Source organism: Microcoleus sp. M2_D5, assembly GCF_036701935.1.
Taxonomy (GTDB): domain Bacteria; phylum Cyanobacteriota; class Cyanobacteriia; order Cyanobacteriales; family Microcoleaceae; genus Microcoleus.
Map to the genome: position 1 here is coordinate 1 of NZ_JAUBRP010000047.1, position 48,301 is coordinate 48,301.

At 43.5% G+C, this 48,301-nt stretch carries 38 protein-coding genes; 25 read left to right on the forward strand and 13 right to left on the reverse strand.

Translation table 11 applies throughout. The features are described 5' to 3' along the window. Positions 1 to 205 precede the first annotated feature (205 nt). The 6 genes from QUA50_RS19215 (at position 206) to dnaB (ending at position 10,616) form a co-directional block, all read left to right on the forward strand. Positions 206 to 1,891 (forward strand): hypothetical protein, encoded by a 1,686-nt coding sequence (locus tag QUA50_RS19215; RefSeq protein WP_333265937.1) that lies wholly within the window; start codon positions 206 to 208, stop codon positions 1,889 to 1,891. 260 nt (positions 1,892 to 2,151) lie between these two features. After that, positions 2,152 to 2,979, forward strand: a complete 828-nt coding sequence (locus tag QUA50_RS19220; protein WP_333265940.1) for a hypothetical protein — start codon at positions 2,152 to 2,154, stop codon at positions 2,977 to 2,979. Positions 2,980 to 2,989: 10 nt separating this feature from the next. Further along, positions 2,990 to 4,783, forward strand: coding sequence for a serine/threonine-protein kinase (locus tag QUA50_RS19225; protein WP_333265942.1), 1,794 nt, complete (start codon positions 2,990 to 2,992; stop codon positions 4,781 to 4,783). A gap of 175 nt (positions 4,784 to 4,958) precedes the next feature. Then, positions 4,959 to 6,302, forward strand: coding sequence for a helix-turn-helix domain-containing protein (locus QUA50_RS19230; protein WP_333265944.1), 1,344 nt, complete (start codon positions 4,959 to 4,961; stop codon positions 6,300 to 6,302). A 1,138-nt stretch (positions 6,303 to 7,440) separates the two neighbouring features. Next, the gene (locus tag QUA50_RS19235; RefSeq protein ID WP_333265947.1) at positions 7,441 to 9,144 is read left to right on the forward strand and encodes a hypothetical protein; all 1,704 of its coding nucleotides are present in this window, start codon (positions 7,441 to 7,443) and stop codon (positions 9,142 to 9,144) included. Positions 9,145 to 9,260: 116 nt separating this feature from the next. After that, entirely contained in the window at positions 9,261 to 10,616 is a 1,356-nt protein-coding gene (dnaB, locus tag QUA50_RS19240; protein ID WP_333265949.1) for a replicative DNA helicase, read from the forward strand. A 39-nt stretch (positions 10,617 to 10,655) separates the two neighbouring features. Here the strand turns inward: dnaB and QUA50_RS19245 are convergent, their stop codons facing one another. Continuing rightward, a complete protein-coding gene (locus QUA50_RS19245) occupies positions 10,656 to 11,231 on the reverse strand; it encodes a site-specific integrase (protein WP_333265952.1) in 576 nt (191 codons plus the stop codon). 43 nt (positions 11,232 to 11,274) lie between these two features. After that, positions 11,275 to 11,457, reverse strand: coding sequence for a hypothetical protein (locus tag QUA50_RS19250; RefSeq protein WP_333265953.1), 183 nt, complete (start codon positions 11,455 to 11,457; stop codon positions 11,275 to 11,277). A gap of 425 nt (positions 11,458 to 11,882) precedes the next feature. On the opposite strand from QUA50_RS19250, the gene QUA50_RS19255 reads away from it, so the two are divergent. From QUA50_RS19255 to holA, 10 genes are all read left to right on the forward strand, one after another. Continuing rightward, a complete protein-coding gene (locus QUA50_RS19255; RefSeq protein WP_333265955.1) occupies positions 11,883 to 12,230 on the forward strand; it encodes a hypothetical protein in 348 nt (115 codons plus the stop codon). Further along, positions 12,202 to 12,516 carry a hypothetical protein gene (locus QUA50_RS19260; protein ID WP_015179664.1) on the forward strand — a complete coding sequence of 105 codons (315 nt, stop codon included), beginning with the start codon at positions 12,202 to 12,204 and terminating at the stop codon, positions 12,514 to 12,516. The genes QUA50_RS19255 and QUA50_RS19260 overlap by 29 nt, the downstream gene beginning before the upstream one ends. A gap of 89 nt (positions 12,517 to 12,605) precedes the next feature. Continuing rightward, entirely contained in the window at positions 12,606 to 12,854 is a 249-nt protein-coding gene (locus QUA50_RS19265; RefSeq protein ID WP_333093920.1) for a hypothetical protein, read from the forward strand. A 344-nt stretch (positions 12,855 to 13,198) separates the two neighbouring features. After that, a complete protein-coding gene (locus tag QUA50_RS19270) occupies positions 13,199 to 13,363 on the forward strand; it encodes a hypothetical protein (protein WP_333265957.1) in 165 nt (54 codons plus the stop codon). Between the two features lie 36 nt (positions 13,364 to 13,399). Beyond that, positions 13,400 to 14,635, forward strand: coding sequence for a hypothetical protein (locus tag QUA50_RS19275; protein WP_333265959.1), 1,236 nt, complete (start codon positions 13,400 to 13,402; stop codon positions 14,633 to 14,635). Between the two features lie 193 nt (positions 14,636 to 14,828). Continuing rightward, positions 14,829 to 15,209 carry a hypothetical protein gene (locus tag QUA50_RS19280; protein WP_333265960.1) on the forward strand — a complete coding sequence of 127 codons (381 nt, stop codon included), beginning with the start codon at positions 14,829 to 14,831 and terminating at the stop codon, positions 15,207 to 15,209. A gap of 268 nt (positions 15,210 to 15,477) precedes the next feature. Next, the gene (locus QUA50_RS19285) at positions 15,478 to 16,881 is read left to right on the forward strand and encodes a DEAD/DEAH box helicase (protein ID WP_333265962.1); all 1,404 of its coding nucleotides are present in this window, start codon (positions 15,478 to 15,480) and stop codon (positions 16,879 to 16,881) included. 355 nt (positions 16,882 to 17,236) lie between these two features. After that, on the forward strand, positions 17,237 to 18,748 hold the full coding sequence (dnaN, locus tag QUA50_RS19290) for a DNA polymerase III subunit beta (RefSeq protein ID WP_333265964.1): 1,512 nt from the start codon (positions 17,237 to 17,239) through the stop codon (positions 18,746 to 18,748). Positions 18,749 to 19,349: 601 nt separating this feature from the next. After that, a complete protein-coding gene (gene dnaX / locus QUA50_RS19295; RefSeq protein WP_333265965.1) occupies positions 19,350 to 20,765 on the forward strand; it encodes a DNA polymerase III subunit gamma/tau in 1,416 nt (471 codons plus the stop codon). Further along, entirely contained in the window at positions 20,762 to 21,718 is a 957-nt protein-coding gene (gene holA, locus QUA50_RS19300) for a DNA polymerase III subunit delta (protein ID WP_333265966.1), read from the forward strand. Before dnaX ends, holA begins: the two co-directional genes overlap by 4 nt. Before the next feature lie 233 nt (positions 21,719 to 21,951). Here holA and QUA50_RS19305 read toward each other — a convergent pair whose 3' ends face one another. Continuing rightward, positions 21,952 to 22,554, reverse strand: a complete 603-nt coding sequence (locus QUA50_RS19305; RefSeq protein ID WP_333265967.1) for a hypothetical protein — start codon at positions 22,552 to 22,554, stop codon at positions 21,952 to 21,954. 451 nt (positions 22,555 to 23,005) lie between these two features. Between QUA50_RS19305 and QUA50_RS19310 the strand changes: the two genes are divergently transcribed. Together QUA50_RS19310 and QUA50_RS19315 are read left to right on the forward strand one after the other, a co-directional pair. After that, positions 23,006 to 25,639 (forward strand): DEAD/DEAH box helicase, encoded by a 2,634-nt coding sequence (locus QUA50_RS19310; RefSeq protein ID WP_333265969.1) that lies wholly within the window; start codon positions 23,006 to 23,008, stop codon positions 25,637 to 25,639. A gap of 226 nt (positions 25,640 to 25,865) precedes the next feature. Beyond that, on the forward strand, positions 25,866 to 27,047 hold the full coding sequence (locus tag QUA50_RS19315) for a hypothetical protein (protein WP_333265971.1): 1,182 nt from the start codon (positions 25,866 to 25,868) through the stop codon (positions 27,045 to 27,047). Between the two features lie 296 nt (positions 27,048 to 27,343). Here QUA50_RS19315 and QUA50_RS19320 read toward each other — a convergent pair whose 3' ends face one another. Further along, a complete protein-coding gene (locus QUA50_RS19320; RefSeq protein WP_333265973.1) occupies positions 27,344 to 28,588 on the reverse strand; it encodes a transposase in 1,245 nt (414 codons plus the stop codon). 113 nt (positions 28,589 to 28,701) lie between these two features. Further along, entirely contained in the window at positions 28,702 to 29,763 is a 1,062-nt protein-coding gene (locus QUA50_RS19325) for a hypothetical protein (protein WP_333265975.1), read from the reverse strand. Positions 29,764 to 30,096: 333 nt separating this feature from the next. On the opposite strand from QUA50_RS19325, the gene QUA50_RS19330 reads away from it, so the two are divergent. The 3 genes from QUA50_RS19330 (at position 30,097) to QUA50_RS19340 (ending at position 32,163) form a co-directional block, all read left to right on the forward strand. Further along, a complete protein-coding gene (locus tag QUA50_RS19330) occupies positions 30,097 to 30,528 on the forward strand; it encodes a helix-turn-helix transcriptional regulator (protein WP_333265977.1) in 432 nt (143 codons plus the stop codon). A 127-nt stretch (positions 30,529 to 30,655) separates the two neighbouring features. After that, on the forward strand, positions 30,656 to 31,336 hold the full coding sequence (locus QUA50_RS19335) for a hypothetical protein (protein WP_333265979.1): 681 nt from the start codon (positions 30,656 to 30,658) through the stop codon (positions 31,334 to 31,336). A gap of 149 nt (positions 31,337 to 31,485) precedes the next feature. Continuing rightward, entirely contained in the window at positions 31,486 to 32,163 is a 678-nt protein-coding gene (locus tag QUA50_RS19340) for a response regulator transcription factor (protein WP_333265981.1), read from the forward strand. Between the two features lie 282 nt (positions 32,164 to 32,445). On the opposite strand, the gene QUA50_RS19345 is transcribed toward QUA50_RS19340, so the two are convergent. Both QUA50_RS19345 and QUA50_RS19350 read right to left on the reverse strand, forming a co-directional pair. Next, on the reverse strand, positions 32,446 to 33,609 hold the full coding sequence (locus QUA50_RS19345; protein ID WP_333265982.1) for a hybrid sensor histidine kinase/response regulator: 1,164 nt from the start codon (positions 33,607 to 33,609) through the stop codon (positions 32,446 to 32,448). After that, complete coding sequence (locus QUA50_RS19350) at positions 33,606 to 35,540, reverse strand: type IV secretion system DNA-binding domain-containing protein (protein WP_333265984.1); 1,935 nt, start codon at positions 35,538 to 35,540, stop codon at positions 33,606 to 33,608. The genes QUA50_RS19345 and QUA50_RS19350 overlap by 4 nt, the downstream gene beginning before the upstream one ends. Before the next feature lie 81 nt (positions 35,541 to 35,621). Between QUA50_RS19350 and QUA50_RS19355 the strand changes: the two genes are divergently transcribed. After that, complete coding sequence (locus QUA50_RS19355; RefSeq protein ID WP_333265986.1) at positions 35,622 to 36,686, forward strand: DUF5895 domain-containing protein; 1,065 nt, start codon at positions 35,622 to 35,624, stop codon at positions 36,684 to 36,686. Positions 36,687 to 36,689: 3 nt separating this feature from the next. On the opposite strand, the gene QUA50_RS19360 is transcribed toward QUA50_RS19355, so the two are convergent. The 5 genes from QUA50_RS19360 to QUA50_RS19380 form a co-directional block, all read right to left on the reverse strand. Beyond that, positions 36,690 to 37,325 carry a hypothetical protein gene (locus QUA50_RS19360; protein ID WP_333265988.1) on the reverse strand — a complete coding sequence of 212 codons (636 nt, stop codon included), beginning with the start codon at positions 37,323 to 37,325 and terminating at the stop codon, positions 36,690 to 36,692. Between the two features lie 396 nt (positions 37,326 to 37,721). After that, the gene (locus tag QUA50_RS19365) at positions 37,722 to 39,809 is read right to left on the reverse strand and encodes a hypothetical protein (RefSeq protein WP_333265990.1); all 2,088 of its coding nucleotides are present in this window, start codon (positions 39,807 to 39,809) and stop codon (positions 37,722 to 37,724) included. Positions 39,810 to 40,144: 335 nt separating this feature from the next. Continuing rightward, positions 40,145 to 40,366, reverse strand: coding sequence for a hypothetical protein (locus tag QUA50_RS19370; RefSeq protein ID WP_333265992.1), 222 nt, complete (start codon positions 40,364 to 40,366; stop codon positions 40,145 to 40,147). Positions 40,367 to 40,658: 292 nt separating this feature from the next. Next, positions 40,659 to 41,330, reverse strand: a complete 672-nt coding sequence (locus tag QUA50_RS19375) for a hypothetical protein (protein WP_333265994.1) — start codon at positions 41,328 to 41,330, stop codon at positions 40,659 to 40,661. Beyond that, positions 41,327 to 41,887 carry a hypothetical protein gene (locus tag QUA50_RS19380; protein WP_333265996.1) on the reverse strand — a complete coding sequence of 187 codons (561 nt, stop codon included), beginning with the start codon at positions 41,885 to 41,887 and terminating at the stop codon, positions 41,327 to 41,329. Before QUA50_RS19380 ends, QUA50_RS19375 begins: the two co-directional genes overlap by 4 nt. A 932-nt stretch (positions 41,888 to 42,819) precedes the next feature. Here QUA50_RS19380 and QUA50_RS19385 point away from each other — a divergent pair. Continuing rightward, positions 42,820 to 44,676, forward strand: a complete 1,857-nt coding sequence (locus QUA50_RS19385) for a bifunctional 3'-5' exonuclease/DNA polymerase (protein WP_333265998.1) — start codon at positions 42,820 to 42,822, stop codon at positions 44,674 to 44,676. Positions 44,677 to 44,750: 74 nt separating this feature from the next. Here QUA50_RS19385 and QUA50_RS19390 read toward each other — a convergent pair whose 3' ends face one another. Continuing rightward, positions 44,751 to 46,469 carry an AAA family ATPase gene (locus QUA50_RS19390; RefSeq protein WP_333266000.1) on the reverse strand — a complete coding sequence of 573 codons (1,719 nt, stop codon included), beginning with the start codon at positions 46,467 to 46,469 and terminating at the stop codon, positions 44,751 to 44,753. A 162-nt stretch (positions 46,470 to 46,631) separates the two neighbouring features. On the opposite strand from QUA50_RS19390, the gene QUA50_RS19395 reads away from it, so the two are divergent. After that, a complete protein-coding gene (locus tag QUA50_RS19395) occupies positions 46,632 to 47,357 on the forward strand; it encodes a hypothetical protein (RefSeq protein ID WP_333266001.1) in 726 nt (241 codons plus the stop codon). 283 nt (positions 47,358 to 47,640) lie between these two features. Then, positions 47,641 to 48,000 (forward strand): hypothetical protein, encoded by a 360-nt coding sequence (locus QUA50_RS19400; RefSeq protein WP_015179737.1) that lies wholly within the window; start codon positions 47,641 to 47,643, stop codon positions 47,998 to 48,000. The last annotated feature ends 301 nt before the right edge of the window (positions 48,001 to 48,301 follow it).

Sequence of the window (48,301 nt, forward strand, 5' to 3'; positions counted from 1 at the left end):
GAAAAATCTTCTCTTCATCCCTTGGGCAAGTCGGTGGCAACTAGAATAACTGCTACCCCTACTTATTGAGCCGATACAATATGGTGTTCCTCAAAAACTTGGCAAAAATTTACTTCAGGAACAGGAAGTTTCACTTCTTTTAGATGGTTTAGATGAATTAGCATCAGAGCGTCAGAAAAAATGCGTACAAGCTATTAACCAATTTATGGAAAGTGAGGAACGTCCTCTTTACATAGTTGTATGCAGTCGTAGTGAGGAGTATAAGTTATGGAAAACTCCTCTAAAATTAAATGGTGCATTCTGTTTATCATCATTAACTCAAGCACAAATACAGCAATACCTAACCAGAGTTAAACTATCTGATTTATGGGAAAAAATTAATAAATTTCCTGTGATATTAGAATTAATTAAGACCCCATTGTTTTTAAGTATGATGACTATGGCATACGAATCACTTTCAATTGATGAATGGGGAAGCTATACAACAAAAGAAACTTGTCGCGAATATTTATTAAAAGTTTATGTGGAAAGAATGTTGACACGGAAAATCAAGAATTTATGGTATCCTGTAAATAAAGAACCCAAGATTGGGGAAGTTAAGTATTGGTTGAGTTGGTTAGCTAATTATCTTAAATTTAGCAGTGAATTTTATATAGAAAATTTACAACCTAACTGTTTAGAAAATTCAACACATAAAATAATCTATCTAACTTTAACAAATGATTCTTTATGGATCAAAATATATTCTTTAATGGTTATTTTTTTATTGTCATTCGTTGTTGGATTTTTGGTGCTGTTCAATTTGAATTTTGCACCTTTTACAGTTTTTACTGGTTGGATAATTTTTCTATGTGGGTTATGTGTATATTTCGATTGGGAATTATGGCTGATGTTCCCTAGTTTAATTTCATTAGGAATGTTATTTCCCAATTTTTTTAGCTTTTTGCTGTCAAACCAAGCAAGTAAAGTAATATTTTACTTTGTATTAGTATTATTCCCTTTTATTTATTCTCTTTTTAAAGTGTTACTTGTATTGACATTACATTTTGAGTACAATAATTCTCATAATTGGCTAAAAAAATGTTTCGGTAAGAACTATGTAAATGATATTGGCACAATATATATTCTTGATTCTCTAAAGTGGTCTTGGGATGATGCCAAGAAAAAATTTATGGGTATTTTTGTAAAAAGCATAGGTTTTTTTCTAGTTTTGATAGGATCTTTTTCTTCTTATTCTTTGGTACAATACCTACAGCTTGGGAAGCTGCCACATTGGAAGGGATTTATTTTGATATTGCTCTTATTAATAGGATCAGCTACGATCTGTGGATTCATAGCTACTATTACAGGAATATTTGATGGGCTAAGGTTTAAGGAATTAGAATTAGAAGAAAAAAAGATTCCTAATCAAGGTATTTATTCTTCATTGATAAATACTTTTCGGGTTATTGTTTTTTATACTGTTCCCAGTAGTTTATTCTTTTCGATATTAAATTTATTCTTTTTAATCCTTGGTTCTTTATTAAGAGATGAATTTAACCTAATATATAGCATAAAAAATGTATTTTTATATGGAGTTTATTTAGGTATTATATTTGGATTTATGTTATCAATGATGCCAATGCCAGTAATTGAAAGTTACTATGAAGACTCCATAACCTCCATTAGAATATCTTTTAAAGGTTTTCTATCGGGTAAAGGTTTTCAATTAGCTAAAGTTGTAATCCAGCATTTTATATTACGTTTTCTTCTTTGGTTTAATGGTCATATTCCCTGGAACTATGCCCGTTTTCTTAACTATGCTACCGAGCGTATGTTGTTGCAAAGGGTAGGGGGACGTTATCGGTTTATCCATAGATTCTTACAAGAGTATTTTGCTAACATCAAATGAAATTAATCATTTTTCGGACTATTTTATTTATAATTAAGTTGTCTGTAGAATTAATGCTCTGGAATATGACCGAAAACCCCTTTCGTCGAAGTCCCCACCCGCCAGAATCAACTTTAAAAATTATTTGGAGAAAAGGTTGGAAAATATAATCTTCAGTCAGTCATCAAGCGATACTTATTGTCAAAGAGAGTCAGGAAACTATACCAGCAATCCCAGAACAACCAGAGATTTCTGCACCGGAAACAGAGGATTCTGGTATAATGGAAACAGCACTACAACTAACTGAGCAAACAAGCGAAGGAATTCTATCTGCCCCGCATCCAGAATTGATAGAGGCAATAGAAGATGAGGTGGAAGCTGCAAAAGCAGTGATGCAAGCTACCAATAAATATGAGGCAACTTGCGATCGCCAATTCATCCTGACATCGGAATATTTTCCAGTGACGCGGCGGCAGATGAAGCAAAGTTGGCGTTACTTGCGCCGTCCCGTGCGGGAAGGGCCGCCCGTAGAATTGGATGTGGAAGCCACAGTTAACCAGATTGGGCGACAGGGCATTTTGTTAAGTCCGGTGTTGGTGCCGCGGCGGGTAAATCGATCGCAATTACTGTTATTAATTGATCGCGACGGTTCGATGGTGCCCTTCCACGATTTGTCCCAGCGGTTGGCAGAAACGGCGGTGCGAGGCGGGCGTTTGGGGAATGCTGGCATTTATTATTTTCAGAATTGTCCGGTGGATTATCTATACCATGACCCCTATCAGTTGGAAGCAGAGAAAATCGATCGCTTGCTGGCTAACCTGCGGCCTGAGAAGTCTGCTATGTTAATTTTTAGCGATGCTGGGGCGGCTCGCGGGGGTTACAGTGAGGAAAGGGTGGAGTTGACGGCGGCGTTTCTCCAACAGATTAAGGCAAAGGTGCGGTATGTAGCTTGGCTAAATCCGATGCCGGAGTCGCGCTGGGAGGGGACGACTGCGGGTAAGGTGGCGCGTTTAGTGCCGATGTTTGAGATGGCGCGCCAGGGATTGCAGGATGCGATCGGCTTGTTGCGGGGAAAAAGTCAGAGTTCGGTTTTTGTTGGGACTGAATAAGGGGGATGAAATGAAACCTGAAGTAGCCCGCAGACGAATTGAAGCTTTCGAGAGGCGTTTTGGAAAAACGCACTTAATTTTTGCGTGTCATGCGGCGTTTCCCTTGGCTTTGACACCGGATTTGTTATATAAGTTGTGGGCTAGTTTCCAGCGAGACATTCACGGGTTTGTGTTAGGAATTCCTTGGGTAGCTGTGGCGGATTTGCTACTTTCGAGTTTGTGCGATGAGGTAGGGCGAGAACTCTATGAAATGGATACAGCGGTACGAAATTCGCTGTTGAATCGGTTGAAAGAGAATGAGAATTTTGGGCAGCAGCGGATTAATGAGTTGTCTGATTTTCTGTTAGTTTATGTGCGGCAGCAACTTCAAAGTAATGACCAAGAGGTGCGAGATTTTGCTCAGGCGCAGCGGTGGACAGCTTTGGCCTATACCAGACCGAGTGAGGCGGCGCGTGAATTGGCATTAGCATTAAAGAATGCTTATCAGCAGGATAGGTCTGAAGTGGTGCGGATGGCTTCGTTAGTAGAGACTTTTGCAGAACCATTGGCAGAATTTGAGCCCTTATTAGTTTACGCGCGCAGTATTGATAAGTTTACTCGCGGTGATTTGGCAGGTACAGTCGCTCAGCCCAATCAAGTATCTGCGCCCCAAAAAAAGGTAGCACCTGCTGGAGTAAAGTTGAATATTACTCCAAGTTTACCTATTAAAACAGTCTCTAAACGACCTCTCATAGCTAACCGATATCAAGTTATTCGACAAGTAAGCAAAGGAGGTTTCAGTCGTATTTATGAAGTGGATGATAGAGGTACTATCAAAATTCTAAAAATTTTAAAACTTGATGCTGTAGACGAGGAACACAAAGGCAAGTTAGTCGAATCATTTAAACAAGAAGCCGATATATTATGTCGTTTGCGCCATCCAGGAATTCCGAGAGCCGAGCGCGATGGCTATTTTACCTTGATTACCAAAGGAAAATTAGAACGAGTACACTGTTTTGTTATGGAAAAAATAAATGGAGTTAATTTAGAGCAATGGCTGATTAAAAGAAACCGACCTATTAATGAATATTTAGCTATTAACTGGTTAAAACAACTAGCATATATCCTCGATCAAGTCCACCGTTTAAATTATTTTCATCGAGATATCAAACCGAGTAACATTATGGTTCAACCAAATGGTAAGTTAGTCTTGATTGACTTTGGTGCAGTTAGGGAAGTCACAGCTACCTATTTTGCAAAAGTTGGTCAAGGGGGAAGTGTTACAGTGATTATTTCTCCAGGTTACACGCCACCAGAGCAGGCGAATGGTAAAGCTGTTCCTCAATCTGATTTTTTTGCCCTCGGTCGCACTTTTGTCCATTTGCTAACAGGCAAATCCCCTACTGCTTTTCCAGAGAATCCACGAACAGGTAGATTGATGTGGCGAAAAGTAGCACCCCATATTTCAGATCCTTTTGCTAATGTAATCGATTACTTGATGGCACCTTTTCCGGGTAACAGACCGCAGAGCCCGCAAGTGATTTTGCAATGTATACATGAGATAATTGTAGAACAGCAATTTTCAAAATTGACTAATTTGGAAAAGGATATTATGTACAAATTGGCTTCAGACGCAGCTCCCGTTTCCGTGGAAACTTTGCGAATATTTTTTCCAAAAGTAGCATCAAAATTAATTGATAATTTGCAATCTCTAGTAGCTCGTTCCCTAATCAAAAAAGTGAAAGTTGGCAGCGAGATACTTTTTACGCTAGAACCAGAGATTAGGGAGGATGTGGTGAGAAAGCTGAATCTACCGAAAAAATGAGGTGCGTTCTCCCTTTTTACTACGCTGATTATTCTCACAATTCCCAAACTACATGATACAAACAACAGTAATGATCGCGCGAGCCATTGAGGTTAATGTTGCGATTCTTCATGTTTCCCTTCAGGACTAATCGTGAGATCGAAATAGCTATGCCCTCTCTTCCATTGACTAAACTATGAGTGACAGCACCAGCTCAGAAAGTCTGGCTGAAGTTAGAGATACCCCAGACAAACCCATTACAGAACCTCGTCTGTACCAGAGTAGACCGATCGCCCCTGTTGCGACACCCCCTCCTATGGTATCCAGCCTCCACGCACAACTGAGAACAGACTTGTGGCAGCAATACCCTTCAGGTGTCGGCTACTTCCAACACCGAGCCAAGGGCAACCCCAACAACATCATCGAGCACTACATCGCCAACCCCGGCGACATCACGCTGCTGCCCTTAGACGAGGCCATGCAAATTATTGACAAGTTTGGGCTGACCGCTGCCAAGTTACACCTGATTTTTGCCGCTCATATTATGAGACAAGAAGAGCCGTGGGAAAGCTTATTCACTCTCGAAGGCAGTGACTTAATCAAGGAAATGGGCTGGGACAAACGCACAGACTTGCCCGCGTCTAAAAAACTGAATGAACTAGCTAAAACAGCGTATGCTCTAGGTTGCCTAGCAATCAAAGCCACATGGGTTGAAGGCAAACACAAAAAAGGTGGAATTAGAGCCAGCGTTGACACCTCGCGAATGTGGAATATTCAAATTCAGTTAACAGGTCAGCAGAATCTGGAGGGCAAAATAGAGCAGCCTGATGAAGTCTACATCACAGTCCAACCGGGGCTCTGGACTCATGCCTTCTTGAACAAAGCAGGTTACTTCGCCAAAGAAGCCTTGTATCAGTTTGGCTATTTAGCCCAGGAGATTCTCAAAATCGATGCCTACCATGATGAACTGGCTTTGCGCTTAGCACTTCATCTGACGATGGAAAGCCGATTTCACACCAGTGGCAGTTACAAAGTGGAAACCCTTCTAAAAGCGCTCCTATCCCAAACGGTAATCGATATAGCCCGGTCTGACCGTAGAAAAGCTTACACGCTGATGAATAGCTGGAATCACACCCTGGAAGTGCTGTTGAAACTCCAGCGAGCGTTTCAAATCGAGTTTGACCAAGAGACCTACCCAGAATGGCTGAGACCCGGTAGCAAGGATCGAAAAAAACGAGGATACTTTGACACGCTATTGGCAGCCAAAATTACCATCCATCCGCCAGCACCTATCCCCCAACTCCTGGCAAGCAAAGCTGAACTCAAACAGGTTCAACCCCGCCTGAAAGAAGCTCCCAAACCTAAACTGACAAGCAATGAGATAAAAGAAGCAAGAACAGCCAAAGGTTGGACTCAAGCACAATTGGCTGGCTGGCTAGGGGTGTCGCAGCGTTATGTATCCATGTTGGAACGTGGGGAGCGAATCCCTGCACCAGAACTGGAATCCCAAATCTGGCATCTGTTAAGCATTTCAGATTGACATATTTAGGACTTACGCACAGCCTCAATATACGGTGTGAAAGTAGGGGCAACCCCCCCTGAAGAGCCTCTATCCTGATGATGCTTAGCCTTAGTCCTAATTTGACATACTCCCCGCTAGTCAAGAGACGGGGATTCTACGCTCAAACAGCGACAGCAAGCAGAGCTTGACTAACATCGCCATCACCTTAGTTTTTTGCCCGGTTCAAGGGCTGTAGCCTCTGTATTCTCGTCCATCAAACTCAGGTGATGACCACTAGCCCTGTCTGGCGTGAGGAACGAGGTTACTAAGTTTCAGCGTTTTGATTGTGAGTCCAAGTTCCGAAAAACAATTTTTTTTGATCGAAGTCTCAAAAACCCGAACGTGAAATAGCGGTTTTATCCTTTTTCTCCGGTTCAGATTTAACACGCCAGACAGGGCTAGGTGATGACCACCCGTGTGTCCAGGACATAACTCTCACCAAAGCGACCCTACAAACCCACCTTTCCCGGCTGGTTTTTTTTTCAGCAAAGAATGCTCGGACTGTTCTGAAACTTGTTCTAAAAAAAATAGGTATTTAAAATCGCTCTCAAATCCATACCCCATATAAGTTTGACCGTTAGAACAAAACCTCTAGAATGCCGCGACAAAACCTCTAGAATGCCGCGACAAAACCTCTAGAATGCCGCGACAAGTCATTTTTGAAACTCTTACCACGTAAAGTTTTCAGCTTTTAGAACAACTCTGATCAGTCTTATTAGACTGATTCGCCACCAAATCCCGTATCGGCTGGTCTGGCAGGATTGAAAAAATAGTCGCGCACCCTTTCTCATCTTTTAGCGGGGCGGTCAGTCTCAACACTGCTGGATTTAGGACAACTGCATCGCTACAAAAAAGCGATCGCAAAAGTACAAGACCTTAAAACCGCTTCGCTAAAGTTTGCCGATAGTTCAAGCGACGGCGCTATGAATCGAGTTCCGGCGGAACTACTACCACACCTGGTTGTTGAAGCCAACCCGAAATCCTGTTGAGTGCAGCGAGCGCTGCATTCGCGCTCAATAGCCCGCGGTCAAATTCACAACAACCGCTCTGGCAAACCTTGCGGCTGTCACAGTCGCATGAAGGGACATTTACGCTCATTTTTACCCCGGAATAAAAAATGGTTGCAGATACAACTACCTGGCACAAACCGCCATTCGCCCGACACGCCGCAGTTTACGAAGCCCTAGCCGACATACTAGAAGGCGCTACCCCCAGCGCCCTCAAACTCGCCCTTTACCTGTACAGAACCTGCATCGGTGGCAAACCAGAGGAAATCGACATCAATTGCATCCCCTTGGGCGAAAAACGAGCCACAAGAGTCCGCAACGGCAAGCCCTACAGCCCCAACACCAGGCGGGCAGCCCTCAAACAACTCGAAAAACTTGGTTTGGTCAAAATCCTTAAAAACTATGGGTGCGGCATTTTCCGCATAGCAGTGCAGCACCTGGGCGACGTTCGCCCCTTCACTCACACCAATTCAAAATTCCAAAAACTGAGCAAACCGTCAAAAAATCGACTGAACCAACCAAAAATTGAGCAAACAGGGGGTTCAAACCCTGATGGTGCCGTACTCTTTACAGAGGATAAAAAAGAACAGCAAAGCACTGAAAATGTTGCTGCTGTTTTTTTTAATTTTTCTCAAGAGGAAGAAAATTTAACATCACCAGATAAAAAACCACAGCTTGTAACTGGGATCAAATCTAAAAGCACTGAATTAAATAAAAATTCAGAACAAGAACTAAAAACCCCTAGTGAAAATAAATGTTCCGCCCCAACCGCTGAATGTCTGACTATTAATTCAGATAACAGTCAGGCAGTCGATGTGGCAATGCCTTGCACTTCAGAACAAATAGGTTTGACCTCTAAACCCCCGCAAAAACTGCTGACAGAACTCAACAGCCTCGACAATCCAACAATCTCTGCCGCCAAATTACCAATACCTACCAATAAAGCTGTTCCGTTAAGTCCTGAAATATCTTCGCCCGTTACTCCCCAAGTTCCTGAAATTGTCGAAGCGGTTGCAATTGCCAACCCCGATGCGACTGAAACTGTCAAAGCCGTTCCAATTACTAATCCTGATGCGACTGAGATTCTCAAAGCTGTTCCAATTGCCAATTCCGAGACAACTGAGATTGTCAAAGCCGTTCCAATTACTAATCCTGATGCAACTGAGATTATCGAAGCGGTTGTAATTGCCAATCCCGATGCGAATGAAATTGTCGAAGCTGTTCCAATTGCCAATTCCGAGACCACTGAAATTATCGAAGCGGTTGCAATTGCTAATTCCGAGACCACTGAGATTATCGAAGCGGTTGCAATTGCCAATCCCGATGCAACTGAAATTGTCGAAGCCGTTACACGAGCCACAGGAGGCATGAATCCCGAATTAAAAACTTGTGTGCTCCAGCACAGCTTAAACGAAATCCAAGCCGCCATAAACTTGCTGCAAGTCCGAAGCCAAACAAAGCAAATATCCAACCCTTCAGGGTGGGTCGTTGACTGTTTGCGCGGTCGCTGGTGGGAAAAAACTAACGGTTTTCAAAACTCGAACCCAACAAATGTTGTTTCGTCTCCAGCTTCAGCAGGCTCTTCTCCAACTCCAAAAAATTCTCCTTCTGCACAGACAACAAGAATAACTGAGGATTATATTGACCCTCAGTATATGCCATTAACAACTCACCGAAAGTTATCCGAACAGTTCCAAGAACTAGGCGAAGAAGCTTTCGCAGCGGTAGGTATTCAGCAGCAAATTTACTTGCAGTGGATACAGCGATTTCCTCAGCAAGCAAAACAAATTTTCAACAAATTATCTACTACTTAATTATTTAGCTTAGCTGTGAAAACAGTGATTATTTAACCCATCTAGACAGCTTCCAATCCTTTAAACAACTTTTAGAACAGTTTAGTTAACAACAATATCAAAGGAGAATACCAGATATGGCAGTCAGTTTTTTTGACAAAATTATGCCGAGCAACATTGATGCAGAGGAAGCAGTTTTAGGCGGAATTCTGATCGATCCAATCGCCATTAAAAGAGTCGAAAATATTCTGCGTCCCGAAGCGTTGGCAATTACAGTCCACCAACATATTTATCGGGCCGCTTTAGCGCTGCACTCTAAGGAGCAGCCCACAGATTTGATGAACATCACCACCTTCCTCGACGACCACAACCTGCTGGAAGTAGTAGGGGGTCAAACCAAACTGGTAATGCTGGTAGACCGAACTGTTTCAGCCGTCAACATCGACCAATATGCTTTGCTAGTCGTGGACAAGTTTGTCCGCCGCGAACTCATCAAAGTTGGCAATGACATCGTACAGCTTGGCTACGAGACTTCCACCGAATTGGATGCGATACTAAATAAAGCCGAGGAAAAGATTTTTGCCCTCAATAAGTACAAAGAAGAGCGACAAAAAGCTATTCGGCCTCTCTCGGAATACTGCGGGGAGCTTTGGCGATATCTAGATGAAATTGAGGAACAGCGCTTGGAGACTGCTAACTACTTTCCTGGAATCAGCACGGGGTTTTACGACCTCGACGACCTCTTGGGAGGGGGATTTTACCGAGGTGAATTGATTGTCATAGGAGGTCGCCCCGGCAGCGGCAAAACAGCTTTGGCTTGCGCGCTTGGCTACAACATTGCTTCCCTTCCCACGAACGGTCGAGTTTTGATGTTTTCGATGGAAATGCCAGGTCGGGACTTGGCAGCGCGACTAATGGCACTTGAGAGTGGGGTGTCGGTGAAAGATATCAGGAAAGTTAACCTAGCTGGTAAGTACGAAGTGCTAGCTTCGGCTTTAGGGAAAGTTAGCGATGCTGATTTTTGGATAGACGAAAGTTTGGAACCGTCTCCCTTGGAGATTCGTTCCAGAGTTAGGGAGTTTGTTTGTGAGCGCGGCCCCTTGGGTTTGGTAATTGTTGATTACTTGCAATTGATGGTCAATTCGGCAGATGAAAATGTTGTCAATAAAATTAGCGAAATTACGCGGCAGATGAAGATTTTGGCTCGCGAGGTTGACGCGCCGGTTGTGCTGCTTTCTCAGCTCAATCGGGGGGTAGAGACTCGCACGAACAAGCGTCCAAGTTTATCGGATTTGCGTGGCTCTGGTGGAATTGAACAGGATGCGGATGTTGTGCTTGGAGTTTACAGGGACGATTATTACAATCGGGATTCTCCTGATGGGGGAACGGCTGAAATTATTGGATTGAAAGGACGGAATAGCGGAACGGGAACGGTTAAGTTGCTGTTTGATGCTGAATGCTGTCGGTTTCGGAATATCTATAAACTCCGGTAATATTAAAGGACAGACAGGAAAATATTGAACTCTGTCGCCTCACTTCAAGAGCCCAATCGCCTTGACAAGCTGTTCCGGCTGTACCTCCAAATAGCGCTGGAGACTAGACAAATTTTTGTGTCCCGAAATCTCCATAATCACCCGCAGCGGCACCCCCGCATTGCTCAAATTAGTCAGCGCCGTCCGCCGCATCGAATGTGTTGAAGCCCCCTTAATTCTTACCCGCTTGCAAGCTTCTTTAAAAATCAAATCTGCAAAAGAGCGCGTCAAAGGCTTCGTACCCTCTCGCCCCGGAAACAAAAAACCTACATCCGGATTGTAAGCGTTTAAATACTTAGCCAGTATAGGATGGAGCGGCAGCGTTCGCGTTGCTGATTTCCCCTTTGTCGTCGCTTTCCGCAACGTGACTGACCCCCCAACAATGTCGTGAGTTGTTAAAGCTAACGCCTCTGAAATGCGGCAGGCGCAGTAAAAAGTTACAGCAAACAAAAGCCTGTCCCTTGCTGTAATAAAACCCCGGTCAAACAGTCGGTCAATTTCTGCGGGCGTCAAAATCTTAGCGCGCCCATTCCCAAGAACCTTCACGGCGCATCCTTGACGGGTAAATTCCTTCATTATTGGACGAAAGGGAGGTTACGTCAAGTAGGCTAACTGGCTTCTATTCTTTGATGGCCAACCAAATCTGGCTTAATCGCTTTCTGGGCAATCGGAGGCGCTTGTTGCAACTCACTTCCCGCTTATTGCTATTCAACTGACTCGAATTCTCGGGAAAGTTGATAATCGGCAAGGTAGCGATCGCGTCGATGAGGTCTCTGAAGGTAACAGGTTCAAGGGCTGTCATAACACCGCGCCACCAAGAAAATTATTAGTAACTAATCTAATTATACTATTGTTTGATTCTACCGGCAACCTTTTTTGTTGGCTGGTTATATTCTGAAGAACAAGTCATCAATATTCTCCAATAGTTCTTCTACTTCCCGGTGTGGTTCGATTTGGAGACGTTTGTCGATCATCGCACCTCGCTGACGAAAGCAACTACACCTTTACTATACAAGTCTGCTGCAACCGGACTTGACATCAACGCGATTGGGCGGGATCTCAAAAAACTGATAGCCTAGCCAGAGTTGGGCATTGAGAATAGTTCGTCAAATATAGATTCCAATTGATTGATTTAAGGAAATATCGCGCTGCAATTTCTTTATCAAGAAATTGGCCTAAAAACCTATCAAAACAAATCTGTTGCAGTCGATGCACAGTTGAGAACTCATGTCAATCTCAAAAGGAAAGCGAGATTTGATTTCGGGCCTGCCACTAAAACAGTTGAAGGATATACCACCTTCAACTGAGTTGCCTGCAAATTTTGCCAAAATTCATCCCCCGCGCTTTGAGTGCGGCTTTAGGGTGCGCTGGGCTGATGTTGGCGAAGAAGGTGACTGGGGAATAGTTATCGGCATATTTTACAACTACGAACAGCGCCGTTGCTGTTGGATGTGGTGCTACGTAATTTGGCTGGCTCCTAATTCCAAGAGTACAGCTTGGTGTCAATTTGACACGGCGTGGGAAGAAGATTTAGAGAGGTATGAGGATGAAAAAGCCGCATACTTTGACAGATAGAGAACGCAATTTGATTGCAGTTTACAGCCAATGCCAATTGGGAATGACGCCAAAACAGTTTTATGTTAAGTGGGGGGTAAGTTACGAGCAAATTGCCTCCATTTGTTCCCGCTCTGATTCGACGGTACAGGGTTGGTTTAAACGCGGAAAAAATCGAAGATTTCCTACTGCTGTTGATTTGCGCCATTTGGCAGTAATGGATTTTCTGCTGGAACACTTTGAGGAGATTCCCGACGTACTGGCGAACTTGCTGTGTCCGCATTCCGAAGATAAGAAGGTGCGTTAGAAGAGAATTGGAGCGGTTTAAAGCACAACCCTAATTAATTGTCAAGGTCAGCGTGACCTGTCTTGAAGAATATTCTCTCAACTAGCGTAATGGCAAGCAAGGAAAAAAGAACGCAACCTATTACTGTCGCTGGTGAGGTTAAAATGACTTATTTTGAGAGATTGCATCCGTGGTGCATCATTAAGCTGCTTCCTAATTGTCAGCGTATTGTTGTGGCGCGATTTCGCAGGAGGAGGGATGCAGACGATCATTTTCGGGTTTTGCAACGGTTTGTCAAAGAATTCACATTTGTGATTGTTTTTGACATCCCACCAAAGCCTACTTTGCCTAAAGAATAACGACGCAGCTCTGTTTGAAATCGAATTAATCGAGATACCTGCGTTAGATTAATATCAGGAATTACCCACAGACTCTATACGTAGGTGCACTTGGCGCACGTTACCGCTATGAGTAGTGTGTTAAGCCAATTTTTGCGTAAGTCCTGAATATATCGGCTTTCCCGCAAATTCTCCCAGTTATAGAAGCAACTGATAACTGGGAGAATTTTTTATCAATTAGGTGCTGTTAACTCGATAGATTGTCAAAGGCAGGCTTGTTAAAGTGTACTAAGTGTATAGCTTGTTATTCTAGTCTTGATTGACGCGACCTAGCGATCGCATTTTGTACCGATAGCTCTAATTATATGAGTAAATATACTCACACTAATAGCTGTGCGATCGTAAATGTGGGTGATACCAGTATAGCTGGCGATCGCAACAGAGTCTCCCCTCTAACAACAGCTAAGTCATTTCCGGCAATGCAAGAAGCATTTGTTGAGGAAATCTCTAAATTAAAAGCTATTCCCTAGCGGGAGAAGTTGAGGGATAACCAACTTCTTGCTGTTATGAACGCTAACAAGTCTATTATAAACCCCCACAAGACCTTTCCTGAATCAGCTAGCCAGCACTTCCCTCAAGCCAAAGAAGTAGTTGCAGTAATTTTTCCTTTCCTCATTCCCGCACCTGCTGAAGAACATCCCTTCAGGTTAAATGATATCGTTAAAACTGGTAACCAATACGGTACTGTTACTTCTCTAAATCAAACTGAAAAACCTGTGACAATTACTTGGGACGCAAGTTCGGGCGAAAATTCATTTTCTTGGACTTATAGCCGTGATGAAATCCGCGCCCTTAAAATCTCCATCGTGCCTCACTTTATCCCTAAAAAGACTGCTGGAGAACTTCCAACTTGCACAACCATCGTACTCGCTAATTCCCAACAGGTACAATTCAGCAATGCAACTCCTTTCAAAGTAGAATCGCTGAGCGAACACCACATTCTCATCTGGGCTCTCGACCAATTGTATCACTTTCCCATCAACCTGTTTCCCGGCTACCCGACAATTTGTACCATAGATATCCCGACACCCCAGCAATTAAAAGCCGCCAGCTATTTATCTGTTACCGATATCATAATCAGAGCTAAAACGCATTTAGCTCTCGAAGTACCCGACAACTTTTTAGAATTCGCTATGCCAATCTACAAACAGCAGTTAAAAGAAAAAATAGCTCAACAATTGAGCGAAGAAAATTACCAACTTCTCGACTTTGACATAGCTTGGGAAGAAGCCTGGAAGCAGCAGTTAGAAAACCTAACAAAGAAACAAGGCTTCTACGGATTTAGAGAGGGAGATTGCATTTTACAGCACCGAGAAGGATTTCAACGAATGGGGAGAGTCCAACACTTGAACGTTGAAGAGCCACGTCCATTTCACATCCAGTGGAACAGCGGAGAACTCCTAAGTTACAGCTTGAGAGAACTCAAAGGTTTGGGTATTGCCCGCATCAAACCTATTGTTAAATTATCGCCCAATGTGGCTTATCAAATTAGCGAAGACGGCTCCTACTTTACAGCTTGGATTGGGTTTCGTACTAAAGCACTAGCTAAGATTTGGCTAATACCTATTAAAAAGCTAGTTGGCCGCCTGAGCTACCTAATTGATTGCCAAAGTCCAGAACTTCAACATACAGGTTCTAAGTACGAGTATGTTGTAGAAATACCCAGACATAAAACTTTAAAGAAGCGCTTAGAAGCTCTGTGGGAAGTGGCTGAACTTGATTTAGAAAAGATGCCAAAATGATGGGAATGGAGAATAGGATTGGCTAGTCTGTAACAAAACTGTAAATGCAATTAAAAACTCTTTTGCCAATCCGAAAGATAAATCGCCTAGCGGCGAAAAATGTTGACTTTCTCTACTTATAAATACCCACTAAAGGAGCAATCTTTTAGTTGGTTTTAATTCACTCTTCAGCTACAATTTCAAAGAAATAACCATGAACAAAATAGTAATAATTTCTGGCAGTCGTTCCATCCAGGAATTGCCATCAGAGGCTCATACATCTCTCAATCGCATCATTGAACTAGGGTTTGAAGTCAGAGTCGGTGATGCGCCTGGAGTTGATAGCTTAGTTCAGCAATACTTGCGGTCTAAGAACTACGAGAAAGTTTTGGTTTACTATGCCTTGTTTAGCGGCAATGGCAAACCCAGAAATACTTCTGGTTATCCAGTTGTTGGTATTAGCGGAAACTATAGCGCTCGCGACATCGAAATGTGTTCGCATTGTGACTACGGATTAGCCATTTGGGATGGACATAGCATTGGCACAGCAGTGAATATCAAACGAGTTAAAAAGACCAAAGTTGTGATTGTTTAACAACTAACAACAGCAGCAAAATCAGCTCAGAATTATCATAAAATTCAGAGCTGATTTTTAATTAAACAATACTTCGTACAACTTTTGTTATTAATGACATAATCAGAGTTTTAGGTAAGTTCCACTAAGGAAAAATCAACCATTCTAGCCATTTTTTCTGAAAATAGGAACTATTGTTATAAGTCAATTTTGATTTGAATGTTCCTCCATACTCCCCCTCAAGCTAGCGCTTATTAGGATGCGATCGAATTAGCATTACTGTACACTAATGATTCAAACTTTACTAGAACGACCGCAGGAATTTAAACAAATTCCCTTTACTCTCAAGCCGCAGCAGCAGCAAGCACTCGACAATTTGAGAATATTTGCAAGCAGCACCGAGCCATTTTTCTTACTTTGCGGTTATGCAGGCACTGGAAAAAGCACACTTATTTTCCTTATAATCAAAGAACTCTTGGCTCAAAGCAAGCGTATTGCCCTTACTGCACCTACTAACAAAGCCGTCGGTATCCTCAGAAAAATGGCAGCATCTCAAGGCATTTTCGGAGTAGATTTTATGACGATACACCAGCTTTTAGGCTTAGGCATGGTTCGCAAAGAACAAGAGAAAGTTTTGGAACAGACAAGCTGTTGTTACATCCACCTCTATGATATCATTTTCCTCGATGAATGTTCGATGGTGGGAACTCAATTGTGGTCTTGGATTGAGCGCAGATTTGAACATACTCTCTTCAATCAGCGGAAATTAATTCTCATGGGCGACCCAGCGCAACTTAATCCTGTTGGAGAAAAGCGCTCGCCTGCTTTCAATATTGCCAATAAAGCTGTATTAACTCAAGTAGTTAGACAAGCTGGAGAAAGCCCCGTCCTTGATTTTATTACGGAATGTCGCTCATTTGTCAAGAGTAAAACAGATGTCTTTTTGCCACATCCGAATTACAACTCATTGGACAAATCTAACGGTGCATTCAAAGTTAAACCAGAAGCACTCATCCAATATGCTATCAAAACCATCAAGCAAGAATTTGCCTCAAATCCTGATTGCTTTCGGATTTTGTGCTGGACAAACAAGCGAGTCAACTATTACAATCAGGCTGTTCGAGAACAACTTTATGGTCGAACAACTGCCAGATTTATATCTGGAGAAAGGTTAATTACTAAGAAACCAGTTCTGGCTCCTGATGGTAAGACTGTGATTTTAGCCACATCAACTGAATTTACCATACAGCAAGTTGAAATAAGTCAGCACTACGGCTACCGAGTATGGCTGTTGAAGATTATGACTGATGATGGTCTATTTCGGCAAATCTTTGTGCTGCATGAATCGGAAAGTAAGCGCTACCAAGCTGAATTGAAAGAGAAACTCAAAAGTGCCAAACGTAATGGATTTCTCTGGCGGAAGTATTACTGGTTTAAAGATGATGTATTTGCCGAAGTTGACAATTGCTTTGCCCTGACTATTCACAATTCTCAAGGTAGCACTTTTGATGAAGTTGGTTTGGACAGCAATGACATTTTGACTCGACTTTTGGTAGGCAAGGAAATGAGCAGCCAAGAGAAACTTAAAGAGTACCACCGTCTTTTATATGTTGGAACAAGTAGATGTCGCCAACGAATACTATTTGTCCCTCCTAATTCATTCCGAGTGCAACGAGTATTAGCTCAATTGTAGAGGAAGGGGAGGGGGAAGGGGAAGGGGAAGGAAAGATAAGTTTTCACTTTTTTGAGTTGAACCTTCTTCTCTCAGGACTTACGCACACGATGCCAGAAATCGGGTTTCTTCGTAGATATCTAGTTGAGAAAGCAACAATTTTTCAGAGAAATCCGGTTGATGAGCGTAAGTTCGGTTATCTCATTTATCAAAATCTAAATAATCAGTTTGCTTCAACTTGAACATAACGCGAGTTTACTGAACTTGTTCCACCCTTACCCCTCCCCTTCTCTTAACCTTCCCCTTCCCCTTCCCCTTCCCCTTCCTCACTGCTATCGCAGCGACCAATCAAATTCTTGACACCCGACTAATTATTATGGCAAAAACTCGACTTTCTGGAACACATTCTAAAGAGGAAGTAGTGGAGAGAACAGCTAAGAAAAAACGCTCAACTGTAACAGTCAGTAACTTGACTCCTACTACGAAGCCATCAGTCAAAAAAACAACTAAGCTTTCTTCTCCCCTACCCAAAACAACACAAATAGAAGAAGTAGCAGCGAACTACATCACAGACAATGGAACTTCTACACCTTCTGACACCCCAACAAATCCCACTCCAGAAAACCATCTCAATAATGAAATCACAGATTCTCCAACTCCGACATCTTCCCTATCGGCTGTTGAACTTGCCTGCAATTCAAGAGAATTCAACGATTATATACAAGCCCTGAAAGGCATCATTCCCAGCAATAGCAGCCATCCCATTTTGTCCAATATTTTGATTGAAGCTGATGCAGAAACTCAACATTTGCACCTGACTGCTTACAATTTAGAATTTGGAATGCAAGTGAGCTTTGGTGCGAATGTCAATCAATCTGGAAAGCTTACCCTCCCCGCACCCATACTTGCTGACATTCTGGGAAAATTTCCTAACGGCAGCCTTACCTTAAAGAGTTCTTCTGAAATTATTAAAGGAAGCGACGTTCCATCAGTCAGTGCCACTCTGAGTGCGTCAAGAAGCAAGCACGCCATTCGCGGGCTAGCTGCGGACGAATTTCCAGCTATCCCCAGCGTTAAACAAAAACTTGTAACGCTTCCTGCTAGCGTGTTAATTGCTGTACTCAAAGCTAGCTTATTTGCTGTCAGTGCGGAGGAAAACAAACGCATTTTAACAGGAGGGAATTTTCAACTCAGTCACGACGCAGACAGAGGACTCGATCAACTGAGAGTTTGGACGACAGATGGGCATCGGGTAGCAATGGTTTTAGGATTGAACGAAAGCAGCAATTCCCACCTTTTGAGCAGTCAAATAATTAATTTTACTGTCCCTGCTAAGGTACTCCGGTTATTGGAGCGTTCTTTGAATTCTGCTGACAAAGTTACGATTTACTATGAAGGTTTGCCAGAGCAACCTAGTAATTTTGTCGCATTCGAGTGGAATAATTGGCGGTTGACAACGAAGTTGCTAGAAGGGCAATATCCAATTTGTGACCAAATTATCGCTCCCTATCGACATCAATTTAGCCATCAAGTGGTGGTTGAGAGGCTGAGCTTTTTAAAAGCCTTAGAGAGGTTAGCTTCTCACAGCGACAAGTCTCACCTAACAGCTATTTTAGAATTCGATTTAGATGCCCAACAAGTGCGAGCATCACTCAACAATACTCTTAGTTCAGGAACTGAAACAGTTGATGCTAAATTCTGGGGCTGTGAGTTTTGTCTCAAGTGCGACATCCGCTATTTGATTGATACAGCCAAAGCGATTTCCAGCTCAGATTTGCGGGTGTTAATGGCAACTCCTACTACTCCCCTACTGATTGCACCGTTTGGAACGCCTGCGTCGGGCACAGAGGCTTTAGAGTGCGAATACATTGTCGCTCCGCAAGAATAGTCGTGCATTTGGGGAGGGGCATCTAAATTTGATGCCCTCTCCTGCAAAAATTCGGAGCCTATTGCTGTATAATTTAGGAGGGTTAAGTGATTTTTTGCAACACTAAATTGTCTACAAAGACCACATATATTTTACTATTATTTTTTGATTTGAGCAACCTTTTGGGTGGTCAATCAGTGAGTTTTAATGTTTCTCTCCATTGGTTAAAATAAGCTCGCGACCGCCGACCCTGTTGCACCTTGAAAATTTCCAAAACCGCAAGTAAGCGAGGTGTAAATTGCCCCAGTCTTGCGCTCTGGAATCAGCTTCCACTCGCTCAAACCTTTTGCTTTCTATTTTTTCTTCATGCCGTGCTTTTTTGCTGTATCTCAGCAGCAGAGGGTTTAGCAATTTTTCCTTGCGGTAGTGTGTTCAGCGCCTTCGCGATCGCCAACAATTGAGCCAGGACTTACGCAAAAAATACTTGGTAACACTATTGGTAGCGGTAAAATTCACAATTTTTCCACTACAGATAGAGCTTATGCGTAAGTCCTATGAGCTTAACTTCAGGCACGGCTCCCCTATCGGGGAATAGTTATCAGAAGTATTCTAACCACTCAAAATGTACCAACCACTGCACCTCAAATACCGACCCAAAAGCCTCCAAGAATTAGTGGGTCAAGACACCATCAAAACAACCTTGACCAATGCCATCACCTCCGACAAAATTGCTCAAGCTTACCTGTTTACCGGGCCCAGAGGAACAGGCAAAACCTCAACCGCTCGCATCCTTGCTAAATCCCTCAATTGTTTGAATAGCAAAAAGCAAACCGCCACTCCTTGCGGAGAATGTTCAAGCTGCAAAACCATTGACTCCTGTTCAAGCTTAGACGTAACTGAAATCGATGCTGCCTCTCACAATGGCGTGGATGATGCCAGAGAATTAATACAACACAGCAACTTTGCGCCAGCGATGAGCCCTTACCGCATCTGGATTTTAGACGAGTGCCACCAACTCAGTACCAGCGCTCAAAATGCTCTCCTCAAATGCCTTGAAGAACCTCCGGCTCATGTGGTGTTTATTCTCTGTACGACTGAAGCACATAAAGTCCTGCCGACAATTATCTCCCGCTGCCAAACTTTTAACTTCCGAGCCTTGTCAGTTGATGCTATTGTCGGACAATTGCACAAAATTAGCTCCACTGAATCTATTGAGATCGCAAGTGAGGCCATGCGGGCGATCGCTCGTACCTGCGACGGAGGGTTAAGAGATGCCCTGCAATTACTTTCTCAGCTTTCACTGCTAAACTCAGAGATTACCCTAACTCAAGTTGCCGAAGTATCTGGCAGCATCAGCGAGCAAGACTCGATCGCCCTTCTCAAAGCCATTCATTCTGGCGATACCTTAAGCGTACTGCAATCTTCGAGAACGCTCATTGACAGCGGCAAAACCCCCAAACTTATTCTCAGCAGCTTGCTAGCAGCAATGAGAGATTTGCTCATTGTCAAATCAACGCGCCACTGCCAGAATTTAATTGCAGGGCCAGTAGGCTATTCACAACTGCGCTCGCTCGCTCTTCATCTCGATTTTGAAACAATTGATGCGGCTTGTACACAATTGCAAAAATCAGAATTTCAATTGAGAACTAGCACCAATGCGGCTACCTGGTTAGAAGTCTGTCTGCTGAACTTGATGCTGTCAAGCAAACCCGCTGCCCCCGAAACGCGGTTGCCGGCAACTTCCCAATCTAATCAGCCTGACAAATTTGATAAAACCCATCAAAAAATAGAGGCAGATTCTCCTGACTTTGAAACAACTTGGGCGCAAGTAGTAGCAGCAGCGAAACCAGGAAATCGTAGCCTCTTAAACCGTGCTCAAATTGCCGAACTTTCTGCTGATTCATGTGTGTTAGCAGTAGAAAGAAAATACGCGAACAAGTTTCAGAGTCACCTTGAATGCGTGCAGCGGATCGTTACTAAAGCTTTAGGCCGCTCTGTTACTGTAACTGTCAAACAACAGGAGGAATTAGCAGCATGATTAGCATCCTAATTGGGAATGATACCTACGCAATTGAACGAGAAGTTGAAAAGTTTAAGACTCAAACTCATCCTCTCTGGCGAGATTTCAACATCCATCGGTTTGATGCTTCTTCCCTGGATATAGCTATTTCTGCGGCTGCTTCAGTTCCTTTTGGTGTCGGAAGTAAACTTATCGTAGTTGAGAATTGTGATTTCAAGCAATTTGGGGAGACGGGGCTAGAACTACTGCAAATCTTGCCCCATTTACCTACCACAACGCACTTAGTTTTCACTGCTGCTGTTATCGACAAACGGCTCAAGGTAGTCAAGCATTTATTGCTGTTTGGTAAACTTAAGGAGTTTACTCTCATTCCTCCTTGGCGTACTGATTTAATTGAAAATGCGATCGCTGCTACTGCTAAACAGATGAATCTCTCAATTGCCAGAGATGCTGTCAGTTATCTAGCGGTAGCGATTGGTAACGATTCTGCTAGAAGAGTTAGTGAACTGGAGAAATTAGCCATTTATGCTGCGGGCGATCGCATTACGAAAGAAGCTGCTAAAATCCTCGTTCCAGCTACCACAGCCAACTGTTTTCAACTTGCCGAAGCTCTTTTAAAAGGTCAAGCAGTGGCGGCAATTAAGGTGCTTGATGAATTGCTATCTCGGGCAGAGTTTCCTTTAGCAATTATTGCCACTCTCCAAACTCAGTTTAAAACTTGGCTGTGGGTAAAAGCTACTATCAATTCCGACCAACAACGTTCTGATAGCGAAATTGCTAGTATGTGCGGAATTAGTAACCCCAAACGGCTGTATTTCCTTAAGCAGGAGGTTAAGGAAGTATCTGCGAACTTCTTAAGTCGATCGCTCTCCATTTTGTTTGATTTAGAAATTGCTCTCAAAACAGGAGATAAGCCTGACTCGATGTTGCCTGCTTTGCTCAGCATCACTCAACTCACTCACCTTAAATAACAGGAAAGCGCTGCCGAGTTAATTCGGCAGTCTTTCATTAACAATCCTGGAGGCAAAAACTGCTTTGCAACACTATTGGTAGCAGTAAGGTGCGCGGCGTACCCTACAGATAGAGTTTATGCGTAAGTCTTAATTAACTGTAGTGATAAAGAAGTTGTTTTTCTCATTAATTTATCAAAGAAGTTTTTGAGTTTATTTATCGCACTAGGTCGCTATTTCTGTTTAATAACAGCTCATCTTTCCTGCATCATCCAAACGAGAAAGCCCAAAATTTGCTCAACAGGAGGTAGTGGATAATCTGTAAGGTCAATGGACGCGCATTGCTCTTCTAGTTTAAGAAACCGCCAAACTGTACCGCTAGTTACCGTTCCGTAAATCGTCGATATCGGCTGTTGCTTTTGTTGGTTAAAGCGTTGAGCTGCAACCATTTCTGCAAGGCATTGCCCTAGAGCCGGTTTAAGGTCTTCTTTTTTGGCTTCCACCAATATAACCGCAGGGGCTTTGATAAATAGTTGCTCCGGGGAACGACTAAGAAGAAAGTCAACATACCCTGTAAGTTCAGCCTCCGGTTCTACATTGAATTCTTCGCCTGAAAAAACGCTAATCTGTCCTTGAAGTTGGCGTTTTACTTCTAGTAACACAGGATTGATAATCCCCTCCGAACGAGCTTTTTCGCTACTCACCGCGATCGCCCAGGGAATCGTTTCTTTAAGAGTATCCTGTAGTAAAACACTAGGAGTCACTGGGAGGATTTCTGGTAAAAAACGCGCTCCTTCAATGATTGTGAGATGGAAATCATCTACAGCTTTGCTGAGAGTAAATTTACTGTAAGGCATAGGTTTATTATTCTTAATCGGATATTATAACACTTCGGGGTTAAATGAGGTAAGTCTGGTAATTGGTAAGCTGTCGCGTCTTTAAATTATATACTTAAATCCTTGTAGAAAAAGCGTAAAATTTTCTCCCTCTCTCCCCTTCTCCTTTTCTCCCTCTCTTCCCCTCATTCCCAACATACACTTTAGATGCGTAGCAGCTTAGGCAGTTGACATCTCACTTGCTTGAGAATCGCTATATACATGGCAAGTGTACTGTGTTAATGCTAGCGTCTCACGAGGCGGGGCGATCGCGCAGTGAGGTGGAAATCTACCGCTTTGTTGGTTCCTGAACCAAAACCCATAATTGCTACCAAAATCAGTCCGACTCCCAGTTTTTTTATTAATTTCTTCTCTCGTTCTTTTTCCTACCTATCGGTAGTAAAAGAGAAAAGATTCATTCTTAGAGTGACCAATGCCTCCCAATTATATCAACCTTCTTTCCCAACTAATAGCCAGACATGATTTTCACCAAAATAACTTCCCAGAAGCCAGCCATTTGCAGCCAACTGCAACAGCCGATTTGTGTGAGTTTTTAGGCGAAGAGGTTATTTATCAGACAATCGCGCCTGCTATAACTCCTAAGCTCTACAAAATTCCTCAAGACTTGCCGCCTTCAATAATTTCTGCTTTGCACCGCCAAGGCATTCAACAGCTTTATTCGCACCAAATTAAAACACTCAAAGCCGTGCGCCAGGGCAAAGATGTCATCCTCAGCACAGCAACAGCTTCTGGCAAATCTTTAAGTGCGTACTTGCCTATTTTAGAGGGCATTCTCCAACATCAATTTACTGCACTCTCTATTTATGGCTTGAAAGCTTTAACAGCCGACCAAAGTCAAAAACTTGCCGATTTGCTCCAACTGATTCCTGAGCCTGCGCGCCCGCGCCTTGCCCTTTTAACTGGGGATACTCCTCCCAAAACCCGAGAACAATTATTAGCTGCAAACCCTAGCATAATCAGCGCAACACCAGAGTTAATTCACTATGCGCTGAAAGGCGTTCACTGGAGTCAGCCTTGGCAGCACTTTTTAAGTCGCCTCCGCTATATTGTCCTAGATGAAGCTCACACTTTTAACGGAGTTTACGGAGCTAACATGGCTAGCTTAATTCGCCGCTTAAAATTGGCAGTAGACGAGCGCGGAGGTTGTTCTCAAAAACTGCAATTCCTGATATTGAGTGCTACCGTTGGCAATCCAGTTAAATTGGCGAAGTTACTATCTGGTAGAAGTCGAAAGCGAAATATCAATAAACCCGAGCGGTTAGTTTGGATTAACTCTAGCGGAGCTGCTGTTCCAGAACGGCAATTAATTGTTACTAAACCGACTCATGATGCTAATTCCGATGTTGCTCGCATCATTATGTTTTTGTTGCAGCAAGGGCAAAGCGGAATTTGCTTCGGTAACGGCAGACAAGCAATTAAGAACTTGTGGGCAACTTTTAAGCAAGAAGCTGTAACTCAAACTAACTCGGGAATTGAGTCGCAAGTAGCAATTTTCTACGGCAGTTTAACAAGCGAGCGCCGCATGGAAATTATTAACTCTTTGCAGTCAGGAACAGTTAAGTGTATCCTCAGCACTAGCGCTCTCGAAGCAGGAATTGATTTGCCTCAACTTGACTTTGCTATTATTAGGGGATGGCCGGGAAGCTTGCAAGCTTTTAGGCAGAGGGCTGGCCGGGCCGGTCGCGCAAACTCCGGTTTAATTGTCTTCATTCCTATTGCACAATCACCTTTGGATAACTATTTTGCCGAGCGCCCTGAATTGTTGCTGTCAGCCGAATCTGAATTGGTGAGCTTTAATGCCAATTATCCCATAGATATTGCCAAACATTTGATGTGCGCGGCTGTCGAAACAGGCATTCCTGCCAATAAGCTCAAGCACTACTTTGGCAAGAGCGCTCATATAATTGCAACGGCTTTAATTGAGCAAGGTGTTCTTCACAGAAGCCGGGATAAATTATGGGCTAAGGGCTTTCCCCATAAAGATGTAAACTTTCGAGGGGGAACGGGTTCTAGCACGATACAACTGGTGGATGCGGATACTCAAGAAGAGATTGAACTCCTCAGTGCGGAGATTGCTTATCGAGAGGTATTTCCTGGTGCTATTTACCGCACGCAAAACTCAGACGGCTGTTTGGTGACTTATACTTCGCGCTCACTCTTGAATGGCAAAGCTATTTTGCAAAACACCCCTGAAACTCGACTGTTTACTGTAGCGATTAGCCACACTGATACCAGCCTCAAACAGAATTTGAGCTTGCCTCAACAAATCCCGTTGGTCATTCCAGAAGTTGAAGGAAATGTTCAAACCAATTCAACGGATAGTAAGGCAATTCCAGCTCAAGCTATTCTGGAACTGGTTTGGGGAGAAATTAGCCAACTCGTCACTGGTTATCAATTATTAACTCGCAATTACGAGTTAACTTGTCTCAATAGAAAGTGTGTCAATTACAGAGAGCATTTACCAAAATGTACTGCCTGTCCTGTTTGTGGCAAGAGAACTCGCTCTGCTGAGCTAACATCGGTTCTTAATGAGGTAAACTTTGAGCAACCTTACGAAATAAAATTTGCGACTCCTGTACTGCAAATTAGTTTTAATTCCCCGGTTGAATGTTATCTGCAACAGGTAGTAACAGCTACTCGCCAGGAATTGCTTCAATCTCAACAGCAGATTCCGCCCGGATATCAGCAATTGTGGGAGTACCCCGCGAATTTGTTGGCTATTCACAGTTTCGGCCATCAAATTTTAGCCGCTTTACCTCTGACTATTTTGGCTTCCGCTAATGATGTGAATTTTCTGGTAGAGAAGAGAGGTGCAAATGACTATGCAGGACTCTTTTACGATTTAGCAGAAGGGGGTTCGGGAACCTCGGAAGCTATTTTTCGTTCTCTCCCTCAATTAGCTCATGCGGCTGCTGAGTTAGCCCGCAGTTGTTCTTGCAGTTCTGGCTGTCCTAAATGTTTGATTCAGTCGGGATGCCCTGATGGTAACAAAGCTTTACTCAAGCAGGTGGGGCTGCTGCTGTGCGAAGCATTTTCTACTCCTTAAATATCAAAAAATTGGTGGAATAGACGGCTGAGAAAGGGGAATGGGGAGAGAGAAATAGGGAAAATGGGAGCGGGGAATACAGTGTAGCTTTTTTGTTTGAAAAAAGCTACACTGTATTCCCAATTTTTTTTCCTGTTTTTATTAAACAAGACGCTGCTTGCATCAACATAGAATTGTGCGAACCGCTACTGCGGTTTTTAGGGGTGCATTTTTCGGACTTGTACTCATGAAAAACCAGCTTTTATTACCAGTTATTGACTCCAAAACTAGAGAGTCAACGCTGTTATATTTCAGAAAGCAACCCTATAAACCAAAGAAAAAGCAAGCTTTAATTCCTAACCTCAAACGAGATTTAAAGCATGGCTGGCTTTTAACAATTCTCGCACAAATAGACCGATGTTTATGGGGAAGGTGGGATTATTGGGCTTTGTGTCAAGCTGTCCCCGCTCATGCCTGGATGCGGTGGAAGATGGAGCCAATGCTAGCCATTCTGGAGAACAGAAAACCAGAAATTTTACCCAAATTTGTAATTGAGGAAACTTTGCCAGCAGAACCGATTCCCCAAATCGAATGGCAGCATTCTCCTACCGCAGAAGCCATGCTAGATAACACTCTCAATTGCATTCCTCAACATGGAGAATGGAAAACTTGGTCAGCTTGGGACTATTTGGAGTTTTTCTTGGACTGGGTTTTGTTCGCATTCGGACATCCAGCTTATAAAATGTTACCCAAAGAACCCGCCGGCTGTGAAGGTGCATCAATGCGTCTTTATCAGATGTTTGACCTGTCAATTCTCATGCTATATCCTGAAGATTATATGGGCAGACTGCTACCCCAAATCTGCGGAAAGACTGCTCAAAAAAGTTCAGGGTTTTATCCGACACCCTTAGCTTTATGTCAGTTCATATCTAAGTTAGTCAGTGGTGATAAAACAGAGCGAATTTCCAGCTTCAATGAACCTGCGTGCGGTACGGGTGCTTTAATGTTAACACAGTCAAATTACTGTCTGAGCGGTATCGGTCAAGATATAGACCCTACTCTGTTAAAATGCGCTTTGTTTCAGTTTTATCTGTTTTCACCTTGGCTGGCTGTTCCGATTTGGTGGTTGGGTCAAACTGATTTGCTCCTTGGCAATACTTTAAGTAGCGATCGACCCCAATCAATGAACGCCACTTATTGGTACACTGAGTGGTTTGAGCCAGTCGAGTCTCAGGCTAAAAATCATACTGATTGTCCAGTCGAACATGAAATAAGTTCAGGAGAAAGCTCAGAAGTTATTGACTTGAATGAGAAGACATCAATTCACTCAAATCCAGTAGTTCAAGAAGTTGTTAAGGGCAAACGCCGACCCAGAAATACGACAACCTCGCCTCATCAATTTACGCTGTTTAATTTGGACGATTTCTAGCCCAATAGCTGGTAAAAGTATAGTCATTTATTGCATGACATGGGAGGCGTTAAGTCCCTCCCCCTTCTCTTTCACTTTGAGCGGATCGTAAGGATTCAGGTCTAAAAACTTGCGGCTCCAACGCTTGTCTGGTAAGGGTTTTAGGGCAAAATAAGGGTTTTTGTCTTTCGTGGTTGATTGTCAATAAAGGACGAAAAACTGTCATTTTTTGTCATTTATTGAGAATAGAGATTTATTTAGCATCAAGCTCCATATCTAAAGTCTTTGCCCAGCAAGGAGTTCAGTGACCTGAATCCTTACAGCGGATCGACCCGCCTCGGCTGAACTACGCAGCTCCCTATCCCATTGCGGAACGCATTTGGGATTGCTTTTCTGAGGATATTGTACGCTGCATTCACATCGGAATTAATTAGCTGACCAGTCGATGTTTTATACAAACCACGCTTAATTCGCTTACCAGTAAACACAGGCTCTTTTTCTGTTTTCCCGTAAACAGGAATTGGATCTAAACCCAGAAAGTTGGCTCGCGACGTGTAGGATTCTTCCTTCACAATCACCGTGATTCCCGCCAACCGAGCTTTGTATTCTAACATCTCAATTAATCGAGAGTGAGGGATACTGACAAAATTTTGGTTAGTTTGTTTACCTAGATTGATATCGGTTTTCCACTGTGCATTTTTGCCGATTACTAGCGTTCCAATTTGTTTCGCTACCAAATGGTCAACAATCACACGGCTAGCATGATGTAAGTAATTATCAACTTTTTGATGGCGACAGCGAGTTAAGCGCTGAATGCGGGGCGAAGTTTTGCGATTCCCTTTTAACTGGGATTGCAATCGTGCTTTCCGCTTATTGTAAAACTGGTTAATCGATTTCAATGGTCGCCCGTTAATCAACAAAGGGATAAATCCCGGTTGATTTGAAGTTAACGCCACTAAATTGTCCAGTCCTAAATCAATACTAGCTACAGAGTTGGCATTGCCAAAAATGGACTCCGCTTCACTTCGACTACCCTCAGTACAAGCATCATAAATCACCTCAATTATATATGAATCACATTTCGGAACCAGTCTAACTTGACAAATCTGGTTGGGATTGACTTTAGTTTTAATTAAAAGTTCAGTGCCGGAAAGTTTAATGATTCCTTGTTTCAACTGTTTGCTGCTAATCGCTTGAATCGTGTAGACGAGAAGGTTTCGCCCTTTGACCTTATCTTTGTACTTCGGCAGTTTTGGGCTACCCGTGAATTTTGAAGAATCAACTTTGTAAGCTTTAACAGCTTCAAAAAACGATTTCCAATTCTTGTCTAGCAGCATCAAGATTTGCTGACTAACTTTAGCAGGCAAAGCCTTGTATGCTTCATGAGACTTCATCAAGCGGTTCGTTTCGTTGTAATTAACATAGCCCCACCCATAAATAAAACTCTGACGAATAACGTAATTGGCGGCATTGTAGAGGTTTTTGGACTTGAAAGCTAGTTCGTCAATTTGGGCGAAACGGTGTGACGTTGATTTAATGATGTGCCTCTCTGTTAGTTGCATTTGAGACTTGCGTTTTTTGGGCTATGCGTATTCCTTGTTCAACACTCACAACAATATAATACCATTATTGTTTATAATTGCTTATAAACTCAATGAAGTTTTACAATACGTACCTAATTCTCACTTGTGGCGGCGGGCGTAATGTTATGAGTAGGCTGGACTTCAGAAGCAAAACTGATTGTAGAAGCTGCTGCTTGAAGGATTTGTGCTGCCCAATCTACTACAGCCATCCCTTGAGTTTTAGCCGCATCTCGCATTTGGGCTTGCAAGTCGATCGGGAGCTGTAGAGTTAAGGTAAAAGTATCTCGTTGGGCTCGTTTTGCCTTTTTGACTAACTCTGGCTCGATCCATCGATCGAGCCACAATTTACATTTAGATCCTCGTTCGTTACCATCTTTCTCAATAAAGCTTAGTTTGCCTAGCTTTTGACAATAAAAACTGTGAGGGTCGTCTTGAACAGGCTCAAAACTGCAATGATAGCAATTCCAGCAGCTTCGGCATGGAGTTTCTGTCTGACTGGATGTTGCTCCCAATTCCCCAGCATTCTTTTGAGTGGATGCTGAAATTTCACGGTTTGACGGATGATTGGCTGTTTGAGTTCGTTGGTTTTTGGAACTGCTCTCGTTGTTAGACTTATTCCTCGAAATTTTTTTCTGGTGTTCTTCAACAACTTGGGCAACGTGAAAAGCCGTAAGTTTGCCGTTCGGAGCAGTAGAAACGGCTTGGGCCCAAGCCCTAGGCTGCTCTTGGGAGGGTAGTGCTGTTAGAGGGCGAACTTGGCGCTCATTGGCGGGAAGGATTTGTGCGCCATGGCGCACATTTTCGTACACGGTTGCCGCCTCGATCAATTGGTAAGCTGAGCGACGAGACATTTCCCACCGATTAGTGCAATAGTCTTCAAAAGTCGAGAAGTCTTGTCGGTAGAGACGCCGATCGCGGATATGGCGCAAAGCTTGCCCTATTTCCCAAAAAGCTTTCAAGCTCCGTTCGACTGTAGCTTCCAAGCTGCTTAATTCTAATGCTTCAGCATCAGTGAGCGTGCTCTGGGCAGACAAATCTTTAGCGTCGGCTTTGTTTAGCTGGCAGTCCTGTGCAACTCTCGCAGTGAGTTCAGCGCTGCGAACAACAGAGAAGTTATGTGCATCAGAACCGCGAACTGTGTTGGAGGATGACATTGATGTTCCGTCCGTCTTGCGGGGTGCAAGATTAAGTATTGCATAATGCAAGAGTAGTTGCGTAATCGATTAAGGCTTTGATGGCTCAAATTTTGTAGAAAAGGGGTAAAATACAGCAGGGGCAGTCAAAAATGCGATCGTCAAAAAATTGCTCAAACCTTGCAAATACAAGGACTTTACCGTTAAATAGATGTATAGTGCCAGGTAATTTATCTGATCCGAGGTAATTTATCTGATTCTCGAAAGATCCTGTCTCAATCCCTCCTGTAGCGAAGAGGTTTCTATGTTACAGAAAGTAAAATAGTGTACTGTAATAGCGTCAGGTAAGTACTTGTGACTGTTAGCTCTGTGTCTTCTCTTATACTCGATCGCCAAAAGCGGCTGACTCAGTTGATCGAGCTGCTGCTGAAAGAAGGCTGGACTCAAAGCGCTTTAGCGTCCGCTATCGGAGTAGATTTTTCAACAATATATCGGTGGTTAAAAGGAAAAACGATACCCGAATCCGATTCTAAGAACTTTCGGCAACTGGCAAAGTTAAGCGGTGGCAGTACCAAGACTCTGCAACTTTATTTGGATGGAGAAATATCCCTATCAGTTTATCAACGCGGTTTGGATGAAGTGGCGATCGGTCAGGTGAGTGGCAGCAAGAGGGTAGGCTCTGAAAAAATTAAAAAAGAAGTTTTAGCAAAGATCTATTCCCTCGATCCAGATGATATTGCCGATATCATTTCTTCCTCAGTAGCATTTTTAGCCAAACTTGTATAATTAGGTAACAAGCAGCCTACACCCTCACGGTTTTCGGTTGAGAAGCCGGAAAAGTCAGCGTCTCATTCCCCACTCCCCCTGACTTCTGGCGATCGCCGCTATTGCTCAGTCTTTTATGCTCTGAGCAATGTACCTCCTTACTCTATCCGACCTCAATCAAACTATTCATACTAGCCCACTACAAGAGCCGCCTCTTGTTCCTTCCTATCTGCAAGAACGCTTGCAACTGCTTGTCAAGCAAATTTTAATGGGATTACCTGTCGAGCCAATTCTCAACAGTCACCCCCAGTTACAGCAGTGGGTTTTCCAGCTCAAAGAACTATCGCCATCACTGTTTTTACCGCAGCGAAAGCTGTTTGTTGACATTCCAATTCAAACAAAACTAGACCGAACAAAAAGGGGAGTGACAGAAGAAAATTCTTCCCCTTCTCCTCCATTTAAAGTGATACAAGTCCGTACAAATGTGGGTTTAGTCAAAGGAACACCCAGACTAATTGAGTGGGCGATTCGCCATCCTGTACTGACTTGGCAAGACCGAGTTAAGTTATGGGTAGCTGCCGAATTCTTCGAGATCGAGCCTCACAAGCTGCAACTGATTATTTTGGCACTGCACCCGACTCAACCAGCAGAAAAAGTTCAGTTTGCCTGGGACAGTAAGCAACACCGACACACTCAAAATTGGCTTTTGACTACCCTTGAACCAGAGACAGAACAAACAGTTATCAAGCTTAATTGTTATCTAACACCTCAACCGAAGGAAGTAGCAACAGCTATCAATTTGGATGAAATCAACGAAGTGTCGATATAATCAGTTCACATTTTATTGTCATCCTCCTATCGAGAGATATCCACCTATTCCCAACGCAATCGCCCATTTCTTCTTTCCATAGGAGGATGACACTCTTTAATATGAGAAAAAACAATAGATATGGATAAAATGTAGTAGGAATCTTAGCCGTGACTGCAACTACCGCCACCCAACCAAAAACAAGCCAACTAAAAACCATCCTGATAGTTGAAGATGACCCGATGATGCAGCTTGGTCTACAGCATATCCTCAATAACCAACCCCATTTAACAGTAGTCGCACAAGCTGTTAACGGCAACGAAGCCGTCAGTGCCGCGCTGCAACACCAACCAGACATCGCCCTGATGGACATTGACTTACCCGGAATCGACGGTATTGCAGCCGCGCAGCAAATCAGAGCCGCACTGCCGCATACTCGCATCCTGATGCTCACCCACCACAGCAATCCAACTCAGGTAATGGCGGCTTTGTCAAGCGGCGCTCACGGCTACTGCGTTAAAGGCACTAACGCAGAACAACTTCTAGCAGCGATTACGACTGTGCAAGAAGGTGGCAGTTACCTAGACCCTAAGATTGCCGACTGCGTGCTGCAAAATCTCAAAACGCCACTGCCCGAAAGCTATGCGAATGACGACATCAAGCTGACAGAACGGGAAATGCAGGTTTTGCAGCAGCTAGTTGAGGGTAAAAGCAATAAACAAATCGCTGCTCAACTAGGAATGAGCGTCCACACCGCCAAAGGTCATGTAGAGATGATTATAGCTAAATTTGAAGCGAGCGATCGCACCCACGCCGCCGTTAAAGCACTGCGCTTGGGGCTAGTTTAACCGTTAGAATTAAGAAACTAATATAGCAATCCGTACATCAATTGCGAACCTCTCTCTTTTTTTCCTCTGCGCTCTAGAATAAAAAATCCCCTATAATTGATTGACCGCATAACAGGTTTTATCCACGTCTCTGTGCCAACCTTTTTCTCAATTCGTCAGCCGATGAGTGAGGCAATTGTTTTCCAAACCTTCTTGCAGTAGCCGCTGTTCAGCAGCTTCTAATTGTTTTAAAAAAAGTGGTTTTTGAGGCGTAGCTATCGCGTAGCAAATTATGATATCTTGTCAATCTTCAAACTTGGGCAATGTCAACCAAAACCTCGCTCCTTTTCCCAATTCGCTATCAACGCCAATCTCTCCGCCGTGAGCCTCAACAATTTGCCTGCAAATGTAAAGTCCCAATCCCAACCCTTGCCTTAAACTAACTCCAACTCCCCTCGTATAAGGCTCGAATAATCTTGCACATTGCTGAGGAGAAATTCCGGCCCCATTGTCTGCAACCGTACAGCGAACCATCTCGCCTTCCTTTTTAGCTTCTACAGTCAAAATAAACCCAGACTGATTGTATTTAACAGCATTGTCGATCAGATTGCCAAACACCCGCCAGAGCTGCTGACCATCAGCATTGACTAAAGGCAAATCTGCTGCAAAAAGCTGCTTAACCTTGACTCGATGCTGGTTGAGAATTGGTAATCTTTCAATAAGAATATTTTGGACTAAAGTGGGCAGCGACAGCGGCTTCATGGCTAAAGAAGCACTTTTCACATCAAACTGTTGTGTTGCTGTTAGTGACTCAATCAACTGGAGTTGGCGCGAACAGCTTTGCACCATAACCTCCACAGTCCGCCTATCAATAACAATGTTGCTGCCAGCATCATTGAGGCGACTTCGCAGCAGCAGCGACATTCCTGATAGAGGCGATCGCAAATCGTGCGAAACAGCGTGCAACAGCATTCTTAAATTGGCTTCTGCTTGCTGTCTTTCTTGAATTTCCTGGCTGAGCTGAACATTTTGTGTAGCCAATTGCACGTTAGCGCAGCGAAGTTGTTGCTGTAAACGCTGCATTTTAAGTTGGGCAGATACCCGCGCTAACACTTCAACAGGCTCAAAAGGTTTTATAATGTAGTCAGCACCGCCCGCCTCAAACCCTTTTACTTTGTCAAATACGTCATCTAAAGCGCTGATGAAAATTATAGGGATATCACAAGTAGCTTCAGATGCTTTAAGTTGACGGCAGACTTCATAACCATCCATACCGGGCATTTTTATGTCTAGCAAAATCAAGTCGGGCGCTTGCAACTCTACTGCTTTTAAAGCTCGCTGTCCACTAATCAACTTCCTGACTTTGTAACCGTTTTCAATTAGCAATTGAGAAAGTAGTTGAATGTTAGCGGGAATATCGTCAACAATCAAAATGTCAGCCAAAAATTGTTTAGTTTGCTCCATCATCTATCGCCACCAAAGGACAGAGTTTTGAGTTTTTTCCGAATATTGCCAACCGCTATTTTCCCAGCCGCGCTGTTCGCACCAGCAGCATTAACAGGCGACTCAACATCAGCCACAGTCACGGGTTCTTCTGGATCGTTCGGATGTGGCAGCAATTGGTAAGCGAATCGAATCCGCTGATCCAGCTCTTCATCTATATTGAGCAGTTTACCCGTCTGCTGCTCTACTGACAAAGCTTTCGCCCGCCTTTCAAGCTGCGGTCTGATGCTGCTGTCCCACAGTTGTTCAGACTCTTTAGCTCGCTTTATGTCGCCGGGCCGCACCGGAATCTTGAGAGGGTAGGGAAATAAAGCTTCCGTCCCCGTTGCGTAGGCCGGTGAAGTGATCACGCACTTGCCTTGAGGAAACCTCAGAATTTCGTCAGGACTAATCAGCGGTTTCTTTTGCAACTGTTCGCCCCAGTTGACAGAACGGCTCGTTTGCTGTCCCGTCGAGCTGCCGGTCGATCGATTTTTTACCAGCACTTCCACTTCCCCGTACCGCTTAGAATATTTCTCGGCTGTCTCAAAATCGCCGGGGTTGAAGAGGACATGAGTTGACAGAGCACTGGCGATCGCAGCCCCTTTTTTATCCCCATAGAGATTATAGAGTTGATTGAGCGATTGAATGCCAACAATCGGTACGCCGCCAGCAGAACGATATTCGTTAGCCCACTGATCCATTCTGTCGAACTTGAGAGATGGAAACTCGTCTAAGCAGTACAAAAATGGGTCAGAACGTACCCGACTCAAATTAGACACCACACATAAGTGAATAGCAGCAGCTAACAGCGGCCCCACTACAGTGCGTCTTTGGTCATCTAATTTGAAAATAATGCACTTTTTCCCTTCTAAAGCAATTGGAATTGTGCTGCGACCAATAAATGCCCGCAACAAATCTTTTTGAATGAAACTGGAGTAGGTTGCCTCTGCGGTTGCCTTAATGCCCGCCACTGTTTTTTCAGCATCTTTTGAACTTAATAACTGCGAAAAACTAGAGGCAATCCACCTGTCCATTTTGAGGGGATGATCGTCGGGTCGGTGAACGGCGTGGTCGATGCGCTTGACCAAATCAGGCAGTTGAATAATTGCGTACACAAAAGCTAAATCCGGGTAAGGACTGCTTTTTGCCAACTGCACTAAACCCTTCGCCATCAACTCGCCTGCTTTCTCAAAAAACTCATTGCCTTTACTCTCCCCCGGACTAGCATTTCGAGCAATAACTTGTCCAATTTCTGCTGCCATTACTGCATCTTGTGCATCTCTCATAAAATCCAGAGGATTGATAGTGCCGCTGTAAGCTTCCCCTGGCGCAAACACTTGCACATCGTAGCCATAGCGCACTGCAAGGGGTGCAAGCACTTTCATCTGGTCTCCTTTTTTGTCGTAAATAATGGCAGGAAAACCTTGCTGGAATGCACTTTCAACCATCCGGTCAATGACGCTGAATGTTTTGCCAGAACCCGGAGCACCAATGACTAAAGTTCCGCGTTCTGCGTGGGGAAACCAAACCGTCGGATTTGCACCTAATAGCGTTTGCAATCGAGCACTCAATCCCTGACAACTTTTAAACCAATAAGTCGGCGTACCGCTCCACAAAGTAACGGGCTGCCGTTTTTTTTCTTTCATTTGCTTGAGGGCAGAGCCTGTGGCTGCCAATTTTTCAGCCGTCCCGCACAGCCGCCCGGAGGTAATTTTCCCTTTCCCGTTTCCAACTAATTTGGAAGCAATAAGTAAGCCTGCCATTAGCCCTAACATTGCCAGTCCCTCTGGCTTCATAAACTGACCCAACAACCCGCCAAAATCGATGCTAGTTAACGAACGTTTAGGAGGTTGAACTGCCATTGGTATCAAGGTAGCTTTGTTAATTTTAGGCAAAAATTGCAAATTGTTCATTTTTTTACCTCTTAAAAAACTAAATGTTTCCGATAGCGGCTATCGCCTCAAGGGGGAGACCATGACAAAAATAGGTAAACAATGGTAAGAAGCAATAACGCGAAATCTCCCAGTAAGACAGTACAGAATTCTAGTGGAAACTCCAACAGGCAAAAGAACAAGAGTGCTGATTATTACGAGATAGATCCGGAGCTATTCAACAGTGATTACAACCAAACTCGCAAGCCCTCTTTGCCCTATGGAATCGTGATTAACGATAACCCAGCAGGTATTTTGCTCCCGAACGACCAGCTTGTCAAAGCGGAATGGCACGTAATGCCTAATGTTGAGGAATTGACAACGGTCGAACTAAGCGAAGAAGTGACAGGCTTACTGCTCCCAAAAGCGAGAATGTTGGTATTAGCTTGTGTGCCTGAGTACATCCGCTACAAAGATATTGAAGAAAATGGAGAATTAGCAGGTAGTTTTATTGGGCTTTACGACGAATATCGCGATTCCCTCGATAAAAAGACGCAGGAAGTGTGTTCCGAACACGCTCTCATCTTTCTAAATCCCAAAAACCAACCCCTGCATCAGGTACCGATTGTCGTCCGCTTCAAGAATGTAGCCCTCTGGAGCTTTAAGAGCGCTAGAGAAGAATTTTACCGCAATTTGGAACGGGCATTTGCTGATTGCTTTGGGAGAGATTACAGCGGTAAAAATGACAAGTGGCGCTCTTTGGGAGTGTTGAATGTCGAATTTAGAGCTATCAAAGAAGGGGAAGGCAAAAATAAATCGTTTTGCTGCAAAACTCACAGCATTACTCAGCCAACTGATGCTAATTTTCCCAAGCTATTTCTCGGTCAAAAACCACAAAAGAAATTGATTTGGGGACTGCACAATAGCATTGCTGGGTTCATTGACGCTAGCGAGGCCGGGTTGCCAGCTATAGCTGCTGGTGTCGAACCTGAAGTCCAGGCGTTGCCAGAAAGCGTAACTAACCGCAAAAATCGAGGTAAATTGTCGCCCCCTCGCAAAATTGCACAAGTTGAAGGAGGAACAGACTCAGAATTAGAGGAGTTAGATGAATTTTCCGAGGCTGCTGAGGTTGAAGTTGAGGTTGATTCAGAAGAAGATTTTGACTTCGATGAACCCGCAGACTACTAAACACTAACTACTGAAAAGCTGGCTGTCAGCAAGTTGATAGGTAAGGCCGTCGTAGCAAAATTGAAGCTGGCGGCGGCCTTCTTTGGAAAGCTGATTCACTCCTAGACAAGGCAAACCCTCGTGTGAGGAACTGTCAGCCTTAAACAAAGGAGTTTTCAGCGGTTTATGGGGGTCGAGATAAGCTGCAAATACTTCTGTTGGCATTTGACTTGAATCATTAGGAATTAAGTAGCCAACATAAAGGCAGCCTTTTGTGCCGCACAGAGTGGAATTATTGAAATCATAAAGGTTCAGCCGTCCTACCGAGCCATTAACTTGCCACACTCGCATTCTCTTAATTGCTTCCGCCGCTGCACTTTGCCCAGCCGCTACTTTGAGTTCTGGAAGGCTGCTGTGTTCCTTTACAATTAGGGTTAAAGTTTCTTTTGGAGTGACTCGCAAAGCTTGTTGCCAAGAAGCTGGTGTGGTTGTTGCTGAACTAGAATTCGTGCAAGCAACTGTCCCCAATAATAGCGACAGGGCGGTAAAAACTGTCAAACCAATGCGAAACCAGTAACCAAGTTGATTTAACCAAACCGGGGGGTTGACAATCTTTTGGGTGCCTGCTGTTTGTTGCTTAACTCTATTTTGTTTAACCATTTGTTACTCCACTCCTACAAAATACAAGAAAAAACAGGACACTAAAGCAGAAGAAAAAGACAATAAAAGAGAGATTGTTTTGCTGAACTAAGCTGTTGTATGTCTAAATCTTACAGTCAATTTTTATGACTTCCTTCGGGGAATACAAAACGACTCTACAATTTATATCCTGAACAGCTTAGAAGTCATATCTAATCAGTTGACATCGGAATTATTATCTCTCTCTTCTCTTTCTCTGTGTCCTCTGTGCCCTCTGTGGTTTAATCATTCCGATACCACCAATTTTGATATCAATGCCATAAAATTAATGGTTTCAGCAATTAAAAACGTCCTGGTTGTAGAGAAGGTTGTTAGACTTGTTAATAACTTGCTTTTCCACCTCCTCTTTCCCCTGGTTCAATGGGAGAGTGCAGCCGTGCCAAAACTAATTGCTAGTCCCAAACCGATTAGAATCATAAAAAGTTGCTGCTTTCGCTTGTAAAAAAGTCGAATTAAGAACCACATTCCCATCAAAAAAGAGCTAATGAACAGCGCAACCTTAATACTCCCACTAGCATTTAAAGTAATGCCGGAGCCGACCGAGTTGCTGATGCCATTGCTGTCACCAGAATTAGCTTGGCAATTGTCGCTGGTATTGTGGTTATAAAGCTCTCGAACTTTTTCCCCGTACTGTTTGAGAGAGTAGCCACCTAAAATGTTGGAATAGCTGGCATCAATTTTACTGCCAGAACCCCCAAAGTGTTTTTGCGCTACTCGCTCAATTAAGCGATCGCCCTTGAACACCTGCCCAGTTTTAGGGTCAATTTCCTGTTGGCTGCTGACTAAGTTCTCAGCTAGAGAATTTTGCAAGACTTTATCCTGAACAGCAGGAGGAAAATATTGGAAGAGTTCCTCTCTTGTAGGTTTTTGGCCTTTGTTGACGTTCAGGATAAAGTTAGCCGCCCCTGGAATTGAGCTGACAGCACGCTGCACTTCTTCCCGGTAACTCATCAACTGATAGCGACCGATCGCCCGCCCGCAGTTGCGAGCTCCTTCAGTACAAACCATCTCCCCAATGGCTTCGTAGTCGGCACTGGCTGCATTTTCCAAATTGGTGATTCCTTCGGAAAGCTTTGCTAACGCCTCCCCTAATGAAGCCACATCCACACCGCTCACGTAAGTCGCTGGGCGCGCGCACTCTCGCTTTGATTCAGGTACCGGCTGAGCTGGTAAAGCGTTTTTTTTAGCTTGATTTGAACTCAGCGGCTTTGAAGGTTTTGTTTCAGATGCGACGCCTTTTGAGCGAGAAATAGTGTTAGAAGAACCGCCCTCCAATCGACCGACAAACATAGGCGAATTAACGCTGTAACTGAGAAAGGGAACCGGACCAATAATGTAAGGCGATTTGCCGCAGGGCAAACTAAACCTGAAGTACAGAGCCGTGTCAACAGTATCGCTGGTTTCTGACGGTTCCATTACCACTACTTTAAACACTTCCCCAAAAGGATGCCGGCCCGTCGGTTCCCAACCGCTCAAACAGCCAGAACCGCCTCGTACTTCCTGATATTTGCCGCTAATCCACTGCTTGCCTTCTAGCGGCCCTGTGGCGCGGCGACCGGCGTTTTCCATGTCGTCGAGTTCGATATAAGCGCAATCTTTCTCGCAGGCTACCGCAAATCCTTCTACATCAGAACCGGAAATTGTATTAGAGCGTTTGCTTTCGTACCGACTGTAAATCATGTCAATTCGCATGATTGTGCTGCCAATAGACGCAATAGGAACCGGAAAACTAGAAAGCGGGACTTGACTCAGCAGCGGAATATTGCTGATGAGTTCCTCTGACCAGCCAGAGAACTGTTCTAAATTTACGCTATTAAGGTTGGGGATTTGGGCGATCGCAAACTCAGATAGGTCAATTTGGTTAAGTTTTGCCTGCGCTAGTTGCGGTACTTGTTTTACAGCTTGACCAATTGGTAATTGGTTGATGTTAGGGTTCACTCCGGCTATTTGAGAAGATAAAGAAGCAAGTGGAGGAACATCGCTCAATTGAAATTGGCCCAGATTCGGAACAATTTCAGCCAAGTGACCGACAGTTTGCTTACCAGCTAATGGAAATGCTGACAAGCTGATATTCTCTAAATTGATATCCCCTAGTGCCAATTGTTCAATTGCTTGCAAAGACAGAATTTCTGGTTTTACATCGTTAATGTCACCCAGCTTCAAGATGTTGTCAACAGAAGTGCCGGCTTGCCAGCTTCGACCGCCAGAACTTCCCGAACTAGCAACGGCGGGCAGGGAACTAAAGGTAATCTGGCTCCAATCTGGCAGCAAAACTCTAGATTGTTCTTTTTCCCAAATTTTAGTAGGTAAGGAACTAGCACTAGCAATTGATGGAAAGCTTAAGAAAGTAATGCAGATGAAAGCAAAAATTAGGCAGAGTGTACTGGCAGCTATTAAAGCCGAGCCTACCTGGCTTAATTTTATTAACTGCTTTGGACTGTTCATGGGAATCCTATTGATGTCAACTAAAATTAGGTAAAAAAACTGCTCTATTCTTTCTAATTTGGAAAAACTTTCAACTGTTTTTAAAACATTACGAAAAATAGAGCAGTATTGCATGCAGAAATTACCCATCAGCTAAATCCCTCTCCCCCTCTCTCCCCCTCTCTCCCTCTCGCCCTCTCTACCTTTCTCCCTCTTTTCCTCTCCATTTTAGGAATTACCCAAAAACCCGGTTTTTCTATGTAATTCCGTCATTTTAGGTTGAGGATGAGAACGAGAAACTGGGTTTTTTAGGTTGATGCGTCCTGGACTGCATTTCTCCATCTTCGCTTTTTTCTTTAATCAAGCTCCAGCTCAAGCTGTGGATTCGGGCGGACTGCTGAATCTGTCCAAGGAGTATCTGCTAGGTTGGACAAGTCATACACATTTTCTTGGTAAGCGTTGTCAAAATTACCTTGGCGAACTTCTTTAGATGACGAGTAACCGACAGTCAAATCGGGTGCCGATTCGTAACCGGAGTTGTTATAGCCGGAATTAGGTTCAATCGAAGCATTGTGCATGGTTTTTCTTAGTTTATGTGGTCAACAAGTCCAATTTAAATCGCATCTAGTTCCTGCAACTTCATTCCTGTGAGCGATTTCGTTCAGTAAAAATTACCCCCTCTAAATGGAGGGGGCAGCTTTATGAAGGTTGCCTAACGGCTCTCAGCACTAGGCAATTCTAGGAAGTCGAGAAAAATGTTTTTTAAGAGAGAGTAGGAACTAAAAGCTAAAGAATACCCATGCTTAAGAGAGGGGATATGATGCAGGTTGGGGTGCGTTCAAAGCTACCAAATTACTTCTGCATTTTTTATTAATTGTTCAATAACTCCAAGCAAATCACTTGGTTTGGTGCGAGAACACCTCCGACTTTTATTACTTGCAGCTCTCCGCTTTCGTCGGGATATTGTGCTTTAACTTGGGCAATTGCTGCATCTAAACTAGATGCCTGAGCAATATACACCTTCTCAAGAGCACTTAGTACCCAAATAGGTTTGGGCCACTTATGTCGAGGTTGAAGAATTGAATAGTGAATCACTTGACCAGTGTACTGAACAATTTGCTCGATCACAGTTTCCGAACAAAACTCCCCCAATTCTGACTCAATACATTGTTTGAGTTCTTTCGCAGGAATCTGCTCAAAAACTGATTCTAAGTGCATTAATGCTGGTCTTGTCTGCTCTAATTGAGTGTGTTCCTGCACGACTAATGACTCTACGAAATGACTCACCTGGTTGATTATTGAGTCAAAATCTAGCTCCATCAATAAATGCCCTAAATACTCCCTTAACAAATTTCTTAGCTTTTCATCAGAGATATTGATACCGCAGGTTTTCAGATAAACTGAAGGTTTATTACCCAAATTCCGACCGCAGCCAACTTCTCCATTAGCTGCATCTTCTGCTTCTATCAGTTCCATCAAGCGCGGATAACTGGTTGTATCATCTATTGTGGATGGGGGCTGGGAGGGAATTGAGTTACTCATTTGTCTTTCCTTAATGTTTCAAAGTAATTAAGATTGTCTGGTTCTTCAGGATCTGGACCGCAGTCTAGCAGCCCCACTTTCAACTTTCTATAAAATACTAGCGCACCAGGCAGTGCGTGGAAGCCTATCCTTCCTTGGTATCCTAGTTCCTCACTACGAGCGATCGCAAAATCTATCAGAGTTCCACCTACTCCCTTATAAGTTGGAGGATTGCTAATAGTTTGTCGATTCCAGGGAGCCGTTGCTAGGGCTCTGACGTAAACCAATCTTCGTCTCAATTGAGACTCAATATAGCAGCGTTTTTTTAAAATATCGATAGTCATTAAACCCTGAGTTATGCCATCACACTCAATGGCATATAGTTCATCTCCTGGTAAAAATTGAGTTCGATAGCTTTTACTAACCCAATTCCAGTATTCATCTTCTTCTCCACTCCCTCGAAGGGTTGGTTCCCAGAGGTTTGTGGCATCTTCTAAATGCTTCTCAGTAACGGATGTCAGGATAGCATTAACTACCTGTCGATCTCGAACTCTAAGAAGCTGGATAGGGCGATTCAATTGCCAAACCTAATTATTGTGACAACTACATTATATATCCTAATCTTTAAATTTAAATTCAAGCAATATTTTCCCACCCACCTCTATATAAAAATCTTTTTTACAATCTAATCGTTCCGAATTAAAGTCGCACTTAACAGTGCTGTATGGGTGAAGTTCATACATCTGAGCTCACCGTTATGAAAAAACTCCTCGCTATCGCTCTAACAAGCCTTTTGCTCTTAATGGCAACAGACGCTAACGCAGTCGTCTGTAAAAAGATTACAGAGGGCAAACCCGGCTGCGACCTTTTAGGCGGCACTTGGGATAGTCAAAACAACTGTTGCCGACTCTAAAGTTGGCAACTATTTTGTAAGGATTCAGGTCTAAAAACTTGCGGCTCCAACGCTTGTCTGGCAAGGGTTTTAGGGCAAAATAAGGGTTTTTGTCTTTCGTGGTTGATTGTCAATAAAGGACGAAAAACTGTCATTTTTTGTCATTTATTGAGAATAGAGATTTATTTAGCATCAAGCTCCAGATCTAAAGTCTTTGCCCAGCAAGGAGTTCAGTGACCTGAATCCTTACACTATTTTCAATGAAAACCAGGCAACCCCTGGTTGTTTTTAGACCAACCGCCATCCTTTATGTCTTTTACCTTATTTCTAAAGTTCAGGACTTAAATTGATTTACAAAAAACCGAATAATAACTCAATACGCTTGGGTTAGCGCTTTCAGACGAATTTAATTTCACGGATTTTTTGGAATTCCCGACTTGTGAAAGGAAGTCACATTGTTCTGAGTCCAAGCGTATTGACTTAAAACTCGTATACTTCCCAAATAAAACCCATTATCCTCAAGCTACCTAATCTCGAATACCGGCTTAAAAATAATAAAACTTCGTGCATTTTTGACAGAAAGATAGCCTTTCACTTTTTTTAGAAAAGCAAGTAATTATGAAACCTACTCCGCTAAACCAGCAGAAACAATCAACCGCTATTCCAACTTCTTTGACGCCCGAGAAACTTAAAATAGCTCAGTTCCCAGTTACACTTAAAACCCCTTACCAACTGATCGATACTGCTTTCAATCTTGAAACAGCCCTTCAACCATTCCAACAAGCAAAAATTATCGGTATAGACTGCGAAACGACAGGGCTTGACCCATATCAAGCCAAAATTAGATTGTTACAAATTGCCATTCCTGACCATCCAGTAATCATTGTAGATTTATGGGCAATTGAACCGAGTTTTCTCGAACCATTACGCTTGCTCTTAGCGAGTCCTGCACTGAAGGTAGGTCACAACCTCAAATTTGAATGGCAAATGCTCACTTTTGCCGGACTGGAACCATCCAAACCCTTTTTCGATACCTATTTGGCTTACCGAGTGCTGACGGCTGGACTAAAACGCCATTTGTCCCTAGAGGCTGTCACTGAAATTTTGTTGAAAGTAAAGCTAGACAAAACGCAGCAAGTTAGCGATTGGTCGGGAAATTTAACACTCGCTCAACTGCAATATGCTGCTACCGATGCTGCAATCTTACTCCCGCTGGCTGCTGCTCTGCAACAAAAACTGAAAGCTTCTAAGCTTTGGAAAACTGCTTTACTAGAGTTTGCCTGTCTGCCTGCGGTGGCTTCTATGGAACTCAACGGAATGCTTTTAGATAGAGAACAGTGGAGAGTTTTGGGAGTGAAGCTCTGTCATCAACGCGACTCTCTTTTAAAACAAATTAATTCGCAACTCCATCGACCTAACCCTCACCAACAAATCTCTCTGCTGCCGGAATTTACGGATACAATTAATCCTCGCTCTCCCAAGCAAGTTCTAGCGGCTTTGCAACAGAAAGGCATTCCTGTTACTTCCACTAACTCTCAACATTTAATTCCTTTGCAACGCAAGTATCCTGTGATTCAAACACTGTTAGAGTACCGCAGCTTATCTACTCGTATCGATACTTTTACTCTGGGTTTACCTGAACGCATTCACCCGATTACAGGGCGCATCCATCCCAATTGGTTTCAGATTGGTGCTAGATCAGGACGGTTTAGTTGTCGAGAACCGAATTTAACGAATATCCCCAGAGATAAGGAAACCCGACAGTGTTTTAAAGTAGCACCCGGTTGTGTCCTGCTCAAAGCCGATTACAGCCAGATTGAACTGCGGATTATGGCGAAGGTTTCGGGCGATCGCACGATGGTGAAAGCCTACTCTCAAGGGGAAGATTTGCACTCTCTGACAGCTTCTTTGGTGCTGGCAAAACCCTTATCTGAAATTACTCTCGAAGACAGACAGCTCGGTAAAATCATTAACTTCGGTTTAATTTATGGCATGGGAGTTACGAAATTTAAGAATATGGCTCAAGCAGAGCATGGAGTCACTTTAACGCTGCAACAAGCTTCACACTTTCGTAAGAAGTTCTTTGAATCCTATACAGGTATCAAACAATTTCACAGCAAAGTTCGGAGCGCCTGGAGCCGAGGTATTCGAGAGAGTCGGACAGTCTTAGGCAGAAGGAGATTATGGTCAAAAGATACTAAACCGCTGCTTAACGAAATGCTAAATAACCCAATTCAAGGGATGAGCGCTGACATTACTAAACTCGCTCTTGCTCTCATTTTTTCACCTCTAAGCTGCACGGATGCTAAACTGATTTGTGTGGTTCACGATGAAATTTTAATAGAGAGTCCTATCGAAGAAGTAAACCACGTTAAAGCAATGCTTAAAAAATGTATGGTGAGAGCCGGGAATAAATTTCTCTCTCCGATTCCTTGCGAGGTAGAAATTAAGGTGATGGAAAGTTGGGGAGGGTAAGAGATTAACGGGGAAAGATGGGGGAGTGGGAGTAGGGAGAAAACGAACCGATGCTATTGCGATTTATCATGCACTCAAGTTTTCTCGTAAGCAGGTGGCCGATACTCGAATAACTCTTGCTCTCCCGCCGCAAATTTAGACCCATCCCTCCCAGAAGCAGGCCGAGCAAAGGACGCTTTGTTGCGAATCCCCTGGATATCTTCAGAAGAACGCTCAGACGATAGCACAAATTGAGTTCTCTGATAACGCAAATGGGCCAATTCAATTTTACCAGGTCGCCCTTCACAATAAGCTCGCTCAGCACAGCGCTTTACTGCGATCGCAATTTCAGCACTCGTTGCTCCGGCATAATCAGATAGTAGCGAATACCACTGCCTGTCGCTCCAAAGATTCTCTTTTCCTTCCCCAAACTGCTCTGGGAAATACTTAGCTAAGTGCAAATTGAAAATCTCATAGCGAGCGCCGCTGTGTGGCAAATCCACAAACCAGATTCCGCCGTCGTCAAATCTGCGGATAAGTTCAGCCGGCAGCATTTCTAAGCGGTTAACAGTAGCTAACATTAACACGGGGCTCTCATGTTCCTGCATCCATGTGAGCAATTTCTGCGACAGCCGCCTAGCTACACCGCCATCAGCATTTGATTCCCAGCCAGAAAAACCCTTGTCAAAATCGTCAAAGAACAGCACGCAGCCGCCCAAATTATCGGCTGTATCCAGCATTTTGTTGAGAGCGCGATCGGGATTAGAGGAACCTAGAATATTGCCCCAACTTGCTGCTAAAAGCGCATAACCTAGCTTCTTAGCAGCTAGCTTTGCACTCAAACTTTTGCCCGTCCCCGGCGGCCCCCACAGCAGCATTCCTTTGGGAGGTCTGAGGTGATATTTCTTGGCATCAGCTTCTGACAGCTTTACGACTTCGCTCAAATAAGCGTCTAATAAATCTAAACCGCCAGCATGAGGCACGTCTGGAGAAGCAATGAACTCCAACCCCTGGTCTCGAAGTTGCGATATTTTATGCTCCAATACCAACTGTGCGATTTGGACAACTGAAGCTGTCACACAGAGCGATCGATCTAACACTAATTCAATTTCAGCAGTTGGCAGCCCTAGACTCGAAACAGCCAGCCGTTTTTTAGCAGCTACCGCATCTGAACCAAAATCAAGGGAACAATTGCGATCGCAAAAATTATCCACAAGAACTTCGACTTCAAAGCGATCGGGTAACGGACATTTGAGTAGAGGAATTAATGGACTTAGCTTTGATGGCAGTTGGATGTACTCGCCCAAAAGTATCCAATATTGGTTGGCCCAACGCCCTTTCAGCTCAAAAAATGCGTTAGCTAATTGAGAATAACGGCGGACAAGAGGCTGTTCGCTACTGCCTGACTCCAAAATATCCTCTAACAAAAAGATACCGGGATAGTCATTTTCCAGCAGAAATTGCAGGACATCATTCTCGACAGATAGCTCAGTTTTGCAGAGGACGCATTCACTATTATACATCTCTGAAAAAGCATCTGAAACGCTTGTCATGTTTGAGTGAAAACCTAAATTTGGGAGATGTTTATCGAAACACTGCACCTGTTGAAGAGTTGACTGCACCTGTTGAAGAGTTGACTGCACCTGTTGAAGAGTTGCATAGCCAGGATTCCAATAATAAACAGGTAAACAACACTCATTAGCGTACTGATGAAATGATGACAAGATTGTTTGGCGATCGGCACTGTAATATTCGAGGGCAATAATGGGAGTTTGAATAACTCTTAAGTTAGACCAGTTATTGAAAATCTTCATGCGTTATACACCACTACTTACAGGAGATTTAACATAAAAGTTAACTAATGTAATTAAAATTTAACTTCCTGCTAATGAGCGAAATACGCCCCCTCAACTGGAGGGGGTAATTGTGCCTAACGGCACTCATAAATTGATGTTATGTAAGTTAAATTGTCAATCATGGCCACAACTAAAAAACAAACAGCAGCCACTCCAAATCGCTCTCAGTCACCAGTGCCTGCTAAATCAAAACCGCCTGAAAAACAGAACAGTCAAACAGTCGGCAGTAACAATGGAGCTAAATCAAAACCTCAACCTAACCTCAGCTCCGAGCAACTTGCTGGCGAGCTAGTCAAACAGATTCGCAATACAATTCATAAGAAATACGGTGTGACTATTCAGCGTCGCGATAGCCGTATTTCGACAAAGGTTGGCCACGCAATTCGCGAAAAACTGGGATTGGATATTCAAGCTCAGTTGAACAAGCGCAACGGCAATGGCAATGGTAAAAAGTTCGACTGGCAAGAGTGGAACAATACTGTGTTTCCCAAGCTAGTTGGCCGGCCCGATGAACTCAAGTATGATGTCGAAGTTGTTGCTTTAGCGATGAGCCAACTTTACGATACAATTGCTGACAATCCACAAGCTGCCATTGCCGATTTAATGGAGTTCAATGCTCAAAGCTTAAAGCGTCGCAACGAGTTAGCTAAATCCTCTGAAGAAGATACTGAAGAACTCGATGAGGACGACGAACTAGATGATGAAGATGATGAAATTGATGACATACTCGATGAAATTGATGAGGATGACGAAGACGAGGAAGGCGATGAGGATGAGGATGATGACGATGAGGAGGATGATTTTAGTTTAGACGAAGAGGAAGAATTTGAGGAAGACGACGAATAATTGCTAAAGTTTGATTAGAAAGCTCTGCTGAAAAAGCAGAGCATTTTTTTGCCTCTATCGAGGCCTTTTCCACGAATCGCGATGCTGGGTAATGATTGTCGCCACCGTCCGAATCAGGACGCTCTGGGAAGCAGACCCAACAAATTCACAATCAAGGAAACTTTGACCTTGGTTGTGAATTTAATTTTACCCACTCACCCACCCACTAAATTTTTTGAATTAATTGTAATTAGCAGACTGCCGTCGCTTTAGTTGTGAAAAAAAACACGCTTGAGGGTTAATCATGGCTAATCGCAAATCCGCTCCAACTCCGATGCAAAAGCAATTTGCAGAAACTCTTGAAGAACAGCGCTTCGAGATGTTTTTGCACGTTGCCCGCGAGTTGACGGGACGTGCCAAACAACGACAGTTGCAGAAAGGTAAAGCTCTTGACTGGGAAGCGTTCAATACTTGGTTTAACAAGCAATATGAAGGCTACTCGGCTGACGAGATGCTTGAAGAAATCTTGAGCAACGTTTACTGGCTTTCATCTGAGCAAGCTGTGATTGACTTGCACTTCCGTTATATCGAATCGGCAGTCAAAGCTTCTCATAAGAAAAAGGCAACCGACGATAATGAAGAGATTGATGATTTTGTCAAGTAATCAATGACGACCCCCGATAAAGGGGGAAAAATCCTGCTCAAAGCAGGATTTTTTTGCTCCCGCCCACCCACCGCACCAGTTCCGTTTGCGATATTTGCGATCGCATTCTCAGAAGGCTTTAGTTAAACGTTACCTGCATCTAAGCTACATAGCAGCATATCTGCCGGCCGCGAAGATTTGTTGTGCGGTTAATTGCAACTCTGGAAACATTGAGGAAATAAGCCGATCGTCATTTTGAAACAACTGTTTTTGATACTCGTCTTCTCGCAGCGTACAAATAGTAACTGTCGGTTGTTTGGGT

Bases quoted from the DNA above. Each gene is read 5' to 3' on its own strand.
- QUA50_RS19365 (WP_333265990.1), bottom strand. From the start codon at position 39,809: ATGAACAGTCCAAAGCAGTTAATAAAATTAAGCCAGGTAGGCTCGGCT.
- QUA50_RS19385 (WP_333265998.1), top strand. From the start codon at position 42,820: ATGAAACCTACTCCGCTAAACCAGCAGAAACAATCAACCGCTATTCCA.
- QUA50_RS19215 (WP_333265937.1), top strand. From the start codon at position 206: ATGGAAAGTGAGGAACGTCCTCTTTACATAGTTGTATGCAGTCGTAGT.
- QUA50_RS19265 (WP_333093920.1), top strand. From the start codon at position 12,606: ATGGCAAGCAAGGAAAAAAGAACGCAACCTATTACTGTCGCTGGTGAG.
- QUA50_RS19390 (WP_333266000.1), bottom strand. From the start codon at position 46,469: ATGAAGATTTTCAATAACTGGTCTAACTTAAGAGTTATTCAAACTCCC.
- QUA50_RS19360 (WP_333265988.1), bottom strand. From the start codon at position 37,325: ATGGTTAAACAAAATAGAGTTAAGCAACAAACAGCAGGCACCCAAAAG.
- QUA50_RS19245 (WP_333265952.1), bottom strand. From the start codon at position 11,231: ATGAAGGAATTTACCCGTCAAGGATGCGCCGTGAAGGTTCTTGGGAAT.
- QUA50_RS19220 (WP_333265940.1), top strand. From the start codon at position 2,152: ATGGAAACAGCACTACAACTAACTGAGCAAACAAGCGAAGGAATTCTA.
- QUA50_RS19400 (WP_015179737.1), top strand. From the start codon at position 47,641: ATGGCTAATCGCAAATCCGCTCCAACTCCGATGCAAAAGCAATTTGCA.
- dnaN (WP_333265964.1), top strand. From the start codon at position 17,237: ATGGCAAAAACTCGACTTTCTGGAACACATTCTAAAGAGGAAGTAGTG.
- dnaX (WP_333265965.1), top strand. From the start codon at position 19,350: ATGTACCAACCACTGCACCTCAAATACCGACCCAAAAGCCTCCAAGAA.
- QUA50_RS19310 (WP_333265969.1), top strand. From the start codon at position 23,006: ATGCCTCCCAATTATATCAACCTTCTTTCCCAACTAATAGCCAGACAT.
- QUA50_RS19225 (WP_333265942.1), top strand. From the start codon at position 2,990: ATGAAACCTGAAGTAGCCCGCAGACGAATTGAAGCTTTCGAGAGGCGT.
- QUA50_RS19275 (WP_333265959.1), top strand. From the start codon at position 13,400: ATGAACGCTAACAAGTCTATTATAAACCCCCACAAGACCTTTCCTGAA.
- QUA50_RS19305 (WP_333265967.1), bottom strand. From the start codon at position 22,554: ATGCCTTACAGTAAATTTACTCTCAGCAAAGCTGTAGATGATTTCCAT.
- QUA50_RS19250 (WP_333265953.1), bottom strand. From the start codon at position 11,457: ATGACAGCCCTTGAACCTGTTACCTTCAGAGACCTCATCGACGCGATC.
- QUA50_RS19255 (WP_333265955.1), top strand. From the start codon at position 11,883: ATGTCAATCTCAAAAGGAAAGCGAGATTTGATTTCGGGCCTGCCACTA.
- QUA50_RS19370 (WP_333265992.1), bottom strand. From the start codon at position 40,366: ATGCACAATGCTTCGATTGAACCTAATTCCGGCTATAACAACTCCGGT.
- QUA50_RS19270 (WP_333265957.1), top strand. From the start codon at position 13,199: ATGAGTAAATATACTCACACTAATAGCTGTGCGATCGTAAATGTGGGT.
- QUA50_RS19285 (WP_333265962.1), top strand. From the start codon at position 15,478: ATGATTCAAACTTTACTAGAACGACCGCAGGAATTTAAACAAATTCCC.
- QUA50_RS19335 (WP_333265979.1), top strand. From the start codon at position 30,656: ATGTACCTCCTTACTCTATCCGACCTCAATCAAACTATTCATACTAGC.
- QUA50_RS19230 (WP_333265944.1), top strand. From the start codon at position 4,959: ATGAGTGACAGCACCAGCTCAGAAAGTCTGGCTGAAGTTAGAGATACC.
- QUA50_RS19325 (WP_333265975.1), bottom strand. From the start codon at position 29,763: ATGTCATCCTCCAACACAGTTCGCGGTTCTGATGCACATAACTTCTCT.
- QUA50_RS19350 (WP_333265984.1), bottom strand. From the start codon at position 35,540: ATGAACAATTTGCAATTTTTGCCTAAAATTAACAAAGCTACCTTGATA.
- QUA50_RS19395 (WP_333266001.1), top strand. From the start codon at position 46,632: ATGGCCACAACTAAAAAACAAACAGCAGCCACTCCAAATCGCTCTCAG.
- QUA50_RS19345 (WP_333265982.1), bottom strand. From the start codon at position 33,609: ATGATGGAGCAAACTAAACAATTTTTGGCTGACATTTTGATTGTTGAC.
- QUA50_RS19320 (WP_333265973.1), bottom strand. From the start codon at position 28,588: ATGCAACTAACAGAGAGGCACATCATTAAATCAACGTCACACCGTTTC.
- QUA50_RS19375 (WP_333265994.1), bottom strand. From the start codon at position 41,330: ATGAGTAACTCAATTCCCTCCCAGCCCCCATCCACAATAGATGATACA.
- QUA50_RS19280 (WP_333265960.1), top strand. From the start codon at position 14,829: ATGAACAAAATAGTAATAATTTCTGGCAGTCGTTCCATCCAGGAATTG.
- QUA50_RS19315 (WP_333265971.1), top strand. From the start codon at position 25,866: ATGAAAAACCAGCTTTTATTACCAGTTATTGACTCCAAAACTAGAGAG.
- dnaB (WP_333265949.1), top strand. From the start codon at position 9,261: ATGGCAGTCAGTTTTTTTGACAAAATTATGCCGAGCAACATTGATGCA.
- QUA50_RS19260 (WP_015179664.1), top strand. From the start codon at position 12,202: ATGAAAAAGCCGCATACTTTGACAGATAGAGAACGCAATTTGATTGCA.
- holA (WP_333265966.1), top strand. From the start codon at position 20,762: ATGATTAGCATCCTAATTGGGAATGATACCTACGCAATTGAACGAGAA.
- QUA50_RS19235 (WP_333265947.1), top strand. From the start codon at position 7,441: ATGGTTGCAGATACAACTACCTGGCACAAACCGCCATTCGCCCGACAC.
- QUA50_RS19355 (WP_333265986.1), top strand. From the start codon at position 35,622: ATGGTAAGAAGCAATAACGCGAAATCTCCCAGTAAGACAGTACAGAAT.